We start from the raw sequence: 56,616 nt of genomic DNA, 5'->3' as shown, positions 1-56,616 counted from the left end.
GTTGACCAGGTCGCTGTTGATCGCCAGCAGCCGCAGCATCTCCGCGAAGGCGAAGGTGGAGAGCGCGAAGTACGCGCCCTTGAGCCGGTAGCGCAGCGCCAGGAACCCGATCAGCGCCGCGAAGAGGGCGGCGGCCACCATGCCGGCGAGCATGCCGATCCACGGGGAGACGCCGCGCTCGACCAGCAGCCACACGCTCACGTAGGCGCCGATGCCGAAGTAGGCGGCGTGGCCGAAGCTGAACATGCCACCGAAGCCGCTCATGATGTTCCAGCCGAGCGCCAGGATGGCGAAGATCAGCACCCGCACCGCGACGGACTGCTGCGCCGGCGGCAGGATCAGCGGGAGGACCGCGAGCACCCCGGCGAGGGCGGCCACCGCCACCAGGTGCTTCCCCCACGGGGGCTTGGGCAGCGTCCGCGGCTCCGCGGGGTCCTGCACCGCTGTGCTCATGCCTTGCTCCCGAACAGGCCCTGGGGACGGAGGAACAGCACCAGGACGAAGACGATGAACACCGACAGCAGCGGGCTCTGGCCCGGCAGGTACAGGGCGCCCAACTGCTCGGTCAGCCCGATCAGCAGCCCCCCGACGAGCGCGCCGACGACGTTCCCCATGCCGCCCAGCACCACGACGACGAACGCGACGATGTTGAACAGCTCGCCGGTGGTCGGCTCGATGGTCACCAGCGGGGCGACCAGGACGCCGGCCGCGCCCGCGCAGGCGGTGCCGATGGCGAAGGTGGCCATGTAGATCCGCCGGGTGTCGATGCCGACCATCTGCGCGCCGGTGTCGTTCGCCGCCACCGCCCGGATCGCCGTGCCCAGCCGGGTGCGCTGCAGCAGCAGGTAGAGCAGCCCCGCCAGGACCAGCGCGACGGCGAAGGCCAGCAGGCGGCCCACGGTCACCACCGCGCCGAAGACGTCGATCCCGGTGTCGTTGGGCAGGCGCGCCGACTGCGGGTTGGGGCCGTAGAAGAGCAGCAGCCCGTTGTCGATGAGCAGCGCGAGGCCCAGGGTGATCAGCAGCTGGTTCTCCAGCGGCTTGCCCATCGCGCCGGAGAGGATGAACCGTTGCACCGCCGCCCCGAGCAGGAACATGAGCGGGACGCTCACCAGCAGGGCGACGTACGGGTGCACCCCGAACCTGCCCACCATCTCCACGGTGATGTAGAGGGCGACCGCCAGGAACGCGCCGTGCGCGAAGTTGACGATGTCCAGCACACCGAAGATGAGGGTCAGCCCCATGGCGACCAGGCCGTAGACGCCGCCGATCATCAGGCCGGTGAGCACCGCCTGGGTGACGACGACCTCGTTGCCGGTCCGCCAGTACGCCAGCCCCAGGGCCACCACCGCGACGGCCACGACCGCCGCCACGCGGACCGCGGCCGCCCGCCGCCGGCCCCCCGGCGCCGGCGTGGTCAGCTGCGTGGCCTGGGGTGGCTCCTCGGTGGAGACGGTGCCCCGGTCCAGGGGCGGGGCACCGTGCTCCCTCGTCGGGTCGGTCACGGGTTCGGCGACGCCGGGTAGACGGGCTCGGTCTCGGCGTACTCGGACGGGAAGACCTGCTGGACGGTGCCGTCGACGACCTGCATGAGGATCGGCGCGGCGTTGGTGTTCTCGCCGGTCTCGTCGAAGGCGATGGGCCCGTCCTGGGCGATCAGCGAGTCCAGCTCGGTCTCGGCGATCGCGTCGCGCAGCTCCGTCGGGTCGGTGGAGCACGCCCGGCCCAGCGCGTCGGCGACGACCCGGACCGCGTCGTAGGTGAGCACCGCGGCGGTGCGGATGTCGTCGTCGAAGGTGTCGCTGTAGAGCTGGGCCAGCTCCTGCGTCTCCGGGTTCGTCATGTCCAGCCGGTAGTTCGCGTCGAAGTAGCCCTCGCCGGCCTCGCCGACCTCGCCGGGGAACTGCGGGGTGTCGAACGCGCCGTTGGCCACGCCCCAGACCGCGTCGAGGCCCGGCTGCACGGTGTCCACGGCCCTGGCCACCAGGACGCCGTCCCGGTAGTAGCCGGCGACCATCATGACGTCGGCCCCGGCCTCCCGGACGGCGGTGATCTGGGTGGTGAAGTCCGAGACGCTGGCCGGGTCGTAGCTGATGACCGGGCCGATCGTCATGCCCTGGCTCTCCGCCTCGGCGGTGAAGCCCTCGGCGATCGCGGTACCGAAGGGGCCCTGCTCGTGCAGGATCGCCACCTGCTGGGCCGGGGCGCCGGCCTGCTCGGAGACCTCGGCGAGGTACTCCGCGCCCCGCTGGGCGAGCACCGCGGCGCTGGGCTGCAGGCGGAAGGTGTACTGGTAGCCCTGCTGGAGGATCTCGTCGGCGCTGGAGACGTCGATGACGAAGGGCACCTGGTTGCGCTCGGCCACCGCCGCCACGTTCTGGCTGACCGCGCTGTTGTAGGTGCCGACGAGCGCGACGGCGCCCTCCTGGATCAGCCGCTGGGCCTCGCTCTGGCCGACCTCGGGCGCGCCCTGGCTGTCGGCGCTGGCCAGCTCGAGCTGGGCGCCGTCCAGGCACTCGATGCCGCCGGCCTCGTTGATGGCGTCGACGGCGAGCTGCGCGCCGTTGTCCATCTGCTGGCCGTCGGCGGCGAAGGCCCCGCTGAGCGGGTGGAGCGAGCCGATCGTGATGGTGTCGCCGGAGCCGCCGCCCCCGCCGGTGTCACCGGTGCCCTCCGTGCCGGGCGGCGCGGAGCCGCCGCAGGCTGCGAGCGTCAACGGCATAGCGACTGCGACCGCTGCGATCCAGGGCTTCCGCATCTCGTCTCCCGACCTCGACGACGTTCCTCTGCACGGGACGCCTTGGTGACTCGCCACTCTGGCAGTAGGCGCGTCGTGTGCGCAAGATCTCGACACGATTCCTGTGTTGCGGTTAAGTTTCGGTCGGACCAGGGCGATTGCGGCACGACAGCGAGTCGTTCTACCGTTCCGCTGACAGGAACAGTGGCGGAACGAGACGAGAGCATGGCGGCGAGTGGCCGCCCGAGCGGGAAGGGGCGGCCGTGGCGGACAACGGAGGCACCGAGGGGGCCGGCCGGGTCGCCGACGTGCTCCTCGCCTTCCTCGACGGCCCGCGGTCGCTGGGGGTCTCGGCGATCGCCCGCGAGCTGGACCTCTCCAAGGCCGTCGTGCACCGGATCCTGCAGACGCTCGTCCAGCGCGGTCTGCTGACCGCCGACGCGGGCACCCGGGAGTACCGGCTGGGGCCCGCCGCGGCGGCGCTCGGCGCCCGTGCGCTGCGCGGCCTGGACCTGCGCGGGGTGGCCCTCCCGGTGCTCCGCGACCTGCAGCAGGTGACCGGGGAGACGACCACCGTCTCGGCCCGCGTGCCCGGCGGCCGCGTCTACCTGGACCAGGTGGAGAGCCGGCAGGAGATCAAGATGACCGTGGAGATCGGCCGGCGGTTCCCCCTGCACGCCGGCAGCTCCAGCACCTGCATCCTCGCCTTCCTGCCCGACGACGAGATCGACGCGGTGCTCGGCGGGCCCCTCGACCTGCTCACCGATCGCACCATCGCGGACGCGGGGAACCTGCGCCGGCGGATCGAGGACGTCCGGCGCAAGGGCTACGCGTGCTCGGACGGGGAGCGGCAGGAGGGCGCCGGCTCGGTCGCCGCCCCGATCTTCGGTTTCGACGGCTCGGTGCAGGGCGCCATCTCCGTCTGCGGCCCGGCCGCCCGCGTCGACGCCGCCGCGCGGGACCGGTTCGTCCCCTTCCTGATCTCCGCCGCCGACCGCGTCTCCCGCGACATGGGCTGGCGCGGTGGGCTCCCCGCCACGAAAGGACAGGTCCTCGCATGACCTCCGCACTCGCCGGGCTCCGGGTCCTCGACGTCTCGACCCTCTTCGCCGGCCCCCTGGCGGCGACCATGCTCGGCGACTTCGGCGCCGAGGTGATCAAGATCGAGCACCCCAAGGGTGACCCGGTCCGCTACCACGGGGCCAGCAAGGACGGCGTCGGCCTCTGGGGCAAGGTCGTGGGCCGCAACAAGCGCGGCATCACCCTGTACCTGGGCTCGCCCGAGGGGCAGGAGGTCTTCCGCAAGCTCGTCGCCACGGCCGACGTCGTCATCGAGAACTTCCGGCCGGGCACGCTCGAGCGCTGGGGCCTGGGCTACGACGAGCTCAGCCGCGACAACCCGGGGCTGGTGCTGGTCCGGGTCACCGGGTTCGGCCAGTTCGGCCCCTACTCCGGGCGGCCGGGGTTCGGCACGCTCGCCGAGGCGATGAGCGGGTTCGCCGCCATCACCGGCGAGCCCGACGGCCCCCCGACCCTCCCGCCGTTCGGCCTCGCCGACGGCATCTCCGCGCTGGCCGCCGCGTTCGCGACCCTCACCGCGCTGCGGGCCCGTGACACCACCGGCCGCGGCCAGGTCGTCGACCTCGCGATCATCGAGCCGATCCTCACCCTGCTCGGCCCCCAGCCGACGGTCTACGACGCCATCGGCCAGGTGCAGCCGCGCACGGGCAACCGCTCGGCGAACAACGCGCCGCGCAACACCTACCGCACCCGCGACGGGCGCTGGGTGGCGATCTCGACCAGCGCGCAGAGCATCGCCGAGCGCGTCATGCACCTGGTGGGCCGCCCCGAGTTCATCGACGAGCCCTGGTTCGCCTCCGGCGCCGAGCGGGCCGAGCACGCCGACGAGCTCGACGACGCCGTCGGCTCCTGGATCGCCGCCCGGGACCGCGACGAGGTGGTGCGCGCCTTCGAGGAGGCGCAGGCCGCGGTCGCGCCGATCTACGACGTCCGGGACGTGCTGGCCGACCCGCAGTTCCAGGCGCTCGGCAGCCTGGTGCGGGTCCCCGACCCCGAGCTCGGGTCGGTGCTCATGCAGAACGTGATCTTCCGGCTCTCCGAGACCCCGGGCGCGATCGTCAGCGCCGGACCCAGCATCGGCCAGCACACCGAGGAGGTGCTCGCCGAGTTGGGCATCGGCGCGGACGAGGTGGCGGCGCTGCGGAGCAAGGGAGCGCTGTGAGCACGGCCCCCCGGTCCTGGCTCTACGTCCCCGGCCACCGGGACGACCGCGTGGCCAAGGCGCTGACCGCCGGCGCCGACGCCGTCGTGGTGGACCTCGAGGACGCCGTCCCCGCGGCGCAGAAGGACCGCGCCCGGGAACTCACCGCCGCCCTGCTCGCCCGGCCGCGCACCGGCGGCCCGGCGCTCTGGGTGCGGATCAACCCGCCCGGCACCGAGGCCGGGGAGCGCGACCTCGCGGAGCTGAGCGGGTGCCGGGCCGACGGGATCCGGGTGCCGCGGGCCGACGACCCCGACGCCGTCCGCGCCGTCGGCGACCGGCTCGGCCTGCCCATGCAGCTGCTGCTCGAGAGCGCGCGCGGGCTCTGGCGGGCGCACGAGCTGGCCGGGGCGCACGAGCTCGTGGCCGGCATCGGCCTCGGCGAGGCCGATCTCGCCGCCGACCTGCTCGTCGACCGCGACGAGGGGCTGCGCTGGGCCCGCGGCGCGGTCGTCGTCGCGGCACGGGCCGCCGGCCTCCCCTCGCCGGTGCAGAGCGTCTGGACCGACGTCGCCGACCTCGAGGGCCTGCGGGCCAGCAGCCGCACCGGCCGCGCCACCGGGTTCTTCGGCCGGTCGGTGGTGCACCCGCGCCAGCTCGGGCCGGTGCACGAGGTCTACACCCCGTCGCCGGAGGAGGTGACGGCCGCCGAGCGCGTCGTCGCCACCGCCGCGGAGGCCGCCGCCCGCGGCGAGTCGGCCGTCCTCGACGCCGACGGCCGGTTCGTCGACCCCGCCGTCGTGGCCCGTGCACGAGCCGTGCTGGACCGCGTCCCGTCCGCCCCGCCCTCCCCCGCCCCCTCGTCAGGAGAGACCAGATGACCACCACCGCCCCGGCGGCCACGGATGCGCTGCTCGGCGCCGTCCGTGGCGGCGTCCGCCTCGTCGAGCTGGGCCAGCCCTTCTTCACCGGGATGCCGTGCTCGCCGAACCACCCGGGCTTCCGGATGACCCTCATCCGCCGGCACGGCGACATGGTGCGGCCCGACGGCGGCTCGGCCTCCAACGAGATCATCGTGACCGGTGGCCACGTCGGCACCCACGTGGACGCGCTGTCCCACGTCAGCCACGACGGCCTGCTGCACGGCGGCGTGGACGCGGCCGAGGCGCAGACCGGCGGCCGCTTCACCGAGCACGGCGCCGAGCACACCCCGGCCATGCTCACCCGCGGCGTGCTGCTCGACGTCGCGGCGGTGCACGGTGTCGACGTGCTCCCGGCCGGTTACGGGGTCACCGCCGACGACCTGGAGCGGGCGTCCGAGCGCGCCGGGGCCCGACCGGGCGAGGGCGACGTCGCGCTCATCCGCACCGGCTGGGCCCGCCACTTCGGGGAGCCCGCCGTCTACCTGGGCCAGGCCGACGGCGTGCCGGGGGCGACCCCCGAGGCCGGCGAGTGGCTGGCGGCGGCGGGGGTCCGGGCGACGGGAGCGGACACCACCGCGTTCGAGCAGATCCGGCCCGGTGCCGGGCACAGCATCCTGCCGGTCCACCGCATCCTGCTGGTCGAGAACGGCATCTACATCATCGAGCACCTCGACCTGGAGGCCGCCGCGGAGCAGGGTCTCACCGAGTTCGTCTTCGTCATGGCCCCGCTGCGCATCGTCGGCGGCACGGGCTCGCCGGTGCGCCCCCTGGCGGCGGTGCAGGCGTGACCGGTCCGACGATCGTCCAGCGGCTGGCCGGGCTGGCGGCCGGCACCCGCGCGGACGGCCTCCCCGAGGGCATGCGCGACGACGTGGCCCGGCGGGTGCTGGACCTGCTGGGCAACAGCCTGGCGGCGACCGGTGAGGTCTCGGCGTCGGCCGTCACCGCCGTCGTCCGGGGCTGGGGCGGCCCCGAGGACGCGACCGCGATCGGCACGGGGCTGCGGGTCCCGGCCGCAGCCGCTGCGCTGGTGAACGGCACGCTGGCGCACTCCCTCGACTTCGACGACACGCACCTGCCCTCGGTGCTGCACCCGTCGGCCTCGGTGGTGGCCGCCGCGCTCGCGGTGGCCGAGGCGACCGGCGCGAGCGGCCCGGCGCTCCTCGACGCCGCCGGTGTCGGCATCGAGGTCGCCGTCCGGCTGGGCATGGGCGGCTACGACGCCGAGCTCGGCAACTCCGAGTTCTTCGAGCGCGGCCAGCACGCGACCTCGATCTGCGGGGCCATCGGCTCCGCCGTCGCGGCGGCCACGGTGGGCGGGCTGGACGCGGAGGGGATCGCGCACGCCGCGGGGATCGCCGCCTCGATGGGCTCGGGCCTGATCGAGGCCAACCGCACGGGCGGCACGGTCAAGCGGGTGCACTGCGGCTGGGCCGCGCACGCCGGGGTGGTCGCCGCCGACCTGGCCCGCCACGGGCTCACCGGCCCGCCGACGGTCATCGAGGGCCGGTTCGGCTTCCTGCACGCGTTCTGCGGGGAGCGTGCCGACGTCGACGCCGTCGTCGACCGGCTGGGCGAGCACTGGGAGCTGCCGGGCATCTTCTTCAAGCCCTACCCGTGCAACCACTTCACCCACGCCGGCGTGGACGCCGCGCTGGAGCTCCGGGCCCGTGGTGTGCGGCCCGAGGAGGTCACGGCGATCGAGCTGGGCGCCCCCACGGCCGTCCTGCGCACGATCGGCGAGCCCGCCGAGGAGAAGGCGCGGCCCCGCTCGGGCTACCACGCCGCCTTCAGCGGCCCGTACACCGTCGCCGCCGCGCTGACCGGCGGCGGCGGGCTGGGCCTGTTCCACGAGGACTTCACCGACGAGGCCGCCGCGGACCCCGACCGGCTGCGGCTGGCGGCGCTCGTGCGCTGCGTGCCCGACGCCCGGTGCGACGAGATCTTCCCGCACCAGTTCCCCGCGGTGCTGCGCGTGGAGTGCCGCGACGGGACCCGGCACGAGGTCCGGGTCGACGCCAACCGCGGCGGGCCCGCCAACCCGCTCTCGTCGGACGAGCTGGCGGAGAAGTTCCGGCTCAACGCCCGCCGGGTGCTCGATGACGACTCCGCCCGGAGCGTCGCCGACGCCGCCCTGGGCCTCCCGCACGCGGCCGACGTCCGGGCGCTCATGGCGGGGGTCCGGGGATGACCTCCGCCGGGCCGGCGCCGTCCGCGAGCCGCGTCGAGCGCCTCGTGGAGTGGGCGCTCGGCCCGGAGGTGCTGCGGCCGGAGGACACCGGGCACCTGGTCACCGTCGTGACCGACACGCTCGCGGCGGTCGTCGGCGCCTCGGTCGAGGCGGAGGTCCGGCAGGCGGCCCTGGTGGCCCCGCGCCTCGGCGGTTCCGGCCCGGCCACCGTGCTCGCCTCCGGTGCGGGCACCAGCCCGGCCGCGGCGGCGCTGGTCAACGGGCTGGCCGCCGTCCGGTTAGAGCTCGACGAAGGGCACGCGCACGCGGCGAACCACCCGAGCGCGCACACCCTGCCGGCGGTGCTCGCCGCGGCGGAGGAGGTCGACGCGTCGGGCCCGGAGCTGCTGGCCGCGGCGGCCGCCGCCTACGAGGTCGCCGTCCGCTTCGCCCGGGGGCTGCGGCTGCGCCGGGCCGTGCACCCGTTCGGGACCGCGATGACCTGCGGCGCGGCCGCCGGCGTGGCCCGGCTGCGCGGCTGCGACGTGGCGACCGCCGTCCAGGCCGTGCTCATCGCCACCGCGCTCTCCCCGGCGTCCACGCAGCACGCCGCCAACCGCGGGGCCACGGTCCGCAACGCGCTCACCGGGGTCTGCGCGTCCGACGGGGTGCTCGCCGTCGAGCTGGCCGCGACCGGCACCACCGGCGACCCGCGCGCGCCGGAGATCGTCTTCGGCGAGATCCTCGGCTCGTCCTTCGACGCCGGGCACCTGGTCCAGGAGCTCGGCACGCTGCGGTACCTGACCACCGGCTACCTCAAGCTGCACGCCTGCAGCCGGTGGAACCACGCGCCCATCGAGGCCACCGAGCAGCTGATCGCGGCGCACGGGGTCCGCGCCGACGAGGTGGCCGACGTCCTCGTCGCCACGTACGACCCGGCGACCCGGCTGGACGGCCGCGACGCCCCCACCGGCTTCGCGGGCAAGCACTCCATCCCCTACTCCGTCGCCGCGCGCCTCGTGCGCCGGGACAACGGGATCGACGCCTACACCGACGAGGCCGCCGCCGACCCGGCGCTGCGGGCCCTGATGGGCCGCGTCACCGTCGTCGAGGACGCGGCCATGACCGCCGCGGCGCCGGCCGTCCGCGGTGCGCGCGTCACGCTGACGCTGCGGGACGGCCGGACCCTGACCGCCACGGAGGACGATCCCCCGGGCGGCCCGACCCGCCCCTACCCGCCCGCCAGGACCGCGGCCAAGCACCGGGCGCTGCTGACGCGGGCGCTGAGCGACGACGCCGCCGACGCCGTCCTCGCCTGGTGCGCCGGGCTGCCGGACGCCACCTCGTTGCGCGGCCTCGCCGCCGCCGTCGGGGGCCGGCGGTGACCGCGGCCGGCGTGCTCGGGGCCGCCGTGGCGAGGACGTCGTGGGCGAGCTCCCCCACGGCCGTCCGCCACCGCGTGGTCGACCTCGTCGCCGACTGCGTCGCCGTCACGGCGCTGGGCTCCCGCCGGGCGGAGCTGGAGCGGCTCGTCACCGCCTCCTCCGGTGCGCCGGAGGGGGCGGCGACCGTCGTCGGCTCGGCCCGCGGGTGGCCCTCGGCGACGGCGGCCTTCCTCAACGGCTGCGCCGTGGCCGCCGACCAGCTGCAGGACGGGCACCGGGAGGCCCGCGGCCACCCCGCCTCGCACGTCGTCCCCGCCGTGCTCGCGCTGGCCGAGGAGCGGGGCTGCTCCGGGGAGGAGACGCTCTCCGCCGTCCTCGCCGGCTACGAGGCCGGTGTGCGCGTGGGCCGGGCGATGGGCGGCACCCCCGACGGCGTCCACGACATCGGCACCTGGGGGCAGGTCGCCGTCGCCGCCGCCGTCGCCCGGCTGCTCGCCCCGGGCGACGCCGCGGCCGCCCGCCGGGCCCTCGAGCTCTCCGCCGCCGCGGTGCTGCTCACGGACGCGCGCACCGTCTTCTCCGGCACCACCGGCTCGCACGCCTTCCTGGGGGCGTCGGTGCAGCTCGGGCTCTCCCTGGGCGGCGCCGCCGTCGCCGGGCTCGCGGCCGCCGAGGGCGCGCTGGACCACCACCTGGGCGCGGTCGCCGCCCGCGCCTGGGACCCGGCCGCGCTCGCCGCAGGGGTCGGCGACCCGTGGGACGAGCACGAGGTCCTCGGCGGTTACGTGAAGGCGCACCCGACCTGCGCCCACCTGCACGGCGTCAACGACGCCGTCGCCGATCTGGTCGCCCGCGGCGTCCGGGGCGCGGACGTGCGGTCGGTGGAGGTGCGGGCCTCCGCCGGGGCGGCCGCCTTCGACGGCGTCGCCGACGGCGAGCTCGCCGCGCGGTTCAGCGTGCCGACGTCGGTGGCCGTCGCCCTGCTCACCGGCCGGCTGGACGAGACCACCCTGACCGCGGCGACCGTGGCCGCCCCCGAGGTGCGCGAGCTCGCCAGCCGGGTCCGCGTCGTGCACGACCCGGCCCTGGACGACGGCTACCCGGCGGGCCGGCCGGCGCGGGTGCGCGTGGAGCTCGCCGACGGCACCGCCCACCATGCGGAGGCCGGCCGCCCGCGGGGCGACGCCGACCGCGCCTTCACGCGGTCGGAGCTGGCCGCCAAGGCCGGGCGGCTGCTCGCCGTCCGCTTCGGCACCGCGGCGCCAAAGCTGGTCGGCGCCGTGCACGCCCTCGCGTCCGGCGGGACGCCGCGGGACCTCGGGGCGGCCCTGCGGCGGGCCGCCGGCGACGGGGGTGCGCGGTGATCGTCACCCGCCGCGCCGGCGCCCTGGAGCTGGTCGAGCAGGTGGAGCACGGGCGGGTCGCCGGCGAGCTCGCCGGCGCCTGGGGCAACGCGGCGTTCGAGGTGCCCACCCCGCTGCACTCCGTCCGCACCGCCGCGGCGCGCCACGACGAGGGCTGGCGCGCCTGGGACGCCCGCGTGCTCTTCTCCGAGCTGGAGCGCCGCCCCCTGCACTTCACCGAGATCGACGCCGGGGAGCACGTGCGGCTGTACCGCCAGGGCGTGGAGGAGGTGTCGCTGGCCGACGTCTACTCCGGCGTGCTGGTCGGCATGCACTGGACGGGGCTGTACCGCGGGCGCTGGGCCACGCCCGGCGCGGCGGCGCGCGTCGGCCGCTCGGCGGAGGACCGGCGGCTGCAGGGCGAGGTCGTGGACGCCGAGGAGCGGCGCTGGATCGACGCCAAGCGCCGCGCCTGGACCGGGGACGAGCCGCGCAGCGTCTTCGAGACCCAGCTCTGGCACAACTACGAGCTGCTCCAGTTCTGGGACCTCCTCTCGCTGTACCTGGCGGTCACCCCGCCCGACGAGGCGGGCACCGAGGACGCCCCGCCGCAGCCGTGGGGCCCGCAGCTGCGGCGGCTGGAGCACGGCCCCGAGCCCGTCGTCCTCCCGCCGGTGCCCCTGCGTCCCGGGGGCGAGCGGGTCGCCGTCACCGCCACGGTCCCCGCGCCGGGGACGGTCGCGCTGGCCCCCTACCCGTTCCGGGCGCCGCTGGAGGTCGGGCTCGAGCGCGTGCTCGTCCCCGACCGCGGCTGGAGCCACGAGGAGCTGGTCGCCCGGCTGCGGCGGACCCGCCGCTCCACGGTCACCTGGCGGCTGGTCCCCGCGGACGGGGCACGGCCGTGACCGAGGACGGGCAGCTCGCCGCCGCGCGCCGCGCCGCGCTCGCCTTCGTGGCGGCGGAGGCCGGCTTCGCCCAGCTGACGACGATCGACCGGGACGGCTTCCCCGTCGGCCGCACCATGACGGCCTTCCTGAACCCCGACTGGTCGGTCGACCTCGTGCAGCGGCGCACCCACGCCCGGCTGGCCCAGCTGCGGCGGGACCCCCGGCTGCTGGTCACCTGGGTCGGCGACCCCGCACCCGGTGCGACCAACGAGCGCCCGCACGTCTTCGACATCGGCCGGCTGCCGCCACGCGCCGTCTTCGTCCGGGGGACGGCGGCCTTCCTGGACGACGCGGCGACGATCGCGCTCTACCTGCACCACGTCGGTCGGCAGCGGGCGGGCGGCTTCACGAAGGCCCCGCTGCGCTCCCCCGAGCAGGTCGTCGAGGACCTCGTGGGCGTGCACGTGACGCCGCACCGGATCCGCCTCGAGGGCTTCGGCGAGGGCGCCCAGGCCTTCGACTGGACCCACCCCGACCCCGCGGACGCCGTCCGCCCCACCCAGGGAGAGACATGAGCATCACGACCATCCTCGGCTACGACATCCAGCCCGGCGTCAGCGCCGAGGAGTACGAGGCCTGGCTGTTCGACGTCCACGCGCCCGACCTGCTGGCCAACCCGCACCTGGACCGCATCGTGTTCAACAAGGTGCTGCGCCCGGTGCGCCAGGCCTCGGGCGGCACCGCCGACGTGCCGGAGGGGCTCTCCTTCTACCGCATCGCCGAGATGCACTTCGCCGACGAGCAGGCCTACGCCGACTACCTGGCGTGGTTCGAGGAGCACCCGATCCCGGCCGAGCGCGGCCCGGCGGGGCGGACGGACTTCAAGTTCTACCTGGTCACGGAGAGCACGGAGGTCACCCGCTGACCGGGGCCGTGCGGCCGGCGCTGGAGCGGCTCGGGGCCGCCACCTCGGCGCCCGTGCCGGCGGACCTCCTCGCCTGGGCCGCCACGATGGGCACCGACGACGGGGCGCTGCCCCTGCTCGGCGCCGGCCGCCGCGCGGCGCCCTACCCCGGGCTGCTGTGGAACGGGGCCCGGCTGCACCGCGCCGGAGCGCCGGACGCCGACGGGCTGACGCTGGTCGCGCTCGCCGCGGCCCCCGACGACGCGCCGCTGGAGCTGATCGAGCAGGCAGTGGCTGCGGGGCTCGCGCTGGGCGCCGACCTGGCGGCGGGCGCGGCCGGCCCCGTGCCGACGGCCCGGGCGACGACGGGGGTGGTCGCCGCCGCGGCCTGCGCCGCCGTCGCCGCGGGGAGCGCCGACCTCGGCGGGGTCCTGGACGTCGCCGCCGGCCTCATGGCGGTGCAGCCCGCGGAGACCGGCACGGCCGACGAGCAGGCCCTCGCCCACGGGCACTGCCTCGCGGCCGGTTGGCTGGCCGCCCGGGCGTCCGAGGCCGGGCTGACCGGCATGCCCGACGCCCTGGCGCCCACGCTGGAGACGGTGACCGGCCGCCCCGCCCCCGCCGTCGCCCTCCCCACCCCGGTGCGCATGCCGGCCGGGGGCGGACGCGCCGCCGACCTCCTGGCGGCGCTGTCGTGACCGCCGTCCTGCTCAACTCCGCCGCGCCGTGGGGCGCCGGCGACGCGGTCGCCACCGCCGAGCAGGCCCTGGCCGCCGGCGCCGACGGCGTGGGCCTCGCCGACAGCCCGCGGCTGTTCCCCGACTGCCTCGTCGAGACCGAGCGCGTGCTGGCCGGCACCGCCGCCCGGCTCGCCGGCCCCTGCGTGGCCAGCCTGGGGCTGCGCCACCCGGCGACCCTGGCCGGCGCCGTCCGCACGCTGGAGGGGCTGCACCCGGGCCGGGTGCTCACCGTCGTCGGGCGCGGGGAGAGCTCCGTGCGCAACGAAGGGCTCGACCTCCCGCCGCTGCGGGAGTACACCGCCTCGCTGGGCGCCCTGCGCGAGGCGCTCGGCGACGCCGACCTGGGCGGGCGGCTGCTGGGCGCCGCCTCGGGACCCCGGACGATCGCGGCCACCGCCGCCGCGCTGGGCGGGGTGCTCGTCGACGCCGGCGCCGACCCCGACGTGGTCGCCCGCGCGGTGGCGCTCGCCCGCGCCGAGGACCCCGCGACCACCGTCTGGCTGTTCCTGCGCGCCACGGTCACCGGCTCGGACGCCGAGGCCACCGCTGCGGCCGAGCCGATCCTCGGCTCGTGCGCGCTGCGGCTGGTCTCCGCGCCGGAGTGGTACGGCCTGGACGACGACGAGGTGGCCGCCGCGCGACAGGTCGCCGAGGCCCACGACTACGCGCGGCACGGCAGCGCCGGTGCCCGCGGTGGCGTCGTCACCGAGGCGGACCGGTGGGTGCGGGACCGGTTCGTCCTCACCGGGGACGCGGCCGCGATCACCGCCCGGCTGCGCCCCCTCGCCGGACTGCGCATCGCCGGGGTGGTCCTCGCCGGCGCGGTGGCCGGGGTGCGGGACCACCTGGCCGAGCTGGTCCCCGCCGTCCGGGCCGGGCTCGGGGCGCAGGCGTGACCGCGACCGAGGAGCAGCCGTACCGGGCCCTCGGCGAGTTCGCGGCCGGCACCCGGCTCGACGACGTGCCCGGCGACGTCGTCGCCGCCACCCGCCTGCTGCTCGTCGACACCCTCGGCGCCCTGCTCGGCGGGCTGCGGTACCCGCCGGTGCGGGCGCTCGCCCACGAGCTCGGCACCGCCGGGGAGCGCGCCGGCGGACCGCCCGTCGGGACGCTGATCACCCTCGGTACCGCCGCGACCTGGCTCGACGCCGACTCCGGTGGCTCGTTCCACCCGCAGGGGCACCGGCTGCCGCCCGTGCCCACCGCGCACCCGGCGCCGCACGCGCTGCCGGTGCTGCTGCACGCCGCCGCGGCGGAGGACGTCGGCGACCGGCGGCTGCTGGAGGTGTTCCTGGTCGCCACCGAGGTGGGGCTGCGCGCCGGGACGGCGACGTCGCTGCGCCCGGGGATGCACCCGCACGGCGTGCACGGGCCCGCCGCGGCGGCGCTGGCCGAGGTGCTGCTGCACGACGGCTCCGCGCAGGAGCTGACGTCGGCGTTCCTCCTCGGGTCCGCCCTCCCGATGGCCGCGACGCTCGCCGTGCCGGTGCAGGGCGGGACCGTCCGGAACCTGTGGACCGGCCTGGGCGCCTGCTACGGGGCGCTCGCCGGCCGGCGGGTCCGGGAGGCCGGCGCGCGCGGCAGCGTCGGCACCTACCGCGCGCTCTTCGACTCGGCCGTGTGCACCGACCTCTCCGAGGCCGAGCTCGCCGGCGGGCTCGGCCTGCGCTGGCAGATCTCGCAGAGCTACCTGAAGCCCTACGCCTGCGCCCGGTGGATCCAGCCCGCGCTGGACGCGGTGCGCGCCGCCACGGACGGGGTGCCGCTGCGCACCGAGGAGATCGAGGCGGTGGAGGTCGCGACGTTCGCGTTCGCCGCGTCGCTCGACGGCACCGACGTCCGGTCGGACATGCACGCGCGCTTCTCGCTGCCGTACTGCGTCGCGACCCTGCTCACCGACGGCGGGCTGGACGCGGGGGCGTTCCTGCCCGGGCGGCTCGCGCGCCCGGCGGTGGCCGACCTGGCCCGCCGGGTGACGGTGCGCGAACGACCGGAGTTCACGGCGGCGCTGCCCGCGGAGCGCCCGGCGGAGGTGACCGTGCGGGCGAGGGACGGCCGGACGTGGACGGCGACCACCCGCAACGCGCGGGGAAACCCGGACGACCCGCTCACACGGGAAGAGGTGGCCGCCAAGTTCCGGGGCAACGTCGGGGACCTGCTGGCGCCGGCGCTGCGCGACGACGTCCTGGCGGGGCTGCTCGACGCGGACGACGGCCGGCACCTCGCCGCGGTGGCGCGCGCGGTCCTGGACGGCCTCGCGACCCGGTGACGGGCCGCACCGGCGGGGGGTCCCGCCGGTGCGGTCACTGCCCGGACTCGGCCTCGCGCGCCTCGCCGATCCGGTTGAGCCGCTCCAGCAGGACGGCGAGCGTCGCGACGTCCTCGGGCGGCCAGCCGGCCATGTCGCTCTCCCAGCGGGCCCGGCGGGCCGACCGGATGCGGGCCAGCCGCGCCGCCCCCTCGGCCGAGGGCGTCAGCACCTGCGCCCGGCCGTCGTCGGGGTCGGCGGTCCGGTCGACCAGCCCGAGCTCCACCAGGCTGGAGAGCTGCCGGCTGACGGTGCTCTTGTCCAGCCCGAGCCGTGCCACCAGGTCGCTGGCGCGCAGCGGTCCGGTGTCCTGCAGCAGGGCCAGCAGGCCGTACGCGGCGCCGTCGAGGTCGGGGTGCAGCTCCCGCGCCAGCCGGGTGGAGATGGCGCGCGACCGCCGGAGCAGCAGCCCGATCTCGCGCTCGAGCGCGACGAAGGCCTCGTGGGGGTCGACGTCCGGCCCGCTCACCGGCTACCGCCCGGGCGCCAGACGACGAGGGCCGAGGTCTGCCGCCGGTGCGGCACCAGGTCCGCGCGGTACGCCGCCGGGACCGCGGCCTCCGCCGCCATCCGGCGGTTCTCGGAGTGCTGCAGCTCCTCGAGCAGCTCGTGCACCCGGGCCTGCAGCGCCTCCACCTGGGACTCCAGCTCGATGATCCGCTTGATCCCGGCGAGGTTCACGCCGTCCTCCTGCGACAGCCGCTGGACCTCGCGCAGCAGCGCGACGTCACGGGGGCTGTACCGACGGCCGCCGCCGGGGGTCCGGCCGGGGCTGACCAGCCCGAGCCGGTCGTACTGCCGGAGCGTCTGGGCGTGCATGCCGGCCAGCTCGGCCGCCACGGAGATCACGAACACCGGGGCGTCGTCGGCGACGGCCTGGGCCGCGTCGCCCAGCGGCCCGCCCGACGGCCTGGTCATGCCTCACCTCCCGCCCGCACCGCGGCGGTGATCTGCGGGCGCGGGTCCTCGTCGATCTCCTCGGCCAGGTTCTCGACGGCCTTGCGCTGCGCCGGGGTCAGCCGCGCGGGGACGGCGATCTCCACGGTGACCAGCAGGTCGCCGGTGCGGCCCTTCGCCGGCACGCCGCGCCCGCGCACCCGGAGCGTGCGGCCGCTGGCGGTGCCGGGCGGCACCTTGAGCGACACGGTGCCGTCGAGGGTGGGGACGGTGAGCGTGGTGCCCAGCGCGGCCTCGGCGAAGGTGATCGGCACGGTCAGCGTGAGGTCCTCGCCCTTGCGGCCGAACAGCTCGTGGTCGGACACGTGGACGACGACGAAGAGGTCGCCGGCCGGGCCGCCCCGCCGCCCGGGCGCGCCCTTGCCGGCCAGCCGGATGCGCTGGCCGTCCTTGACCCCGGCTGGGATGCGCACCGTGATGGTGCGGGTCTGGCTGGTGATCCCGCTGCCGGCGCAGGTGGGGCACGGGTCCTCCACCACCTGACCGCTGCCGCGGCAGTTGCGGCACGGCTCGGAGAAGGCGAACGCGCCCTGGCTGCGGCTGGTCACCCCGGCGCCCTGGCAGACCGGGCAGGTGTGCGGCGAGGTGCCCGGGCGGGCGCCGCTGCCGGCGCAGGTCGGGCAGCTGCCCGGGCTCTGCATCCGCAGCGGCACCGTCACGCCGAGGACGGCCTCCTCGAAGGAGAGGGTCGCCTCGGTCTCGACGTCCTGGCCCCGGGCCGGACCGGACGCCGCCTGGCTGCGCGCCCGGGCCCCGCCACCCCCCGCGCCGCCGAAGAGGCCGCCGAGGATGTCGCCCAGGCCGCCGGCCCCGCGGGCGCCGGCACCGGCCCCGGCCGCCCCGAAGAGGTCGCCGAGGTCGAAGGGCTGGCCGCCGGGGCCCGCCCCCGGAAATCCGCCGGGGAAGCCGGCGCGGGCACCGGCTCCCCCGGCGCCGAACAGCCGCCGTGCGTCGTCGTACTCGCCGCGCCGCTTGGGGTCGGAGAGCACGTCGTAGGCCTCGGAGACCTCCTTGAACCGCGCCTCGGCCTCGGCGTTCCCCGGGTTCTTGTCCGGGTGCAGCTCGGTGGCCAGCTTGCGGTAGGCCTTCTTGATCGCGGCGGCGTCGGCGTCCTGGGGGACGCCGAGCGCGCCGTAGTAGTCCTTCTCGATGAAGTCACGGGTGCTCATCGACCCACCTCCGGTGAGGAACCGGAAGCCTCCGGCTGGTTCATCCGGCCCCCTCTCGTGATCGGTCGGTCGCCGTTCAGCCGGCGGTCTGGTCGGCGGACCCGGCGGGCTCCGCCGCCGGGGCCGGCGACTCCGGCTCGGTGACCGCGACCATCGCGGTGCGCAGCACCCGTTCGCCGCGGCGGTAGCCCTGCCGCAGCACGGTCGTGGCCGTGGGCACGCTCACCTCGGCGGAGGTGTCGTGCATGACGGCCTCGTGCAGCGACGGGTCGAACTCGTCGCCGGCCTTCCCGAACGCCTCGACCCCGAGCCCGTCGAGCAACCCGAGGACGCGGTCGGCCACCACCTTGAAGGCGCCGGTCAGGTCGCCGTGGTCGCGGGCCCGCTCGATGTCGTCGACGATCGGGAACAGCTGCGCGGCGAACCGCTCCGCCGCCTGGTCCACGACCAGCGCGCGGTCCCGGTCGACCCGCCGCCGGTAGTTGGCGTACTCGGCGGTGACCCGCTGCAGGTCCTCGGTGCGCTCGGCCAGCTGCTGGGCCAGGTCGCCGTCGGCGCCGGCCGGCGGTGCGGCGTCCTGCGCCCCGGTCTCCTGCTGCGGCGCCGTGCCCTGGTCCGGGCCCACGGCCTCGTCGGTGGCCGTCGTGTCGTGCTCGCTCATCTGCTCCCCTGGGAGGTCGGTACCGGGCCGGACGCCGGCCGGCTGCTCGCCGGCCGGCGTCCGCACTGCGCCGGTGACGGGGTCGATCCGCCGCCTGTCACGGATCATGACCCGCGGCTGCTCGTCCCCCGAACTCATCGGCGGTCGGTGTCCTCGTCGACGATCTCGGCGTCGACGACGTCGTCGTCACCCGAGGCCCGGGCACCCGTGGCACCGGCGCCGGCGTCGGTACCGCCCTCGGCGCCGGGCGCCCCGCCGGCCGCCTCGGCCTGCTGGGCGTAGAGCGCGCCGCCGACCTCCTGCGACACGCGGGCCACCTTCTCCTGCGCCGACTTGATGGCCTCGATGTCCGAGCCGCCGAGGGCCGAGCGCAGCTCCGACAGCGCCTCGCCGAGCTCGTCCTTCTTCTCGGCCGGGATCTTGTCGCCGTTCTCGGCCAGGAACTTCTCGGTCTGGTACTGCAGCGACTCGGCCAGGTTGCGGGTCTCGGCCTCCTCGCGGCGGCGCTTGTCCTCCTCGGCGTGCGCCTCGGCGTCCTTCATCATCCGCTCGATGTCCTCCTTGGGGAGGGCCGAGCCGCCGGTGATGGTCATCGACTGCTCCTTGCCCGTCCCGAGGTCCTTCGCGTGGACGTGGACGATGCCGTTGGCGTCGATGTCGAAGGCGACCTCGATCTGCGGGACGCCGCGCGGCGCCGGGGGCAGACCGGTGAGCTCGAACATGCCGAGCTTCTTGTTGTACATCGCCATCTCGCGCTCGCCCTGGAACACCTGGATCTGCACGGAGGGCTGGTTGTCGTCGGCCGTCGTGAAGATCTCGGAGCGCTTGGTGGGGATCGTGGTGTTGCGCTCGATGAGCTTGGTCATGATCCCGCCCTTGGTCTCGATGCCCAGGGAGAGCGGGGTGACGTCGAGGAGCAGGACGTCCTTGACCTCGCCGCGGAGGACGCCGGCCTGCAGCGCGGCGCCGATGGCGACGACCTCGTCGGGGTTGACGCCCTTGTTGGGCTCCTTGCCGCCGGTGAGCTCGCGCACCAGGTCGGAGACCGCGGGCATGCGGGTCGAGCCACCGACCAGGACGACGTGGTCGATCTGGTTCACCGAGATGCCGGCGTCGCGGATCGCCTGGTTGAACGGCGCGCGGGCGCGGTCGAGCAGGTCCTGCGTCATCCGCTGGAACTCGGCGCGGGTGATCGTGATGTCGAGGTGCAGCGGGCCCTCGGCGCCGGCGGTGATGTACGGCAGGTTGAGGTTGGTCGACTGCGCGCCGGACAGCTCGATCTTGGCCTTCTCGGCGGCCTCGCGGAGGCGCTGCATCGCCAGCTTGTCCTTGGACAGGTCGATGCCGTTCTGCGCGTTGAAGGTCTGCACCAGGTGCTTGACCACGCGCTCGTCCCAGTCGTCACCACCGAGGTGGTTGTCGCCGGCGGTGGCCTTCACCTCGATGACGCCGTCCCCGATCTCGAGCAGGGAGACGTCGAAGGTGCCGCCACCGAGGTCGAAGACGAGGATCGTCTGCTCGGTCTCGCCCTTGTCCAGGCCGTAGGCCAGCGCGGCCGCGGTCGGCTCGTTGACGATGCGCAGGACGTTGAGGCCCGCGATCTCGCCGGCCTCCTTGGTGGCCTGGCGCTGCGCGTCCTCGAAGTAGGCGGGGACGGTGATGACGGCGTCGGTCACCGGCTCGCCCAGGTAGGTCTCGGCGTCCCGCTTGAGCTTCTGCAGGATGCGGGCGCTGATCTCCTGCGGCGTGTACTTCTTGCCGTCGATCTCCTCGGTCCGCCAGTCCGTGCCCATGTGGCGCTTGACGCTGCGGATCGTGCGGTCGACGTTGGTGACGGCCTGGTTCTTGGCCGACTGGCCGACGAGGACCTCGCCGTTCTTGGCGAAGGCGACGACCGACGGGGTGGTGCGCGAGCCCTCGGAGTTCGCGATGACCGTCGGCTCACCGCCCTCGAGGACGGTGACGACGGAGTTGGTGGTGCCGAGGTCGATACCGACCGCTCGAGCCATGGAGATGGCCTCTCTTCCGTGTGCTGGGGTGGTACTGGTCCGTGCCGGGAGTCGGGGTCCGCCCTTGCGCGGGGTCCGCTCAACTTTCCTGCCCACCCTAACGGCAGGCGCGGCGGTCGTGTTCCCGAGCCCCGTCGACGCTCCCTCGCCCACGGCTCGACGCGTCGCCCGAGGCTCGTGGTCGCGCCCCCAGCGGTACGAGGCTGGGGGCGGTTCCACGAGCCTCGAAGCCCCTTCGCGGTCATCCACAGATCCGTCGACCACCCGCCGCACGACCCCCGCACGGCCGAGACTGCGCCGGTGCACCCCCTCCTCCGCGCCGCCGCCGAGCGCCAGCTGGGCCTGTTCACCGCACGGGACGCCCGCCGTGCCGGCTACGAGCACCCCGAGATCCGCCGCCTCCGCTCGTCGGGGGCCTGGGTCTGCCTCCGCCGCGGCGTCTACGCCCCTGCCGACGTCATCCGCTCGGCGACGACCGACGGCACCCGCCACCGGCTGGAGTGCCTCGCCGTCCTGCTGGAGCTCGACCGCCCGACCCTGGCGCTGAGCCACGGGACGGCCGCCCGGCTCTGGGGCCTACCGACCCCCAGGGCGACGACCGCGGGCCCGATCCGGCTGACCGACCCCCGGCTGTCCCGGCAGGGACGGGGCTACCGGGTCACCCAGGCCCCGCTGCGGCCGGACGACGTCACCTCGGAGGGACCGCTCCGCTTGACCACCACCACCCGCACCCTGCTCGACGGGGCCCGTCGGTGGCCGCTCGACGACGCGGTGGTCGCCATGGATGCCGCACTGCTCGGGAGGCGCGTCACCGTGCAGCAGCTCGCCGACGGGGCGGCGGCACTCCAGGGCTGGCCGGGCGCCCGCCGCGCCGCCCGGGCGGTGGACCTCGCCGACGGGCGCGCCGAGTCGCCCCTGGAGACGCGGGGCCGCCTGCGGATCATCGGGGCGGGGCTCCCGGCGCCGGTGCTGCAGGTGGAGATCCACAGCGCCGGGCGGCTGGTCGGCGTCGTCGACGCGTGGTTCGGGGCGGCCGCCGTCGCGGTCGAGTTCGACGGGAAGGTGAAGTACACGGACCCGTGGCGTGGGCGGACGCCCGCCGAGGTGTTGTGGGAGGAGAAGCGCCGCGAGGACGAGCTGCGAGCGCTGGGCATCCGCGTGGTCCGGGTCGCCGACGAGGACCTCGACCGCGGCTGGCCCCGGGTCGAGGCGCGGCTGCGCGAGCTGCTCACCGCCACCGGACCCACCGTGCGCCGCTTCACCGCCACACCCCGCGCGCGAGGTCGGACGCGCGCCGGCTGAGACCGCGGCCGATCGCCGCGACCCCAGGCGCAGAACGCTGTGATGCCGACCACGGGCCTGGGGTGACGGTCGGCCGCTGGGCACGGCGCCCCGTGGAGGTCGGCCGATCCGGGGCACAGCGCCCACGGTTACCCGCGAGTAGCCTCACAGCGCGCCAGCTATCGTGCGCTGGAGTGCGGGCTGCGTCTGTCCGCACTGCGCGCCGATCGCCGGCCCACCGGCCGGTGGGCCCGCGCGCACCGCACACAGCCCCGTCGCCAGCGCGGCCGGCGGGAGTCGACCGACGCCGCCAGGCGTACGGGAGGGGAAAACATGACGGGCCCGCTGCAGATCGTCCTGGGGACGATCAGCGTCCTGTTCCTGATCGTGTCGTCCGTCATGGCCTACCGGGCCGTCCGGGCGATGGTGCGCATCATCCGCACCGGCCAGCCCGACGGCACCCGCTTCGGCCCGGTCAAGACCCGGCTGAAGACGCTGGTCGTCGAGTCGCTGGGCCACACCCGGATGCTGAAGTGGTCGAGCATCGGCATCGCCCACTGGTTCGTCTTCGTCGGCTTCTACGGCCTCTTCCTGACGCTGGTCGAGGCGTTCGGCGAGGTGTGGAACCCGGCGTTCCACCTGCCGCTCATCGGAACCTGGCCGATCTGGAGCCTCTTCGTCGACTTCATCGGCACCGGCACGATCCTCGGGATCCTCTACCTGATCATCCGGCGTCAGCGGGACCACCCGCGCCGGCAGGGCCGCAAGAGCCGGTTCGCCGGGTCCAACGAGGGCCGCGGCTACTTCGTCGAGGCCGTCGTCCTGGTCGTCGGCATCAGCATCCTGAGCATCCGCGCCGCGAAGATCGCCTCCGGCCTGGACGACGCCCCGACCTGGTCCCACCCGGTGGCGAGCCTGGTGTCCAACCTCTTCCCGGACAACCCCGACGTCGTCTCGATCGTCGCGTTCATCAAGATCGTGGTCTCGCTGACCTGGCTGGTCGTCATCAGCCGGATCCTGAACATGGGTGTCGCGTGGCACCGGTTCAGCGCCTTCTTCAACATCTACTTCAAGCGCGAGCCCGACGGCGCTCCCGCGCTCGGCCCGCTGCCCGCCATGACCTCCGGTGGCAAGCCGATCGACTTCGAGGACCCGGGCGAGGACGACGTCTTCGGTCGCGGCAAGATCGAGGACTTCACCTGGAAGGGGATGCTGGACTTCACCACCTGCACCGAGTGCGGGCGGTGCCAGAGCCAGTGCCCGGCGTGGAACACGGGCAAGCCGCTCAGCCCGAAGATGGTGATCATGGACCTCCGCGACCACCTCTACGCGAAGGCCCCCTACCTCCTCGGTGAGAAGACGGCGTCCGAGACGGCGCCGGACTACGACGTCCTCAAGCCCTCCGACGAGCAGGTGTGGGCGTCGGGCTACGCCCGCATCGAGGGCACCAACGACGCCCAGGCGCACCGCCCGCTGGTCGGGACCCTCGAGGAGGGCGGGGTCATCGACCCCGACGTCCTGTGGAGCTGCACCAACTGCGGTGCCTGCGTGGAGCAGTGCCCGGTGGACATCGAGCACATCGACCACATCGAGGACATGCGCCGCTACCAGGTGCTGATCGAGTCCAGCTTCCCGTCCGAGGCCGGCGTCATGATGACCAACCTCGAGAAGCGCGGGAACCCGTGGGGCATGGGCGGCAACGTCCGCGAGGACTGGATCAAGGAGATGGACTTCGAGGTCCGCGTCGCCGACGGTCCGCTGCCCCACGAGGTCGAGTACCTGTTCTGGGTCGGCTGCGCCGGCGCCGTCGACGACCGCGCCAAGAAGGTCACCAAGGCCGTCGCCGAGCTCCTGCACACAGCCGGTGTGGAGTTCGCGGTCCTCGGCAACGGCGAGACCTGCTCGGGTGACCCGGCCCGCCGCATGGGCAACGAGTTCCTCTTCCAGCAGCTGGCCATGGAGAACGTCGAGACCCTCAACGGCGTCTTCGAGGGCCGGGTGCCGGGCACCCGCAAGATCGTCGCGACCTGCCCGCACTGCTTCAACTCGCTCGGCCGGGAGTACCCCCAGGTCGGCGGCGAGTACGAGGTCGTGCACCACACCCAGCTGCTGGGCAAGCTCGTGGAGGAGGGCCGGCTGACCCCGGTCACGCCCATCGACCGCAAGGTCACCTACCACGACCCGTGCTTCCTGGGCCGGCACAACAAGGTCTACACGCCCCCGCGCGAGATCCTCGACTCCGTCCAGGGCCTCTCCACGCAGGAGATGCACCGCTGCAAGGACCGCGGCTTCTGCTGCGGCGCCGGCGGTGCCCGCATGTGGATGGAGGAGAAGATCGGCAAGCGGATCAACATGGAGCGCACCGAGGAGGCCCTCGAGCTCGATCCCGACGTCATCTCCACCGCGTGCCCGTTCTGCATCACGATGCTCAGCGACGCGCTGACCAGCAAGAAGCAGAACGGCGAGGCCGGCGAGCACGTCGAGGTCCTCGACGTCAGCCAGATCCTGCTCCGCTCCATGACGCCGGTCGGCGTCAGCGCCCCGGGCGCGGAGTCCGGTGCCGACGTCGGCACCAAGGCCGACGACCCGGCCGGCACCGGCTCGGCGGCCACGGAGCACGGTCCGCAGACCTGACCCGCGGCAGCCCGACGACGGCGCGCGTCCCCCGCCCGGGGGCGCGCGCCGTCGCCGTTCCGGGGCACCGGGTGGTTGCGCGGCGCACCCACCCGGGGGCGATGTGCGCCGCGTCATGGAGGACGCTTTCGGGGTGACGCGCACCGCCCCTGCCCGCAGCAGCACCGGCCGCGATCGACGGCGGGGTCTCGGGATGCTGGCCGTCGCCATCGTCCTGACGGCGCTCAACCTCCGGACGGCGGTCACCAGCGTCGGCCCCGTCCTGCAGGAGATCGAGCGGGGCCTGGGCATCTCGAGCAGCGCGGCCGGCGTCATCACCACCATGCCGGTGCTCTGCTTCGCGCTCATCGGCTTCGCCGGACCGGCCCTGTCGGCGCGCTTCCGCGACTCCCACGTGCTCGCCGGCGCCCTGATCGCGATGACCGCCGGGCTCGTGCTGCGCAGCCTGGCCGAGGCCTTCCCGGTCTTCCTCGCCGGGACGGCGCTGGCGATGGCCGGCGGGGCCCTCGGCAACGTCATGCTGCCCGGCCTGGTGAAGCGCCACTTCCCGGGGCGGACCGGACCGCTCGTCGGCGCGTACAGCACGGCGATGGGCCTGGGCGCGACCCTGGCCGCCGTCGCCTCGCAGCCCATCGCCGACGCGGCGGGCACCGACGGTGGCGGGTGGCGCTGGGCGCTCGTCGTCTGGGCGCTGCCCGCGCTGATCGCGGCGACGGTCTGGCTGGCCCTCCCCGCCGCTCCGGACACCTCCCGGCAGAGCCACACCACCGTCCGCATGCGGTCGCTGGTGCACAGCCCGACGGCGGTGGCGATCACCGCGTTCTTCGGCGTCCAGGCGCTGCAGGCCTACGTCGTCATCGGCTGGTCGGCGCAGTACCTGCGCGACTCGGGCCTGAGCGCGGCGACCGCCGGGCTGCTGCTGGGCCTGAACTCCGTCGTCGGCCTCCCGTTGAGCGCCGTCATCCCGTCGCTCACCGTCCGGCCGTTCCTGCAGCGCCCGCTGCTGGCGGTCTTCCTCGCCAGCTACGTGACCGGCTGGGTCGGCCTCTGGACGGCGCCGACCGCCGCGCCGTGGCTCTGGATGATCCTGATCGCCGTCGGCATGGGCACCTTCTCGATGGTGCTCACGCTCATCGGCCTGCGCGCCCGAACGCCGGAGACCGTCGCGGCGCTCTCCACCGTCAGCCAGAGCTGGGGTTACGTCGTCGCCGGGGCGGGCCCGCTGCTGGTGGGCGTCCTGCGCGGGGCGACCGGCAGCTACGACGGCATGTTCGTCATCGTGCTCACCGGTGTGGCGGTGCTCGCCGTCGCCGGGTGGATCGCCACGCGGCAGGTCTTCGTCGACGACGAGGTGGAGCGGACGGTCCCCGGCTGGTCGCCGGCGGGCCGCTGCTCAGGCGTGCTGGAGAGCGCCGGGGTCGAGGTCCCGGCCGCCGCCCGGGTCGACGACGCCACACCGCCGCGCGGCTAGGGGCGCCGGGTCTCCGCGCGGGTGAAGTTGCGGAACGCGCGCGACGGGGTCGGCCCGCGCTGGTCCTGGTACCGGGATCCGTAGACGGCGGAGCCGTAGGGGTGCTCGGCCGCGCTGGTCAGGCGGAACAGGCAGAGCTGCCCGATCTTCATGCCCGGCCAGAGGGTGATCGGCAGGTTCGCCACGTTGGACAGCTCCAGCGTGATGTGCCCGGAGAAGCCCGGGTCGACGAAGCCCGCCGTCGAGTGCGTGAGCAATCCGAGACGGCCGAGACTCGACTTCCCCTCGAGCCGGGCGGCGAGGTCGTCGGGGATGCTCACCACCTCCAGCGTCGAGCCCAGCACGAACTCGCCCGGGTGCAGCACGAACGGCTCGTCGCCGTCGGGCTCGACCAGGGTGGTGAGGTCGTCCTGCTGCTTCGCCGGGTCGATGTGGGTGTACCGGGCGTTGTTGAAGACGCGGAAGAACCGGTCCAGCCGGACGTCGATGCTGGACGGCTGCACCAGCCCCGGGTCGTAGGGCTCGATGCCGAGGCGTCCCCCGGCGATCGCGGCCGTGATGTCGCGGTCGCTCAGCAGCATGGCGCGGAGTCTAGGGAACCGCCTTCCCGCTCTCCCGGAGTGAAGGGCAGCGCCCGGCGCTCGAGCAGCACGCGGCCACGGGCCTGCTGGGTTCCTTCCGGCGCACCGCCACCGACATCAACGACGCCCGGGGCGCGACGCAGGCGGCCGCCGGTCGGGTCACCGATGCGCAGAGCAGCCGGCTGCGGCTGGCCGACGACTTCGAGTCCGTGGTGCTCTCCATGTCGGAGCAGGTGGCGACCGCCGCGACCGAGCTCAGCGCGTCGGCGTCCGGGCTCACCGCGGCCGCGTCCGCGGCCAGCACCGAGGTCGGGACCGCGCAGGACACCATCGGGTCGCTCACCCGCTCGTCGGCCGAGATCAAGGAGATCATCGCGCTCATCGACTCGGTGGCCGCCCAGACCCGCCTGCTCGCGCTCAACGCCACCATCGAGGCGGCCCGCGCGGGCGAGGCGGGCAAGGGGTTCGCCGTCGTCGCCTCGGAGGTCAAGGACCTCGCCGACCAGACCGGCCGCGCCACAGAACGGGTCACCGCCCAGGTCGAGCAGATCCGGCAGGCGTCGGAGGACGTCGCGGCCGTCATGAGCAGCGTGAGCTCGACCGTCGACGACATGAACGGGCTCGTCGACGGCATCGCGGCCGCGGTGGACGGCTCGGCGTCGCTGAACACCGCCCACGAGGACGTCACCGGGCTCTCGCGGATGGCGGAGAAGCTGCGGTCGGAGGCGATCGGCTTCCTGGCCGAGATGCGGCGCTGAGGAGGCCGCTGTCGCGGCGGGACGGCGACCAGGTAGTCTCGTCGCCGTCCGCGGGTGTAGTTCAATGGTAGAACATCAGCTTCCCAAGCTGACAGTGCGAGTTCGATTCTCGTCACCCGCTCCACCCCGAGGCCCCGGTCCCCGCGACCGGGGCCTCGTCGCGTTCTGGCCCGCGGGCCATTACGGACCAGGACCGGGGCCTTTGGTCCCTGGGGGGCCACCGGATCGTGCCCGAGGATGGGCGAAGCGCTTCCCCCACCGGGCCGCCGCTCCTACCGTCAGGGCCGTGCCCCCGCCCTGTCGCCGGTCCCGTCGATGAGCGACGACGCCGCAGCGCTCACCGCTGCGGTGCTGGCGGCGGCCTCGGGCGGGCAGCTCGAGGCGACCCTGCACGAGATCGTCGCGGTCGCGGTCCGGCACGTCGACGCCCGCTACGGCGCGCTGGGCGTGCTCACCCCTGACGGGAGCGGCCTGGACCGGTTCGTCACCGTGGGCATGGGGCCCGAGGACCACCAGCGGATCGGTCACCCGCCCGCGGGCGCCGGCATCCTGGGCCTGCTGGTCCAGGACCCGACGCCGCTCCGGCTGGCCGACCTGCGCGCCCACCCCGCCTCCGTGGGCGTCCCCGCTGGGCACCCCCCGATGGGGTCCTTCCTCGGAGTGCCGGTCCGCGCCCGCGACTCCGCCTTCGGCCACCTGTACCTCACCGAGAAACTGACCGGGGGCGAGTTCACCGCCGCCGACCTGGAGATCACCCGGGCCATGGCGGCGGTGGCGGGGCTGGCCATCGAGAACGCCCGGCTGCTGGAGCACGCCGAGCAACGCCGGGCCTGGTCGCAGGCGGGCACCGACATCGCGACGGCGCTGCTGTCGGGGCGCCCGGCCGGGGAGGTGCTGCGCGCCGCGGCGGCGCGCGTCGCCGAGCTCGCCGACGCCGACACCGTCGGCATCCTCGCGCCGTTGACCGGGGACGAGGGGACGCTGACCGTCACCGCGGCGGTCGGGCCCGACGCCGCCGACTCCGAGGGCGTGCGGATCCCGCTGGCCGGCACCCGGCTGGGGGACGCGCACCGCTCCGGCACCCCCGCGCTGGTCGAGGACGTCGCCGTCCCGCAGGAGCCGGGCACCACCCACGCCGCGGTGATCGGTGAGTTCACGGCCCGCTACGGCCCGGCCCTGTTCCTCCCCCTGGGCGGCGCGTCCCCGCCGACCACGCTGGTCGCGCTGCGGGTGCGGGGGCGACCGCCCTTCGACCCCGCGGTGCTGGAGCCGGCCTCGGCGTTCGGCACCCACGCGACCGTCGCCATGCGGCTGGTCCGCAGCCAGCAGCGCGAGCAGCGGCTGCAGGTACAGGCCGACCGCGACCGCATCGCCCGGGACCTGCACGACCACGTGGTGCAGCGCATCTTCGCCACCGCCCTGGCCCTGGACCGGTTGGGCCGCTCCGTGGAGGAGACCGCCCCCGCCGTCGCCGGGCGGATCGCGACCCACGTGGACGAGCTCGACGGCACCATCGCCCGTATCCGCGCGTCGATCTTCGAGCTGCACGGAGCGGAGGACTCCTCGTCGGACGCCGTCCGGCGGCGGCTGGCCGAGGTGGTGCGCTCGGTGACCGACGGGCACGGGCTGCGCCCCGACCTCCGGGTGCGCAGCGAGGTCGAGGACCTGCCGCCGGGCATGGCCGGCGACGTGATCGCCGTCGTCCGGGAGCTGGTCACCAACGTGGTCCGCCACGCCCGGGCGACCCGGGTGGCCGTGTCGGTGACCCTGGGCGACGAGGTGGGGGTCGTGGTCACCGACGACGGCGGCGGCGTGCCGGCGGTCACCGTGCGCAGCGGGCTGGCCAACCTGGCCGACCGCGCCGAACGCCGCGGCGGGCGGCTGGCGGTCTCCACGGGCCCCTCGGGGACCGAGATCCGGTGGACGGTGCCGCTGCCGGCCTGACGGCCGCTGCCTCAGCGCCGGGGGTCGCGCAGCTCGGTGGCCAGGATGGCGGCCTGGGTACGGCGCTCGAGCCCGAGCTTGGCCAGCAGGTGGCTGGTGTAGTTCTTCACGGTCTTCTCGGCCAGCCCCATCCGCTCGCCGATCTGGCGGTTGGTCAGCCCCTCGCCGATGAGCGCCAGGACGGTGCGCTCCTGGTCGGTCAGCACCGCGAGCCGGTCGCTGCCGGACCGGGGCCGGGGCGGTGCACCGGGCTCGGTGAGGGCGCCGCCCGCCGCGACGGTCCGCACCGCCTGCACCAGCGCCGAGCCGCGCACCTGCTTGAGCAGGAAACCGGCCGCGCCGGCCCGCACCGCCTCGTCGCGGGCCGCCCGGTCGGCGTAGCTGGTGAGGACCAGGCACCGCACCCGCGGGAGGCGGGCGGTCAGGTCGCGGCAGAGCGTGGCGCCGTCGCCGTCGGGCAGCCGCATGTCCAGGACGGCGACGTCGGGACGGACGGCGGGCGCCCGCGCCAGCGCCTCGGCGCACGAGCCCGCCTCCCCGACGACGGAGATGGCCGGGTCGTCCTCGAGCACGTCGGCCACGCCGCGACGCACCACCTCGTGGTCGTCGACCAGGAACACCCGCACGGTCGGGGCCCCACCGGCTGCCTGCTCCACGCCGCGAACGCTAGACCGAGGTCGCCCTCCGGGGCAGCGTCCCGAGCACGGGGAAGGGCTTCCTCAGGCCGGCAGCAGCAGCGCCGCGTACAGGGTCAGGCCTGGCCCGAACGCCATGGCCACGACCGGGCCGTCGACGTCGGCCAGCTCCTGGAGCACCAGCAGGACGGTCGCCGAGGAGCAGTTGCCGTGCTCGGAGAGCACCCGGCGGGACGCCGCGACCTGCTCCTCGCGCAGCCCCAGCTCGTCGCGGACGACGTCGATGATGCGCGGGCCGCCGGGGTGCACGGCCCACCCGGCGACGTCCTCGGTGCGCAGGCCTGCCCCGGAGAGCAACTCGTCGACGACGTCGCCCACGTGCCGGGAGAGGACGTCGGGCACCCGCGGGGAGAGCCCCATGCGGAAGCCGAGGTCGGTGACGTCCCAGGTCATGTGGTCGGCCGTGGAGGCGTCGGTGCGCGCGACGACCGCGGCCAGCCGCCGCCCGCGGGACGTGCCGGGCTCGACGACCACCGCCGCGGCGGCGTCGGAGAACAACGCGTGCGCGACCACCTGCTCGAGGTCGTCCTGAGCGGGCTGCACGTGCAGGCTGGTCAGCTCGCAGCACAGCAGCACCGCCGGCCGGGACCGGGCGGTGACGAAGTCGCCGACGGCGGCCAGGCCGGGGATGGCCGCGTAGCAGCCCATGTGCCCGACCAGCAGCCGCTGCAGCCCCGTGGGCATGCCGAGGTCGCTGGCCAGCCGGATGTCCAGCCCGGGCGTCGCGTACCCGGTGCAGGTCGCGACGGCGAAGAGGCCGACGTCGCCCGGGGCGAGCCCGGCGGAGTCCAGCGCGCCGGCCACCGCCTGCTTGCCCAGCGGCAGGGCCTCCTCGATGTACCGGGCCATGCGCGCGCCGGTGCCCCAGCCGCTGAGGTCCTCGTCCATGGGGTTGGCGACCGCGTGCCGGCTGCGGACGCCGGCGCCGAGGAAGATCCGGCGGGCGGCGCGGACCCCCGCGTAGTGGTCGGCGAAGAACCCGTCCCAGGCGGCCTCCTGGTCGAGCGTGGTGGGCAGCGCGGACCCGGCCCCGGTGAGGACGGCGGTCGTCACGGGCGCGGCTCCACGGCCGACCTGCTCGGGATCATGCTTCCGACGGTACGTGCGCGGCCGCCGCGTCGCCCGCTCACCGCTTCCGGCCGTAGCCGGCGAAGACCACGGCCGTGGACCGGATCGGCTTCATGCGGACCGAGTCGCGGCGGCCCAGCCGCCAGGCGATCGCGTCCCGGAACGACGGGCGCAGGCCGACCAGGTGGAGGTCCAGACCCAGCCGGTCGGCCGCGGCGAGCAGCCGCTCGCGGTCGACGAAGAGCGCCGGGTCGTGGATGCCCGGTGGCGGGCCGCCGGGTAGCCGCTCTCCCACGGTGACCATGAGGAAGCGGCCGATCCGGGTGGCGGCCAGCGCGTCGACGACGAGGACCCCACCGGGCCGGAGCAGGCGCGCGCACTCCGCGAGCACCGCGACGTCGTCCTCGACGTGCTCGAGGATCTCGCCGGCGACGACGACGTCGGCGCAGCCGTCGGCCAGGGGGACGGCGAGCACCGAGCCGCGCACGGGGAGCACGCCGCGGGCGCCGGCGACCCGGAGCCCCTCCAGCCCGAGGTCGACGCCCACGTGCCGGTACCCCAGCCGGGCGGCGTGCGGGGCCATCAGCCCGCCGCCGCAGGCGAGGTCGACCAGGAGCGCGGGCCCCTCCGCCGGGGGGATGTGCTCGGCCCGGGAGGCGGCCAGCCAGTGCAGCGCGGCGAACCCGCCCGCGGGCTCCCACCACTGGTCGGCGAGGTCGTCGTACTGGGCGGGGTCGTTGCGCGGCAGGGTGGTGGGTCGCACGGGTGCCTAACCCTTCTTCAGCGGATCGTGCCCCCAGTTCATCAGGGAGTACCGCCACCGGGAGCTCTCCACGTCCTCGTGCTCCGGGCGCTGGGCCAGGTGGCGGGCCACGTAGCCGTGCACCTTCCGCATGTGGGCGAGGTCGTCGTCGTCGAGGTCGCCCTTCTTGGTGCGCAGCAGCTCCACGATCCGCCGGCCGGAGGCGTGGCCGGTGGACTCGCCGTCGCCGTCCTTCTGCCCCACGGACCGGGACTCCTCCGTCTCCAGCCACTTCTCCAGCTCGCCCGCGGTCATGTTCACCGCCTCGCCGAACGCGCGCCGGGTCGTGTCGGGGTCGTCGGTCGCCATCAGTTCTCCGCTCGGTGGTCGTCCTCCCCCGGGTACCGCCGCGCCGACCGGCGGAAACCGCGCGTCTGGTACTGCTGGTACCCCTGTCCCGTCCCCGGAGGTCCCCGTGTCCGTCACCGTCGTCGGCAGCCTCAACGAGGACGTCCTGGTGTCCGTCGACCGGCTGCCCGGCCGGGGGGAGACGGTGGTCGCCCGCGCCTCGGCGCTCGCCCCGGGCGGGAAGGGCGCCAACCAGGCCGCGGCCGCGGGGCTCCTGGGCGGCGGTGTGCACATGGTCGGCCGGGTGGGCGACGACCCGGCGGGCGACCGGCAGCTCGCCGCGCTGGCCTCCTCCCGGGTCAACGTGAGCCGCGTGCTGCGCACGATCGGCACGCTCACCGGCAGCGCCACCATCCCGGTCGAGGCGGGCACCGGCGAGAACCTGATCGTCGTGGTGCCGGGCGCGAACGCCGAGCTCTCCCCCGTCGACGTCGAGGTGCCGTCGGTGCGGTCGGCGCGCGTGCTGCTGCTCCAGCTCGAGGTGCCGATGCCGGCGGTCGAGGCGGCGGCGCGGGCCGCGACCGGCACCGTCGTCCTCACCCCGGCGCCGCCCGCCCCGCTGTCCGACGCCCTGCTGCGGCGGGTCGACGTGCTCGTCCCCAACGAGCACGAGCTGCTCCTGCTGGCCGGAGCCGGGCCGGCCGACCGCTCCCCCGCCGACCTGGTGCGGCTGGCCCGCCGGGTGACGCCGGGCGCCGTCGTGGTGACCCTCGGCGCGCGCGGTGCCCTGGTCGTGCCGCCGGGGGAGGGACCGGCCGTGCTGCAGCCGCCGCCGCCGGTGACCGCCGTCGACACGACCGGCGCCGGGGACTGCTTCTGCGGTGCGCTGGGCCAGGCGCTCGCCACCGGCGCCACGCTCCCCGACGCCGTCCGGCACGCCGTCGCGGCGGCGGCGGCGTCCACCACGGGCCCGGGCGCGCGGGGCGCGCTGCCCGACGAGGAGACGGTGCGCGAGCTCCTGACCCGGGTGCCCGCGGCCACCCCGGTGGGCTGACCCCCGGTTTCCCCGCCCGAGGACCGGGCACAGGGTTCCCGTCCCACCCGAGGAGGAACCCGCGATGAGCGAATCCCACCGCACGCCGCGCAGCGCCGAGCGCGCCGAGGGCGACCCGGCCGGCGAGGAGCCCGGCAGCGGCCGCACCCCGCACCCCGAGGAGCCGGCCGAGGGCCGCACCGACGCCGCCGGCGGGGGTGCCGACACCCCGGACACCTGACCGGCCCGGGCGGGTGACCCACCTCTCAGCCCTGATCGGCCGCGCGCCGGTTTCGCACCGCCACGACCCGGGCACGCGCCGGAGCATGGAGGACAACCTGCCGCACACCCGGGCCACCGACGAGTCGACCGACGGGTCGCGGGCCGACTCCTCCGGCGAGACCACGGCGCGCGCCGTCGCGCGGCTGCTGGCCAACCCGCGCCGCACCCGCCGGAACTGACGCCCGCTGGGCTCTGCGGGGCTCGGCGGTCACGCTGCGTCGTCACACGAACACCTCCGCTCCCCGGTGCCACGGGGAGCCCGGGCGCCCCTCATCACCCAGAGCGATCACGGTCGGCGTGCCGCGAACTGCTCCGTCACGATCTGGTGCAGCATCGGTGACGTGACCGCCGCCCTGCCCTTCACCGCCGCCGACGACGCCACGGCTCCGGTCCGCCGCAGCCGCGCCGAGCGGCAGGCGATCGTGCTGGACACCGCCGAGCGCCTCTTCGCCGGCCGGAGCTCCCGCAGCGTGGGCATGGACGAGCTGGTCCGCGAGACCGGGCTGGGCAAGATGACGGTCTACCGGCTCTTCAAGAGCAAGGACGACCTCGTCGGGGCCTACCTCAGCCGCAAGGCGGCGACCGTGCTGGGGTTCATCGACGCCGAGCTCGACCGGCTCGAAGGCGACCCGCGCGCGGCGCTGCTGTCGGTCGTCGACGCCGTGGAGCGCGACGTCACGCGGACCGGGTTCCGCGGCTGCCCGTTCACGAACGTCAGCAGCGAGTACGACGACCCGCAGCACCCCGCCCGCAGCGCCGCCGCCGACTACAAGTTCGAGCTGCACGCGCGCCTGGAGCGGCTGGCCGACGAGATCGTCCCGGGCAACGGCGAGGACCTCGCCGCCCAGGTCCACCTGATCATCGACGGGATGTACCTCTCGGGCGGGCTCCTGGGCCCCGACGGCCCCGCCGCCCACGGGCGACGGCTGGCCGAGCGGCTGATCGAGATCGCGGTCGCCCGCGGCTGACCGCAGGATGGGCCGGTGAGCAACGACCGCACCCGGCCCGACCTCGACGACCAGATCGTGGAGGCGCTCGGCAAGCTGTCCGAGGCCCTGGAGACCGTCGACCAGGCGCGTGGCTTCCTGTACGCCTTCCACCAGCTGACCGGCAAGGCCGACCGGCTCCTGCAGGAGTCCGTCGACCTGTTCCGGGACGCCGGCGCCGGCCCGCTGGCCGCGGACCTCGAGCGGGACCTGGTGGGGCGCAACGTCGTCGCCGACCGGTGGACGTTCCAGATCGTCGAGGACTTCGACGAGAACTACTGGGGCACCTTCCGCGCCTTCGACGCGCGCGCCCGGGACGAGCTCGCCGGGGGCGACCGGCACGTGTTCGAGGCGCGGATGAAGCAGCGCGAGCGGACCGTGGGCCACCCCGCGCACGAGGCCGGCCCGGCGCTGGCCGACTGACGGCCCGCCCGGGGGCGCGATCCCGACACGCCTGGTGAGGGCCCTGTTTCCGCGTGCGCGAGCGCGGGCAGATCACTCCTCATGACCATGCCGGACGAGAACAACCTGGGCTCCGACCGCGAGGCCCAGCCGCTCGGCGCGCAGAAGGCGCCCGGCGAGGACCGCGACTCCCTGGGCGCCACGGAGGGGCCGGCCGACGGCATCGCCGGCCCGGCCTACCCGCCCGCCGACACCGAACCGGACGCCCGGTGAGCGGCCCCGGACGGGAGCCTGCCGGCGCGCAGCGCGACCCGCTCAGCGTCGGGCTCGGCTCCCAGCCCCCGGGCGATCCCGGCGCCGAACCCGACCGCACCACCGAACGGCCGGCCGAGCCGGCCCCGGCCCGCGAACGGCACACCGGGAAGGCCATCGGCCGCTCCCTCGCGCTGGCGCTGCTCATCTTCGTCACCGTCCTGCTGGTGCTGTTCGTCGTCTTCAACGGCCAGTCGGTGCAGATCAGCCTCGTCTTCACCGACGTCGAGGGCCCCCTGGTCGTGGCGCTGCTGGTGGCGGCGGCGCTGGGCGGCCTGCTCGTGTGGCTGGCGGGCGCGGTCATGCGCGCGCGGCGTCGCAAGCGCTGACCCCTCCGGGGCACACCCCGGCCGCATGCGTGTCCGGCGACCCGGTGCTTGCCGTTACTACTCGCGGGTAATAGCGTTTGTTACTCGCGAGTAGGACGACGCCGTCCGCCGGCACGGAGCACGGGAGCCTGAGCGCCATGACGCACTACACCGCCAATCTGCGGGACCTCGAGTTCAACCTCTTCGAGTTCCTGGAGACGAAGGACAAGTTCGGCACCGGTCCGTTCGAGCAGATGGACGCCGGCACCGCGCGCGGGATCCTGGCCGAGATCCGGAAGCTCGCCGAGGGTCCGGTCGCCGCCTCCTTCGTCGACGCCGACCGCAACCCGCCGGTCTTCGACCCGGCCACGAACTCCGTGACCCTCCCGGAGTCGTTCAAGAAGTCGTACAAGGCCGTCGAGGACGGCGAGTGGTCCCGTCTCGACCTGCCCGAGCACCTCGGCGGCTTCGGCGCGCCCCACGCCCTCACCTGGGGCGCCTTCGAGATGATCCTGGGCGCCAACCCCGCCGTGTTCATGTACGGCTCGGGCGCCGCCTTCGCCGCCATCCTCGACGAGCTGGGCACGCCGGACCAGAAGCGCCTGGCCGAGCTCATGCTGGAGCACCGGTGGGGCGCCACGATGGTCCTCACCGAGCCCGACGCGGGCTCCGACGTCGGCGCCGGCACCACCAAGGCCGTGCAGCAGCCCGACGGCTCCTGGCACATCCACGGCGTGAAGCGGTTCATCACGTCGGCCGAGCACGACATGAGCGACAACATCATCCACCTGGTCCTGGCCCGGCCCGAGGGCGCGAAGGCCGGCACCAAGGGTCTGTCGCTCTTCGTCGTCCCCAAGTTCCACGTCGACCTCGCGACCGGTGAGCTCGGCGAGCGCAACGGGGCCTACGTCACCAACGTCGAGAAGAAGATGGGCCTCAAGGTCTCGACGACGTGTGAACTCACCTTCGGGGACGGCCCGGTGCCGGCGCAGGGCTGGCTGGTCGGCGAGGTGCACGACGGCATCGCCCAGATGTTCAAGGTCATCGAGCACGCCCGGATGTTCGTCGGCGCCAAGGCGATCGCGACCCTCTCGGCGGGCTACCAGGTCGCGCTCGACTACGCCAAGACCCGCGTCCAGGGCGCCGACCTGACGGCGACCAGCAAGGACGCCCCCCGGGTGACCATCACCCACCACCCGGACGTCCGCCGCTCGCTGATGCGGCAGAAGGCCTACGCCGAGGGCATGCGGGCGCTGTACCTCTACACCGCGGGCTTCCGCGACCGCGTCACCGAGGCGGAGGCCGCCGGGGACAGCGAGGCGGCCCGGCTGGCCGAGCGGGTCAACGACCTGCTGCTGCCGGTCGTCAAGGGCTTCGGCTCCGAGCGCGCCACGGAGCTGCTCACCTCCGAGTCGCTGCAGACGCTGGGCGGTTCGGGCTTCCTGCAGGACTACCCGATCGAGCAGTACATCCGGGACTCCAAGATCGACACCCTCTACGAGGGCACGACCGCGATCCAGGGCCAGGACTTCTTCTTCCGGAAGATCGTCAAGGACGGCGGCGTCGCGCTGACCTGGCTGGCCGAGCAGATCCAGGCCACGGTCGACGGCGAGGCCGGGAACGGCCGGCTCAAGGAGGAGCGGACGCTGCTCGGCACCGCCCTCCAGGACGTCCAGGGCATGCTCACCGCGATGTTCGGTCACCTGACCGCCGCCCAGGAGGACATGTCCTCGCTCTACAAGGTCGCGCAGAACACCAGCCGGCTGCTGCTGGCCACCGGCGACCTGATCACCGCCTGGCTGCTGATCCGCCAGTCCGAGGTGGCCCTGGCCGCCCTGGCCGGCGACGTCGGCGAGAAGGACAGGCACTTCTACGAGGGCAAGCTCGCCGCCACGCGCTTCTTCGCCACCCAGGTGCTGCCGAGGCTCACGGCGGAGCGGGCCATCGTCGAGGCCACCGACAACGCCCTCATGGACGTGCCGGAAGCGGCCTTCTGAGCACACTGTCGTCCTCCGGACGACACCGCGGCCAGGAGCCGTCCCCCTGGTGGGCTGAGCGCTGCCGTCGTCCCTCGGGGAACCCTCCGGGCCCCCGCTCGGGACGACCCGCACGAACACCGAGGCGCCTTCGCATCGGCGAGGCGGCCTCGGTCGTTTGGGGGAGACGACGACGGGCATGGGCTGTCGGGACAGCCGACGGACAGGAGGCCGGCATGACCGATCCGCAGGGCAGCGACCGCATCCAGCAGGACGTACCCACCTCGTCGGGCACGGGGGCCAACAGCGACCTCGCCTCCTCCTTCGACGACGTGCCGCTCACCGCCGAGGAAGGCGTCGAGCGGGACGCCGCCCAGGGGGACGACCTGCCCGCGCGCGCGGACGGCGACGTCGCCCGCGCCACCCGCGCCGGCGCCACCGGCGAGGTCCAGGCCCCGACCGACCGCTCCGGGGACGACGGCCGATGACCGAGTCCCAGCCGACCGGGTACCGCGAGTCCCCCGACACCACGGACGGGCCCGTCGCCGAGGCCCAGGAGGACGGCGCCCCCGAGGGCGAGGCGACGCTCACCACCGACGACGACGCGCAGCGGGACGACGGCGTCACCCGCCCGGGGAACGTCCCCGACTGACCGAGCCCGGGTGGCGGGTGTGCTGCCACACCACCAGGGGGCAGCGCGCTGTGTGCGTGGCGACCGTGGGGCAGGTCGCACCGGCGGCCTAGCGTTCGCGCCATGGCGGTCAACGGTCCCCTGGTCGGGCGGCGGGCACTCATCACCGGCGGGGCGTCCGGCATCGGCCGGGCCTGCGCCCTCCGGCTGGCCGCCGACGGCGCCGACGTCGTGGTCGTCGACCGCGACGCCGAGGGCGCGCAGGCCGTGGCCGCGCAGGTGGGCGGCACGGCGGTCACGGCGGACCTCTCCGACCTGGACGCCGTCGACCGCCTCGACCTCGGCGTCGACATCCTGGTCAACAACGCCGGCCTGCAGCACGTCGCGCCGGTGCACGAGTTCCCGGTCGACCGGTTCTCCCACATCCTGCGGCTGATGCTGGAGGCCCCCTTCCGGCTGGTCCGCGGCGCGCTGCCGCACATGTACGACCGCGGCTGGGGCCGGGTGGTCAACGTCAGCTCGGTCCACGGGCTGCGCGCCTCGCCGTACAAGTCGGCCTACGTCACGGCCAAGCACGGCCTGGAGGGGCTCTCCAAGGTGATCGCCCTGGAGGGCGCCGCGCGGGGCGTCACCTCGAACTGCGTCAACCCCGCCTACGTGCGAACCCCGCTGGTGGAGGGGCAGATCGCCGCGCAGGCGCTGGCGCACGGCCTGTCCGAGGGCGACGTCGTCGAGCAGGTGATGCTGGCCCCGGCGGCGGTGAAGCGGCTGATCGAGCCGGTGGAGGTGGCCGACGCCGTCGCCTGGCTGTGCTCCCCCTCCGCGGCCTCGGTCACCGGCACCTCTCTGGTCATGGACGGCGGGTGGAGCGCACGGTGACCGCGCGACCGGCCAGAATGCCGGTCGTGTCCACCCCCGCGGCGCCCTCCTCCGGCGGTGCCGGCCCGCGCCCGGTGCCGGGCCGGACCGCCGAGTTCTTCGAGCTCCTGCTCGGCGACGCTGCGGCGATCGAGTACGAACGGCCGCTGGTGCGGGCGCGGGCGGCGGGGGCCGACGCCGACGAGCTCGCCGAGCTGGACCGGGTCAAGGTGCTGGCGCTGGAGGTCCGCGAGGCGTTCGCCGCCCGGCGCCGCCGGGAGTCCGAGCTCACCGCCCTGTTCGACACCGCCAACGACCTCGCGGCGCTGCGCGGCGTGGACTCGGTGCTCACCGCCATCGTCCGGCGTGCCCGCCAGCTGCTGGGCAGCGACGTCTCCTACCTGACGCTGAACGACCCCGTGCGCGGCGACACCTCCATGCGGGTCACCGACGGCTCGGTCTCGGCCCGGTTCCAAGGCCTGCGGCTGCCGATGGGGGCGGGGCTGGGCGGGCTCGTCGCCCAGACCGCCGCGCCCTACGCCACGGCGAGCTACTTCACCGACCCCCGGTTCCGGCACACGACCGAGATCAACGACGGCGTGCGCGAGGAGGGGCTCGTCGCGATCCTCGGGGTGCCGCTGGTCCGGGGCGCGCAGGTCATCGGCGTCCTCTTCGCCGCCGACAGACGCGAGCGCACCTTCGACCGGTCGCAGGTCTCCCTCCTGGGCTCGCTGGCCGCCCACGCGGCGATCGCCCTGGACAACGCCCGGCTGCTGGAGGAGACGCGGTCGGCGCTGGACGAGCTCTCGGCGGCCAGCCGCCGGCTGCGCGCCCACACCGCGTCGGTGGAGCGGGCGGCCGGCGCGCACGACCGGTTCATCGACGTCGTCCTGCGCGGCGGCGGGGTCGAGGACGTCGCCGCCGCGGTGACCGAGGCCCTGGGCGGCAGCATCACCGTGCTCGACGAGGAGGGCCGGGCCGCCTCGCCCGGCGCCGAGGCGGCGACCGCGCTGCCGCCCGATCCCGCCGGGGCCCTCACCCTGGCCCGCGCGACCGGCCGCACGGTGCAGGACGGCAGCTGGTGGACCGCCGCCGTCACGGTGGACAGCGAGCTGCTGGGCGGGCTGGTGCTGCACCGCGAGGAGGAGCTGGCCGACTCCGACCAGCGGATCCTGGAGCGCGCCGCGCTGGTCACCGCCCTGCTGCTGCTCATCCGCCGGACGGCGGGCGAGGCGGAGAACCGGGTGCGGGGTGAGCTGCTCGAGGCGCTGCTGAGCCCCGGGCTGCGCGACCCCGACGGGCTGCGGGAGCGCGCACGCCGGCTGGGCGCGGACCTCGACCGCCCGCACGCCGTCGTCGTCGCCCGGGTCGAGGCCCGGTGCCGGCCACGGGCGCTGGCCACCGCGGCCCACCTGGCGGCGACCCGCGGTGGGCTGGCCGGCCTGCACGGCGGCTGCGTCGTCCTCTGCCTGCCCGGGCTCGAGCCCGGCACCGCGGCGGCCACGGTCCGCCGGGAGCTCGCCGCCGCCGGCGCCGGCGCGGCCACCGTCGGGGGCGCCGGGCCGGCCTCCGGCCCGGGTGCGGTCGCGGCGGCACACGCGGAGGCCGCCCGCTGCGCGGCGACCCTGGTGGCGCTCGGCCGCACCGGCGACTCGGCGAGCGCCGAGGAGCTCGGGTTCTTCGGCCTGCTCGTCGGGGAGGGCCGCGACGTGCCCGCCTTCGTGACGGCGACGCTGGCCCCCGTGCTCGAGTACGACGCGAAGCGGGGCACCGACCTGGAGGGGACGCTGGAGGCCTTCTTCGCGGCGGGCAGCTCGCCGGCCCGGGCGGCGGAGGCCCTGCAGGTGCACGTCAACACCGTCACCCAGCGCCTGGACCGCATCGGCCGCCTGCTCGGCCGGGAGTGGTCCTCCCCCGCCCGCGCCCTGGAGGTCCAGCTCGCGCTGCGCCTGCACCGGCTCACCCGCGTCGACCCGGACTGACTTCCCGGCCGGTGCCCCGACAGGGGCTCGTACCCTGGCCCGGTGCAGCAGACCGCCGTCCACCCGCCGGTTTTGGCGGTCGAGGAGTGGCGGGCGCGGACCGCGGCGCACGAGCTGCGGGTGGACCGCTGGGCGGTGCCGCACCGCGAGCGCCGCCGTCGTGGCGAGACCCACCCGGTGCTGGACTTCCTGTTCACCTACTACTCCGAGACGCCGGGCCGGCTCCGTCGCTGGCACCCCGGCCCGGACGTCGCCCTGGCCGGGCCCGCACCGCACGAGGGCCGGCGCTGGTACGGGACCGACGGCGCGACGGTGCGGCTCGACGTCACCGCCTTCCTGGCCGACCGCGGGGACACCGTGCGCTTCGTCCGCCGGCTGCTCGTGGCGACCGCCTCCCGCCCGGCGTTCACCGGGTGCTTCGGCCTGCACGAGTGGGCGATGGTCTACCGCGACACGGGCACCCGGCACCCGGTCCCGCTGCGGCTCGGCCAGGAGGGCACCGACGCCGTCGTCGAGGCGCACCCGGTCCGGTGCAGCCACTTCGACGCGTTCCGGTTCTTCACCCCGGCCGCCGTCGGGCGGAACCGGCTGCAGCCCACCCGCGAGAGCCAGCCGCTGCTGGAGCAGCCGGGGTGCCTGCACGCGGGCATGGACCTCTACAAATGGGCCTACAAGCTCAGCCCCGCCACCCCGGGGGAGCTGGTCGCCGACTGCTTCGAGCTGGCCGTGGCGATCCGGGAGATGGACATGCGCGCCTCCCCGTACGACCTGCGCGCGCACGGCTACGCCCCCGTCCCCATCGAGACGCCCGAGGGCAAGGCCCAGTACGTGGCCGCGCAGCGGGGGTTCGCCGAGCGGGGCGCCGTGCTGCGGCAGCGCCTGATCGACGTCTGCGACCGCCTCCTCACCGGCACCGCGACTCCGCCGTCCCGTGGCCGGGATCAGGGGACCTGATCGTGGAGCGTCCTCCCTCACCGCGCACCGTGAGGGAGGACGCTCGATGATCAGGGTCGCTGATCGTCGCGGGCGGTCCGGGCGCGGCGCGGGTCAGGCCCCGTCACAGCACCGAGCTCACCGCCCGGACGAGACCTCGACCAGGCCGGGTCCGGACGCCGGTCGCCGGTCCAGCACGCGCGCGGGTGCCGGCAGCCCGAGGAAGAAGCCCTGCGCCAGCTGGACCCCGCTCTCCCGCAGCGCGTCCCGCTCGGTCGCCGTCTCCACCCCCGAGGCCACGACACGGCACCCGCGCTCCTCGGCGAAGGGCACGAGGGCCGCGAGCAGCGCACGCCGCGCGGCGTCGTGCTCGATGCCGACCGTCGTCTCCCGCCCGAGCTTGAGGAAGCCCGGCCGGTGCTCCTCCACCCAGCGGAAGCTCTCGTATCCCACCAGCGGGTTCTCCAGCGCGACCTGCACCCCGATCGGCAGCTCGGCCGCGGAGAGGCTCCGCCCCTCGACCAGCGTGCCGGACTCCAGGACCACCGGGCAGGTCGAGCGGCTGACGATGCTGGAGAGCTCCCGCGGCGAGTGCCACAGCGCCGGGGAGACGTTCACCGAGACCCACGCACCCTCGGGCAGCGACGCCGCGGCGGCCAGCGAGGCCCGCAGCAACGCGCCGTCGAGGTCCACGCCGATGCCGCGGTCGGTCGCCGCATCCAGCCGCTCCTGGGGAGCCCGTCCGTCGGCGAACCGGCACAGCGCCTCGTACCCCACCGGTTCGCCGGTCGTCAGATCGACGATCGGCTGGAAGACGGTGAAGAAGATGAAGTCGCGGAACGCGGCCACCACGGCGCTGTCGTCCGGCTCGACCGGCGGGGCGGACCGCGGCGCGGGGACCGGAGCGACCTCCCGCTCGCCGCCGACGTCCGTGGGCACGGCGACGCCCCCCGGCGTGCCGGGGATGCCGTAGTGGAGGACGGAAGCCCAGTCGGGAGCCGGCGGGACGGCGACGGGCCGGGGCTGGGCGGCTCCCGACGACCGGGACGGCCGACCCGCGCGGACGTCCCCCTGCCGACGCGGCTCCACCGGGCGGTAGAGCCAGTCCCGCAGGTGCACCCACAGGTCCACCATGCTGTTGCCGAGACCCACGAACGCGACCATGGCGTAGGTGGCCAGCGCGGTGTTGAGCGCGGCGAAGACGAGATGGCCCCAGTGCTGCGACTGGATGTCCACGACGACGGTGTAGGCGGAGAACCCGATCAGCGCCAGGGGCGCGAGGATGAACACGGCCCCCGCCGTCGTGCGGTCACGAACCTTCGGCGTCCGCTTGAAGGCGCTCTTCTCCCCGGTGATCAGCTGCAGGATGGAGGCGAAGGAGCCCGACAGGTTGACCGGCAGCAGGATCAGGTTGAAGCCGTAGATGCGCAGGACGTCGGTCCGCCGGTACCCGGTGGCGCGCAGATCTCCGGCCATCATGAGGAAGTACGGCACCGACACGAGCAGCAGGAGCGGGTGGAGCAGCTCGGCGTTGAACGGGTAGAAGAGCATGACGACGAGGCACACGGAGCTCCAGAAGATGGAGGCCATGTAGTTCACCCGGAGGAACAGCTCGCCGAAGCGGTTGCGCTCCCCGCGCGCCCGGCGAGCCCGGACCTGCTCGCGCAGCTTGGAGAGGATCAGCAGACCGCCGTTGGCCCACCGCTGCCGCTGGATGCACAGCGAGCCGAAGTCGGGCGGGGTCGCCGAGTAGGCCAGCCGCTCCGGGTAGTTCAGCAGCGACCAGCCGTGCACCCCGAGGTCGATGGTCGACTCGGTGTCCTCGATGACCGTGCGGTCCTGGATGTAGCGCCGGATCTCGAAGTCACCGTCGTAGTCCACCTCGACGATGTCGTCGAGGGCCCGCTTGCGCAGCACCGCGTTCGCCCCGACCCAGAAGGTCGCGTCGTACTGGGTCATGCCCTGGTGGACGATGTGCTGCAGGTCCGTCGACGCACCGGAGATCCGCTCCAGCCGGGTCGCCGACCCCGGGAACGAGCTGTACGGCGTCTGCGCGACGGCCACCCCGCTGTGCGCGCTCTGGCTGAGCAGGTGCACGATCCGCGCGGCGTACTCCGGGAGCAGCATGCTGTCGGCGTCCAGGGTGAGGACGTACTCGGGTTCCTCGACCGTCAGGTCGGCCACCCGTGCCGCAGACCTGACGAGCGCCAGCCCCACCGGCGTCTGGACCTCCCGGTAGCTGCCCCCCATGAGACCGATGTAGCTGTTGAGGTTCATGGCCTTGTTCGGCTCGTGGGAGAGCGACCGGTAGCGCTTGCGCTCGAAGCTGCTGACGCGTGCGCCGAAGGTCGCGGTGAGCCGGCGGTAGAGCTGCAGCAGCCGGTCGCCGGGGAGGACCGCGCCCTCCTGGGCCGCGCTGACCAGCGCATCGCCGACCGTGGCGAGGTCCGCGGCCAACGCGCCGACCACGTGCTCGACGAAGAAGACGTCGGTGTGGTCGATGATCTCGTGCCGGGCGCCCAGGTCGTGCAGCCACTCGACGGCGAAGCGGTAGTGCTCGGCCAGCTCCCGGACGTCGTCGGCCGTCGCGGCCCGGCCGGCGCCGTCCCCCACCGCCCGCTCGAAGGCGTCGCGGGCCTCCCGGAAACGGCCGGCGGGCACCTCGAGCTGGGCCGTGATGCTGCCGGGGAGCGCCCGCGCGTCGTCCAGCAGTGCCCGGGCCCGGTTCGTGGTCGGGTTCTGCGGGTCGTCGATGAGCAGCACCACGTGCAGCGCCGGGTACTCCTGGAGCGCTGCTGACAGCAGCGTCGTCCGGATGACCCGCTCGTCCTCCTGGTACGAGGGGACGAGCACCGTCACCGGAGCCGCGGGCTGGTCGAAGAAGGCGTCGAGGACGGCGCGCGACGCCCGGGTGTGCGCCCGGCTCCGGTAGAAGAACCCGATCCGGGTGATGAGGTAGGCCATGGCCGACGTGGCCAGGCCGGTGATCAGCAGCAGGTAGACGATCGCCTCGATGACCAGCCGCGCGCTGTCAGCCTTCCCCTCGATGAACTGCTGCTCGATGGTGAAGGCCACGTACACGGCCCACGCCGAGACGGTCAGGACGATGGCCAGCCGGCCGATCGCCATGCGCCGCTCGGACACCTTCGCGGGCACCAGCGGGAGGGGTTCCCGCCGTCGGTCGCTCCCCCACTGCCGCCGGACGTCCGGCCGGCGCGGATCGGGAAGGGTTCGTCGCATCAGTTCCGCCTTCGTGCTCGTCGACTCCGACGGGTGCCAGGCGTCCGACCGGCGTCCCCCACGTCGGATCGCATCCTGCGGCCCCGGCAGGCCCGGCCGCTGCCCCCGGTCACCCCTCGTGATGAGGCCCGTGCCCGGCGTGGGGCGGACGGGTGCCATCACGGGGCAGGCTGTGCCGAGGTCGAGCCACCCAACCGCAGTCCCGACCGGGGACCGCGTCGACGAGAGCGAGGGCTTCCATGGGCGCATCGAGCGCCGCACCCCGGGACGAGGAGCAGCCGGTGGCGCGCCGGCTGTCCTGGACGCGCGTGGGCCTGCTGCTGCTGGTCGTCGCCGCGGTCGCCGGCGGGGCGTTCGTCTCGGTGACCGAGGCCGCCGACCGGACGGAGCCGGCGAGCCTGTCCTGGAGCGTCCCCTACGTCGACGTGACCCTGACCCCGACCTTCCAGTTCCAGGACCCGTCGGTCAACCCCGCGCGAACCGTTGCCCTGGCCTTCGTCGTGGCCGACCCGGAGGACGGCTGCGCACCCAGCTGGGGCGGCTACTACTCCCTCGAGCAGGCCGGTACCGACCTGGAGCTGGACCGTCGGATCGACCAGCTGCGGTCTGCCGGCGGCGACGTCATGGTGAGCTTCGGCGGGCTGGTCAACGACGAGCTCGCCATCACCTGCACGGACACCGGCGACCTCACCGACGCGTACCGCGACGTCGTCGAGCGCTACGACCTCTCCGCCGTCGACCTCGACGTGGAGGGCACCGCCGTCGCCGACCTCGCCGCGGCCGGCCGGCGCGCGGCCGCCCTGGCCGACCTGCAGCGCGAGCGGGCGGCCGCCGGCTCCCCCCTCGCCGTGTGGCTCACCGTGCCGGTGGCCCCGACCGGGATGACCGCCGAGGGCGTGGAGCTCGTGCGCGCCACCCTGGCCGGCGGCGTGGAGCTGACCGGCGTCAACGTGATGACGATGGACTACGGCGGCGCCAAGCCCGCGGAGCAGTCCATGATCGAGGCGACCGAGCAGGCGCTCCGCGCCACGGCCGATCAGGTCCGCGCCCTGTACGAGGAGATCGGCACCTCCCTGGCGGAGCGGCAGGTCTGGAGCCGGATCGGCGCGACCCCGATGATCGGCCAGAACGACGTCGAGGGCGAGGTCTTCTCCCTCGACGACGCCGCGGCGCTCGCCTCGTTCGCGCGTGCCACCGGCCTGGGGCGGCTCTCGCTGTGGTCGCTGAACCGCGACACCGGCTGCGGCGCGAGCTTCGCCGACGTCGCGGTCCACTCGAACACCTGCAGCGGCGTCCCCCAGGAGGCCCTCGCCTTCGTGACCGCGTTCGCCGGCCTCGGTGGCGACGGCCCCGCCGTGCAGATCGACGACACCGTGGAGGATGCCGGTCGTCAGCCGGTCGTCGACGACCCGGCGACGAGCCCCTACCCGATCTGGCGGGCCGAGGCCCAGTACCCGGCCGGCTACAAGGTCGTGTGGCACGGCAACGTGTACGAGGCCCGCTGGTACGCCATGGGGGTCGACCCCTCCGTGCCGGCCACGGCCGGTGTCCCGTCGCCCTGGGCGCTGCTCGGCGTGGTGGAGACGACGGAGTCGGCCCCCCAGCCGGTGCCGACCGTCACCGACGTGACGGAGGTGTGGAACCCCGACGCCCTCTACCAGCGGGGCGCCCGGGTCCTCCTGGACGGGCTGCCCTACGAGGCGCGCTGGGCCAACCGCGGGGCCACCCCGGGGACCCTGTTCCCGATCGGGCCCGACGAGGCCTGGGGGCCGCTGTTCACGATCCCCGGCCAGCCCGCCGGGAGCTGAGCCCCGGGGGCGGACGCCGTACCGTCCCAGGGGTGACCTCTCCGCACACCGACCGCTGGATCCGCCTCGACGGCACCACGAACATGCGGGACCTCGGCGGGCTGCCCACCACCGACGGCGGGCGGACGGCGACCGGCCGGATCCTGCGGAGCGACAACCTGCAGACCCTCACCGACACCGACGTCCGGCGCCTGGTCGGCGAGCTCGGGCTGCGCCAGGTGATCGACCTGCGCACCACCGCGGAGATCCTGCTCGAGGGGCGCGGCCCGCTGCGCGCCGTCCCCGAGGTCACCCACCGGCACTTCACCCTGCTGCCCGAGCGGGGGCACCACACCGACGTCTTCGCTGTCGAGGAGGACGACCCCCGGCCCGAGCTCGTGGCGGGGTGGACCGAGTCGCTGCTGCCGCGGCAGGTCGCCGCCCACGACGAGGGCGAGCCCCCGGCCGTGCGCTCCTACCTGGGCTACCTCGGCCAGCGCTCGGAGAACGTGGTCGGCGCCCTGCGGGCGCTCACCCGGGCTCCCGAGGGCGCGTCGGTGGTGCACTGCGCGGCCGGCAAGGACCGAACCGGCGTGGTGTGCGCCCTGGCGCTCGCGGTCGCCGGGGTGCCGCACGAGGAGATCGTCGCCGACTACGCCCTCACCGCGGAGATCATCGACGCGCTGGTGGCGAAGCTGGCCACCTCGCCGACCTACGCCGAGGACATGGTCACCCGCGACGTCGCCAGCCACACCCCGCGCGCCGAGACGATGGACCGGCTGCTGGCGCTGCTCGACGAGCGCTTCGACGGCCCGGTCGGCTGGCTGCACGCGCACGGCTTCGGCGCCGACGAGCAGGCGGCGCTGCGGGCGCGGCTGCGCGGCTGAGCGGTCAGCGGCCGGCGCGGGCCGAGGGGCCGCGCCGCTGCTTCTCGCGGTACATCGCCGCATCCGCCTCGCGGAGCAGCGCGTCGGCGTCGCACGCCCGCTCCTCGCCGAGGACGGCGACCCCGACGCTGGTGCCGACCCGCACGGGGGTGCCCTCGAGCCGGAAGGGCTCGTCGAAGCAGGCGGTGATGCGGTCGGCGAGGAGCTGCGCGTGGCCGGCATCGGCGAGGTCCGGGAGCACGATGGCGAACTCGTCCCCGCTGAGCCGGCCCACCGTGTCCCCGGGGCGGACGGCGGCGCGCAGCCGCGCCGACACCTGGCGCAGGAGCTCGTCGCCGGCCGCGTGCCCGAGCGAGTCGTTGACCTCCTTGAACCGGTCGAGGTCGCAGAACAGCACCCCGAGCCGGCCGTCGGGACCGGTCGCGGCGAGCGTCGTCTCGAGCCGCTCCAGGAAGAGGACGCGGTTGGGCAGGCCGGTCAGCGCGTCGTGGGTGGCCTGGTGTCGCACTGTCTCGAGGAGCCGGGCCTTCTGCAGCGCCGTGGCGGCCTGGTCACCGACACCGCGCAGCCGGGCCAGCACGTCACCGCCGAGCTCGTCGGGCGCCTGCCCGGTCTGCCAGCCGACCGTCACCACGCCCAGGAACGCCGAGCCGGCGAGCAGGGGGACGGCGACGACGCGCGCGCTCCCGACGCCCCGCAGCAGCGCGCGGATGGTGGGGCTGCTGGTCGTGTCGTCGAGGACGAGCGGGTCCCGCTCGGTCAGCAGCCCCATCAGCTCAGGCGTCTCCTCGGGACGCAGCGCGGTCAGCCGCATCACCGCCGCCTGCTCCTCGGACAGGCCGGCGGTCGCGGACGCCCGCAGGACCCCGGCACCGGGATCCCACAGCAGGAGGCTGGCACGGGCGCAGCCGACGACGCGCAGGAGCGCCGCGGTGACCAGCTCGGCCACCTCCACGGCATCCGCCGCGGCGGCCAGCTCGTGGGCCAGCTCCAGCAGCGCACCTGCCCGGCCCGCCTCCGTGCGCGCCTCCTGCAGGGCGATGATCAGGTCCAGGGCCGCCGCCGCGTGCCCCGCGTAGGCGGCCAGCATCGCGTGCTCGTCGGTCATCTCGCCGTCGCCCGACGGGTAGATCGCGGCCAGCCGGCCGTGCCGGCGGCGCGGGGAGGCGACGTCGACCACCACGGCGGTGGCGTCCAGGTCGTCCCCGGCGAGGATGCGGGCGGCCAGGTCGGGCAGCTGGTGCTCGGGGATCCCGGCGCCGTGGACCAGCGGCGGCCCGCCGCCCGGCGCGGTGACGACGAGCAGGTGCGCCGGGGCGAGCACGGCTTCGCCGGCGCGGGCCACGATGCGGTGGAGGACGGTGTCGAGGTCCTCGCTGGCGACGAGGTCGCCCGCGGCCGACTGGAGCGTGCGCAGCTGTCCCCGGAGCGCCGCCAGCTCCGGGTCGGCCGCCGCCGCGCCGGGCCGTCGGCGGCGCCACCGCGACCGCCGCTCCCAGGTGAGGCGGTAGATGCAGGTCCCGGTGCCGTCGACGCAGCACTCGGTCTGCGCGAGCACGCCGGGACGCAGGCCGAAGATGGCCGGGATGGTGACCGCCAGGCCGCGCGCGTAGGCGCAGTCCAGCGCCGAGTGGGCGTAGCCGTCGGCCAGGTGCAGGGCGACGGTGGCCGACGTCGCGGTGGTCTCGCGGATCTCCATGCGGGAGACGGTGGTGAACTTCGCCGCGGCCCGGGGCAGCTGGCGGAACACCTGGCGCGGCGTGCCGAGCGCACGCAGGGCCAGCAGCAGGGAGTGGCCCAGGCCGCTGCGCATCGCGGCCGCGCCCACGTGGAACATCGTGTCCGGGTCGCCCAGCACCTCGGTGGCCGCGGTGAACAGCCGGATGCGGGTGTCGTAGCTCCACCAGCGGGCCTGGTCGTCGACCTGGTCGGCGACGTCGGCGAGCCCGGCGCGGTCCAGCACCGCAGCGACGGCGTCGTCCCCGCCGTGGCGGCGGACGTAGTGCAGCACCCCGGCCATGGTGATGCCGGGGGTCTCCCGCGCCTCGGCCGACCGGCCGGCGCTCGCGGCGCCGGTGGCGGGTGCTCGTGTGCCCACGGCTCGGTGATCGGCGGACCAGCACCCCCGCTTGAGCGGAACCGACCGCTCCGGGTGAGCCGCGGTCGCGGGTCGGAGGCGCGCCCGGGACGGGCCGGGACGCACGCGACCCCGGTCCCTGAGGGGGAACCGGGGTCGGTTTCACGGGCCGCGCGCCGCGCGGCCGGGGCTCAGCGGCCGAGGAGGTGGCTGCCGTTGGCCATCGTCAGGAGCTCGTCACGCATGGCCGGGCTGCTGCTGCGGGCCAGGGCCTTGTTCAGCTCCCGGCGGGTACGCGCCAGCTGCCGACGCCGCCGCCAGCTGGTCGTCACGCTGCTCATCGTTGTTGCCTCTTTCGTCGGAATGTGATGCCTGCAGCCGTAGTAACGCAGGCACCTGCCAATCTAATCCGACGAAACGTCGGCGGACCTGAGACTCCACCGAAGGTTCCTCATCCGTTGGGGTGAGAGTCGTCACGCGGCGAGGGCCGCGCGAGCCGCCGCTCGGGCCGCCAACGGTTCGTCGGTCGCCAGCGCCGCCTCGGCAGCCCGCTGGCAGGCCACGAGGTCGACGGTGGACAGGCGGGCGCCCACCCCGGCGACGGCGGAGGTGGCGCAGGACAGGGAGCTGATCCCGAGCCCGACGAGGACGCACCCCAGGAGCGGATCGGCGGCGGCCTCCCCGCAGACGCCGACCGGCTTCCCGGCGCGCCGACCCGCAGCGGCCGTGAGCGCCACCAGCTCGAGCAGCGCGGGCTGCCACGGGTCGGTGAGCTCGGCGAGATCGGCGGAGAGCCGGTCGGCGGCGAGGGCGTACTGGGACAGGTCGTTGGTGCCGATGGACAGGAAGTCCACGTGGGCGAGCAGGCGCTCGGCGTGCAGGACGGCCGAGGGCACCTCGATCATCACGCCGGGCACCAGCCCACGGGCGCGCACGGCGGAGGCGAAGCCGGCCGCCTCCGGCACGGTGGCCACCATCGGAGCCATGACCCAGGGCGTCGACGCGGTCCGCGCCGCCGCCTCGGCGATCGCGTCGAGCTGGCGCTCGAGCAGCCCGGGGTCGCGGCGGGCGACCCGCAGGCCGCGGACGCCGAGCGCCGGGTTGGCCTCGTCGGGCGGGGTGGCGAAGGCCAGCGGCTTGTCCGAGCCGGCGTCCAGGGTCCGGACGACGACCTTCCGGCCCGGGAAGGCCGCCAGGACCTCGGCGTACCCGGTCGCCTGCTCCTCGACCGAGGGCTCCTCCGCACGGCCCAGGAAGGCGAGCTCCGTCCGGAACAGCCCGACCCCCTCGGCGAGCGCGCGGGCGGCGGCCCGGGCGCCGGCGCCGTCCTGCACGTTGGCCAGCACCTGGACGACGTGCCCGTCCCTCGTGCGCCCCGGCCCCCGGTAGCCGGCCAGCGCCTCGGCGGCCAGCCGGGCGGCGGCCACCCGCGCCCTCGCCTCCTCCGGCTCGGGGTCGACGGTCAGCGTCCCCTGCTCGCCGTCGAGGAGCACCGTGGCCCCGGCGGGGACCGCGTCGAGCCCACCCACGCCGACGACGCAGGGCAGGCCGAGCTGGCGGGCGATGATCGCGGTGTGGCTGGTCGTGCCGCCCAGCCGGGTGGCCAGCCCGAGGATCCGTGCCGGGTCCAGGCCCGCGGTGTCGGCCGGCGCGAGGTCGTCGGCGAGCAGGATGGAAGGCACGTCCGGCGCGGGGACGCCGGGCTCGCCCTGGCCGGTGAGCTCGGCGACGATCCGGTCGCGGACGTCGCGCACGTCCGGCACGCGCTCGGCCATCAGGCCGCCCAGCGCCGCGAACATGTCCATGAACTGCTGCGCGGCCTGCACCGCGGCGACGGCGGCCGGGGTGCCCGCGTCGATCCGCTGCTCCGCCGCGGTGCGCAGCGCGCGGTCCCGCGCGATGCCCGCCGTGGTGCTGAGGACCTCGGCGCTCACCCCGGTCGCCGCCGCGGCGCGCGAGGTGAGCCGCGCGGCCACGGCCTCGGCGGCCGCGCCGTAGCGGGCCTTCTCCGACTCCCGCTCGGAGCCGGGCACCTCGGCGCCGTCGTCGGCCGGGAGGCGGATCGTCCCCGCGGGGCGGACGACGGGCCCGACGGCAGCCCCCGGGACCACCGGGGTGCCGGTGAGGACCGCGGGACCCGCGGTCGCGGGCGGGGAGACGGTGCTGGACATGAGGACCTCGCTGAGCGCCGGTGCGGGAGGGCGGGTGCCGTGATCAGGGTCACGAATTCCTGTTGACTTGTCAACGGATCGGACGTAAAACAACACAAGCACAACGGCGAAGCCACACATTCGGACACCGTCGACCGTCCCGGAGGGCCCGTGCTCTATCCCGAGGAGCGCCAGCAGGCGATCGCGGCGCTGGTGACCGATCGCGGCCGGCTGGCCGTCGCCGCCCTGGCCGAGGAGTTCGGCGTGACCACGGAGACCGTCCGGCGCGACCTCGCCGTCCTCGAGCGGGCCGGCACGCTCCGCCGGGTGCACGGCGGGGCCGTGCCGGCCGGCGCCCTCACCCTGGTCGAGCCGGGCCTCGGCGAGCGGCACCGCACGCACAGCGACGAGAAGCGCGCGATCGCCGCGGCGGCCCTGGCTCTCCTGCCCGGCGCGGAGGGCAGCATCGTCCTGGACGGCGGGACGACGACGGCCGCCCTCGCCGAGCTCCTGCCCGCCGACCGCCGGCTGCTCGCCGTCACCTCCTCGGTCCCCATCGCCTCCCGGCTCTCCGGGACCGGCGGCGTCACGCTGCACGTGCTCGGAGGTCGCGTCCGCGGCGTCACCCAGTGCGCGGTGGGCGAGACGACCGTCCGGGCCCTGGCCGAGCTGCGCGTCGACGTGGCGTTCCTCGGCGCCAACGGCATCACCCCCGACCACGGCTTCACCACGCCGGACGACGCCGAGGCGTCGGTGAAGCGGGCCATGGTGCGGGCCGGGCAGCGCGTCGTGGTGCTCGCCGACAGCAGCAAGCTGGGACGTGAGCACCTGGTGCGCTACGCCGCCATCGAGGACGTCGACGTCCTGGTCACCGACGGGAAGGCCGATCCCGGGGTGGTCGCCGAGCTGGAGAAGGCCGGCGTCGAGGTGGTGCTCGCGTGACCGGCCCGCGGCGGCCCGGCCGGGTCGTCACCCTGACCGCCAACCCCAGCCTGGACCGGACCCTGGAGCTGCCCGGCCCGCTCGGCCAGGGCGGCATCGTGCGGCTGGCCGGGACCACCACCGAGCCGGGGGGCAAGGGGGTCAACGTGGCCCGCGCCCTCGCCGCGGCGGGCGGCGACGTGGTGTCGATCCTCCCGGCGGCGGCGTCGGACCCGATCGTCACGGCGCTGCGCGCCCTCGGCCTCGAGCTGGCCACCGTCCCCGTCCCGACCCCCGTGCGGACCAACTACACGCTGGTCGACCCGGCCGGCACGACGACGAAGCTGAACGAGCCGGGCGCCCCGCTCACCGAGGTCTCGCGGAGCGCGCTCAGCGGCGTCCTGCACGGGCACGCCGCGGCCGCGGAGTGGGTCGTCCTCTCCGGCTCCCTGCCGCCGTCGACGCCGGCCGACTGGTACGCCGACCTCGTCCGCTCGCTTCGGGACACCGGGGCGCGCATCGCCGTGGACACCAGTGAGGCACCCCTCGTCGCGCTGCTGTCCGCGGGGCCCGACGCCGCTCCCGACCTCCTGAAGCCGAACGCCGAGGAGCTGGCCCAGCTGGCCGGTCTCACCGAGGAGGAGGTGCTGCGCGACCCGGCCGCGATGCTCGCCGCGGTGCGCTCGCTGCACGATCGCGGTGTCGCCGAGGTGCTGCTCACGCTCGGCGCGGACGGCGCGCTCCTCTCCACGGCCGACGGCGAGCTCTGGTCCGCCCGTCCGCCGCGGGTGACCGTCCGCAGCACGGTCGGCGCCGGCGACTGCAGCCTCGCCGGCCACCTCCTCGCCTCCCTGGCCGGCGCGCCGCCGGCCGAGCGGCTGCGCAACGCCGTCGCCTACGGAGCGGCCAGCGCGTCGCTCCCCGGATCCGCCGTCCCCACCCCGGCCCAGGTGGACGGTCCGGCAGTACGGGTCACCGCCGGGCTCCCCGGCAGCACGAGTCCCACCGTCCCGAACCCCGTCCCGGCCGTCGGCCGGGACGCCCTCTGACTCCCCCGGGAGAGGCCCATGCCCGCACTGATCACTCCCGACCTGGTGGCGCTCGACGCCGATCTCGGGCCGGACAAGGCCGCGGTCGTCCGCCGGCTGGCCGAACTGGTCGCCGCCACCGGCCGGGCCACCGACGCCGACGCCCTGCAGGCCGACGTCCTGGCCCGCGAGGCGCAGGCGGCGACCGGCCTGCCCGGGGGCATCGCGATCCCGCACTGCCGCTCCGAGGCGGTGACCGAGCCGTCGCTCGCCTTCGCCCGCCTCTCCCCGAAGGTGGACTTCGGCGCCCCCGACGGCCCGGCCGACCTCGCCTTCCTCATCGCCGCCCCCGCGCACGGCGATGCCGACCACCTCACCCTGCTGACCGCCCTGGCGCGTGCCCTGGTGCGGCCGGACTTCGTCGCCTCGCTGCGGTCGGCGACCTCGGACGCGGAGATCGTCGCGCTCGTGGAGGAGGTCGTCTCCCCGGCGCCCGCGGCGGCACCGGCCGGGGCGACCGCGGGCTCGGCGGCGACCGCGCCGGCCGCCGCTCCCGCCGGAGGACCGCCGTCGGAGCCCGCTGCCCGCAGGAGCGTCGTCGTTGTCAGCGCCTGCCCCACGGGCATCGCGCACACCTACATGGCCGCCGACAAGCTGGCCGCCGCCGGCGAGGCCGCCGAGGTCGACGTGCACGTCGAGACGCAGGGCTCCTCGGGCTCCACCCCGCTCGACCCGGCCGTCATCCGCGCCGCCGACGCCGTGATCTTCGCCGTCGACGTCGGGGTCCGCGACCAGGACCGGTTCGCCGGCAAGCCGCTCGTGCAGAGCGGCACCAAACGGGCCATCAACGAGCCCGACGTGATGATCCGCGAGGCGCTGGCCGCCGCGCACGACCCGAACGCACGCCGCGTGCCCGGCAGCGCGTCGGGCGCCGCGGCCCCGTCCGGCGCCGGGGGGCGGCCGGGAACGGCCACCGAGATCCGCCGCTGGCTGCTCACCGGCGTGAGCTACATGATCCCGTTCGTCGCCGCGGGCGGCCTGCTCATCGCGCTGGGGTTCGCGCTCGGGGGCTACCAGATCGTCACCGGCAACCCCGACGCCGATGGCCAGAGCTACGCCCTGAGCTGGGTGCTGAACAACTCGCTGCTCGACCTCCCGGTCGGCCAGAGCACCGAGGAGCTCCGGTTCGGCCTCCTCGGCTACCTCGGCGCGGTCTGCACGGTCCTCGGGCAGGCTGCGTTCGCCTTCCTCGTCCCGGCCCTCGCCGGCTACATCGCGTACGCCATCGCCGACCGGCCGGGCATCGCGCCCGGCTTCGTCGTCGGTGCCGTGTCGCTGACCGTGGGCGCCGGCTTCCTCGGTGGCCTGGTGGGCGGCATCCTCGCCGGCCTGGTGGCCCTGTGGATCAGCCGCTGGAAGCTGCCCTCCGGCGTGCGGGGGCTCCAGCCCGTCGTGATCATCCCGCTCCTCGCGACGCTGATCTCCAGCGGCATCATGGTCATGCTGCTGGGCCGCCCGCTGGCGGCGGCGCTCGAGGGGCTGGGGAACTGGCTCAACGGCCTCAGCGGGTCCTCGGCCATCCTGCTCGGGATCATCCTCGGCCTGATGATGTCCTTCGACCTGGGCGGGCCGGTCAACAAGGCGGCGTACCTCTTCGCCACCGCCGGCCTGGCCTCGCAGACCAGCGGCTCGTTCACGATCATGGCGACCGTGATGGCCGCCGGGATGGTGCCCCCGCTGGCCATGGCGCTCAGCACCGCGATCCGCTCGAGGCTCTACACGGCCGCGGAGCGGGAGAACGGCAAGGCGGCCTGGCTGCTCGGCCTCTCGTTCATCTCCGAGGGGGCCATCCCCTTCGCCGCGGCCGACCCGGTCAGGGTCATCCCGTCGATGATGCTCGGCGGCGCGACCACCGGTGCCATCGTCGCCGTCCTGGGGATCGAGGCGCGGGCTCCGCACGGCGGGGTGTTCGTCTTCTTCGCGATCAGCAACGTCCTGCTGTGGCTGCTGGCCATCGCCATCGGCGCCGTCGTGGGTGGCATCGCGGTCACGCTCGCCAAGAGCTTCGGGCGCAGCGATGCCGACGACGCCCCGGAGGACGCCGTCGACCTGGCGCACGCGCACAACCCGACCCCCGGGGGGGGGGGGGGGGGGGGGGGGGGGGGGGGGGGGGGGGGGGGGGCGGGGGGCGGCGCCGCGGGGCGCGCGGGCGGCGGCCGGGCGTGGGCGCGGCAGCGGCCCCCTCCCCCCCCCCCCCCCCCCCCCCCCCCCCCCCCCCCCCCCCCCCCCCCCCCCCCCCCCCCCCCCCCCCCCCCCCCCCCCCCCCCCCCCCCACGGCCTGACCGCCAGGAGAAGGACCCCCTCGCCCCCCAGCGCTCGCACGCTCGCGATGGGACCCTGCGAGGGCGCCGCCTCCCCCAGCACGACAGCGAGAAGAGGACACATGCCCAGTCAGACCGTGACCGTCGGCTCCCGGGTGGGGCTGCACGCCCGCCCGGCCGCGCTGATCGCCGAGGCCGTCGGGAAGGCCGGGGTGCCCGTCACCCTCGCCACCCCCGGCGGCAACCCGGTCGACGCCGGTTCGCCGTTGATGATCATGACCCTCGGCGCGAAGCAGGGCTCGGAGGTGATCGTCGCCAGCGAGGACCAGGCCGCGCTGGACCGCATCGCGGACCTCGTCGCCCAGGACCTCGACGCGGAGTGACCCGAGACGGCGACGGCGCCCTCCCCGCGCGGGAGGGCGCCGTCGCCGTCGTCCATGATCAGGTGCCCTGATCGTGGCGTGGGCCCCCCCACCCCCGGCGGGGGGGGGGGCCACCCGGGGCTGACGGCAACCGCTCAAACCCCGGGTCCCGACCGGGGGGGGGGCGGCCCCTCAACCCCCCCC

53 protein-coding genes, 1 tRNA gene and 1 pseudogene (1 of these 55 only partly in view) are annotated in these 56,616 nt (G+C 75.3%); 38 read left to right on the top strand and 17 right to left on the bottom strand.

The annotated features are described in order from the left end of the window. The 3 genes in view from ACI79P_RS10780 to ACI79P_RS10770 are tightly spaced (each overlapping or abutting the next) and all read right to left on the bottom strand, a layout consistent with a single transcriptional unit that may run on beyond the window. Window positions 1–453, bottom strand: partial view of a branched-chain amino acid ABC transporter permease gene (locus ACI79P_RS10780; protein ID WP_456581043.1) — the 5' end (the start) only. Its footprint begins 585 nt before the window's first position; only the first 453 of its 1,038 coding nucleotides appear in the window; its start codon is at window positions 451–453; its stop codon lies beyond the left edge, outside the window. Then, window positions 450–1,505 (bottom strand): branched-chain amino acid ABC transporter permease, encoded by a 1,056-nt coding sequence (locus ACI79P_RS10775; RefSeq protein WP_456581042.1) that lies wholly within the window; start codon window positions 1,503–1,505, stop codon window positions 450–452. The genes ACI79P_RS10780 and ACI79P_RS10775 overlap by 4 nt, the downstream gene beginning before the upstream one ends. After that, the gene (locus tag ACI79P_RS10770) at window positions 1,502–2,716 is read right to left on the bottom strand and encodes an ABC transporter substrate-binding protein (RefSeq protein ID WP_456581041.1); all 1,215 of its coding nucleotides are present in this window, start codon (window positions 2,714–2,716) and stop codon (window positions 1,502–1,504) included. Before ACI79P_RS10770 ends, ACI79P_RS10775 begins: the two co-directional genes overlap by 4 nt. Window positions 2,717–3,000: 284 nt before the next feature. Between ACI79P_RS10770 and ACI79P_RS10765 the strand changes: the two genes are divergently transcribed. Genes ACI79P_RS10765 through ACI79P_RS10705 form a run of 13 tightly spaced genes read left to right on the top strand, consistent with a single transcriptional unit; the run spans window position 3,001 to window position 15,579 of the window. Continuing rightward, entirely contained in the window at window positions 3,001–3,798 is a 798-nt protein-coding gene (locus ACI79P_RS10765) for an IclR family transcriptional regulator (RefSeq protein ID WP_456581040.1), read from the top strand. After that, a complete protein-coding gene (locus tag ACI79P_RS10760) occupies window positions 3,795–4,979 on the top strand; it encodes a CaiB/BaiF CoA transferase family protein (protein WP_456581039.1) in 1,185 nt (394 codons plus the stop codon). Before ACI79P_RS10765 ends, ACI79P_RS10760 begins: the two co-directional genes overlap by 4 nt. Next, on the top strand, window positions 4,976–5,839 hold the full coding sequence (locus ACI79P_RS10755; protein WP_456581038.1) for an HpcH/HpaI aldolase/citrate lyase family protein: 864 nt from the start codon (window positions 4,976–4,978) through the stop codon (window positions 5,837–5,839). The genes ACI79P_RS10760 and ACI79P_RS10755 overlap by 4 nt, the downstream gene beginning before the upstream one ends. After that, on the top strand, window positions 5,836–6,669 hold the full coding sequence (locus tag ACI79P_RS10750) for a cyclase family protein (RefSeq protein ID WP_456581037.1): 834 nt from the start codon (window positions 5,836–5,838) through the stop codon (window positions 6,667–6,669). Before ACI79P_RS10755 ends, ACI79P_RS10750 begins: the two co-directional genes overlap by 4 nt. Then, the gene (locus ACI79P_RS10745; RefSeq protein ID WP_456581036.1) at window positions 6,666–8,072 is read left to right on the top strand and encodes an MmgE/PrpD family protein; all 1,407 of its coding nucleotides are present in this window, start codon (window positions 6,666–6,668) and stop codon (window positions 8,070–8,072) included. Before ACI79P_RS10750 ends, ACI79P_RS10745 begins: the two co-directional genes overlap by 4 nt. Continuing rightward, window positions 8,069–9,436, top strand: coding sequence for an MmgE/PrpD family protein (locus tag ACI79P_RS10740; RefSeq protein WP_456581035.1), 1,368 nt, complete (start codon window positions 8,069–8,071; stop codon window positions 9,434–9,436). The genes ACI79P_RS10745 and ACI79P_RS10740 overlap by 4 nt, the downstream gene beginning before the upstream one ends. Next, complete coding sequence (locus ACI79P_RS10735) at window positions 9,433–10,800, top strand: MmgE/PrpD family protein (RefSeq protein WP_456581034.1); 1,368 nt, start codon at window positions 9,433–9,435, stop codon at window positions 10,798–10,800. Before ACI79P_RS10740 ends, ACI79P_RS10735 begins: the two co-directional genes overlap by 4 nt. Next, window positions 10,797–11,684, top strand: a complete 888-nt coding sequence (locus ACI79P_RS10730; protein WP_456581033.1) for a DUF3891 family protein — start codon at window positions 10,797–10,799, stop codon at window positions 11,682–11,684. The genes ACI79P_RS10735 and ACI79P_RS10730 overlap by 4 nt, the downstream gene beginning before the upstream one ends. Beyond that, on the top strand, window positions 11,681–12,241 hold the full coding sequence (locus tag ACI79P_RS10725; RefSeq protein ID WP_456581032.1) for a hypothetical protein: 561 nt from the start codon (window positions 11,681–11,683) through the stop codon (window positions 12,239–12,241). The genes ACI79P_RS10730 and ACI79P_RS10725 overlap by 4 nt, the downstream gene beginning before the upstream one ends. Next, window positions 12,238–12,591: an EthD domain-containing protein gene (locus tag ACI79P_RS10720; RefSeq protein ID WP_456581031.1), complete on the top strand. Its 354-nt coding sequence runs from the start codon at window positions 12,238–12,240 to the stop codon at window positions 12,589–12,591. Before ACI79P_RS10725 ends, ACI79P_RS10720 begins: the two co-directional genes overlap by 4 nt. An 8-nt stretch (window positions 12,592–12,599) precedes the next feature. Beyond that, a complete protein-coding gene (locus tag ACI79P_RS10715) occupies window positions 12,600–13,268 on the top strand; it encodes a hypothetical protein (RefSeq protein WP_456581030.1) in 669 nt (222 codons plus the stop codon). Beyond that, window positions 13,265–14,206 (top strand): LLM class flavin-dependent oxidoreductase, encoded by a 942-nt coding sequence (locus ACI79P_RS10710; protein WP_456581029.1) that lies wholly within the window; start codon window positions 13,265–13,267, stop codon window positions 14,204–14,206. The genes ACI79P_RS10715 and ACI79P_RS10710 overlap by 4 nt, the downstream gene beginning before the upstream one ends. Continuing rightward, window positions 14,203–15,579, top strand: coding sequence for an MmgE/PrpD family protein (locus ACI79P_RS10705; RefSeq protein WP_456581028.1), 1,377 nt, complete (start codon window positions 14,203–14,205; stop codon window positions 15,577–15,579). The genes ACI79P_RS10710 and ACI79P_RS10705 overlap by 4 nt, the downstream gene beginning before the upstream one ends. Window positions 15,580–15,613: 34 nt before the next feature. On the opposite strand, the gene ACI79P_RS10700 is transcribed toward ACI79P_RS10705, so the two are convergent. The 5 genes from ACI79P_RS10700 to dnaK all read right to left on the bottom strand — a co-directional run bounded on the left by ACI79P_RS10700 (window position 15,614) and on the right by dnaK (window position 20,414). Next, entirely contained in the window at window positions 15,614–16,087 is a 474-nt protein-coding gene (locus tag ACI79P_RS10700; protein ID WP_456581027.1) for a MarR family winged helix-turn-helix transcriptional regulator, read from the bottom strand. After that, on the bottom strand, window positions 16,084–16,536 hold the full coding sequence (locus ACI79P_RS10695) for a heat shock protein transcriptional repressor HspR (protein WP_456581026.1): 453 nt from the start codon (window positions 16,534–16,536) through the stop codon (window positions 16,084–16,086). The genes ACI79P_RS10700 and ACI79P_RS10695 overlap by 4 nt, the downstream gene beginning before the upstream one ends. Next, the gene (dnaJ, locus tag ACI79P_RS10690) at window positions 16,533–17,744 is read right to left on the bottom strand and encodes a molecular chaperone DnaJ (protein WP_456581025.1); all 1,212 of its coding nucleotides are present in this window, start codon (window positions 17,742–17,744) and stop codon (window positions 16,533–16,535) included. The genes ACI79P_RS10695 and dnaJ overlap by 4 nt, the downstream gene beginning before the upstream one ends. A gap of 76 nt (window positions 17,745–17,820) precedes the next feature. Beyond that, the gene (grpE, locus tag ACI79P_RS10685; RefSeq protein WP_456581024.1) at window positions 17,821–18,513 is read right to left on the bottom strand and encodes a nucleotide exchange factor GrpE; all 693 of its coding nucleotides are present in this window, start codon (window positions 18,511–18,513) and stop codon (window positions 17,821–17,823) included. A 26-nt stretch (window positions 18,514–18,539) separates the two neighbouring features. Then, the gene (gene dnaK, locus ACI79P_RS10680; RefSeq protein WP_456581023.1) at window positions 18,540–20,414 is read right to left on the bottom strand and encodes a molecular chaperone DnaK; all 1,875 of its coding nucleotides are present in this window, start codon (window positions 20,412–20,414) and stop codon (window positions 18,540–18,542) included. Between the two features lie 300 nt (window positions 20,415–20,714). Between dnaK and ACI79P_RS10675 the strand changes: the two genes are divergently transcribed. From ACI79P_RS10675 to ACI79P_RS10665, 3 genes are all read left to right on the top strand, one after another. Beyond that, window positions 20,715–21,716 (top strand): type IV toxin-antitoxin system AbiEi family antitoxin domain-containing protein, encoded by a 1,002-nt coding sequence (locus ACI79P_RS10675; protein WP_456581022.1) that lies wholly within the window; start codon window positions 20,715–20,717, stop codon window positions 21,714–21,716. 312 nt (window positions 21,717–22,028) lie between these two features. Further along, window positions 22,029–24,329, top strand: coding sequence for a heterodisulfide reductase-related iron-sulfur binding cluster (locus tag ACI79P_RS10670; RefSeq protein WP_456581021.1), 2,301 nt, complete (start codon window positions 22,029–22,031; stop codon window positions 24,327–24,329). 133 nt (window positions 24,330–24,462) lie between these two features. Then, window positions 24,463–25,800 carry an MFS transporter gene (locus tag ACI79P_RS10665; protein WP_456581020.1) on the top strand — a complete coding sequence of 446 codons (1,338 nt, stop codon included), beginning with the start codon at window positions 24,463–24,465 and terminating at the stop codon, window positions 25,798–25,800. Here ACI79P_RS10665 and dcd read toward each other — a convergent pair. After that, a complete protein-coding gene (gene dcd / locus ACI79P_RS10660; protein WP_456581019.1) occupies window positions 25,797–26,381 on the bottom strand; it encodes a dCTP deaminase in 585 nt (194 codons plus the stop codon). The two genes, ACI79P_RS10665 and dcd, sit on opposite strands and share 4 nt — an antisense overlap. A gap of 221 nt (window positions 26,382–26,602) precedes the next feature. Between dcd and ACI79P_RS10655 the strand changes: the two genes are divergently transcribed. From ACI79P_RS10655 to ACI79P_RS10645, 3 genes are all read left to right on the top strand, one after another. Further along, window positions 26,603–27,139: a methyl-accepting chemotaxis protein gene (locus ACI79P_RS10655; RefSeq protein WP_456581018.1), complete on the top strand. Its 537-nt coding sequence runs from the start codon at window positions 26,603–26,605 to the stop codon at window positions 27,137–27,139. Between the two features lie 50 nt (window positions 27,140–27,189). Next, window positions 27,190–27,263: transfer RNA gene (locus tag ACI79P_RS10650), tRNA-Gly, on the top strand. 191 nt (window positions 27,264–27,454) lie between these two features. Beyond that, a complete protein-coding gene (locus ACI79P_RS10645; RefSeq protein WP_456581017.1) occupies window positions 27,455–29,083 on the top strand; it encodes a GAF domain-containing protein in 1,629 nt (542 codons plus the stop codon). An 11-nt stretch (window positions 29,084–29,094) separates the two neighbouring features. Here ACI79P_RS10645 and ACI79P_RS10640 read toward each other — a convergent pair whose 3' ends face one another. From ACI79P_RS10640 to ACI79P_RS10625, 4 genes are all read right to left on the bottom strand, one after another. Beyond that, entirely contained in the window at window positions 29,095–29,739 is a 645-nt protein-coding gene (locus ACI79P_RS10640; protein ID WP_456581016.1) for a response regulator, read from the bottom strand. Between the two features lie 63 nt (window positions 29,740–29,802). Further along, window positions 29,803–30,831: a type III polyketide synthase gene (locus ACI79P_RS10635; protein ID WP_456581015.1), complete on the bottom strand. Its 1,029-nt coding sequence runs from the start codon at window positions 30,829–30,831 to the stop codon at window positions 29,803–29,805. A 73-nt stretch (window positions 30,832–30,904) separates the two neighbouring features. Beyond that, entirely contained in the window at window positions 30,905–31,609 is a 705-nt protein-coding gene (locus ACI79P_RS10630; RefSeq protein ID WP_456581014.1) for a methyltransferase domain-containing protein, read from the bottom strand. A gap of 6 nt (window positions 31,610–31,615) precedes the next feature. Further along, a complete protein-coding gene (locus tag ACI79P_RS10625; protein WP_456581013.1) occupies window positions 31,616–31,957 on the bottom strand; it encodes a DUF3140 domain-containing protein in 342 nt (113 codons plus the stop codon). Window positions 31,958–32,063: 106 nt separating this feature from the next. On the opposite strand from ACI79P_RS10625, the gene ACI79P_RS10620 reads away from it, so the two are divergent. The 13 genes from ACI79P_RS10620 to ACI79P_RS10560 all read left to right on the top strand — a co-directional run bounded on the left by ACI79P_RS10620 (window position 32,064) and on the right by ACI79P_RS10560 (window position 41,660). Then, window positions 32,064–32,990, top strand: coding sequence for a ribokinase (locus tag ACI79P_RS10620; RefSeq protein ID WP_456581012.1), 927 nt, complete (start codon window positions 32,064–32,066; stop codon window positions 32,988–32,990). A gap of 64 nt (window positions 32,991–33,054) precedes the next feature. After that, window positions 33,055–33,210, top strand: coding sequence for a hypothetical protein (locus ACI79P_RS10615; RefSeq protein ID WP_456581011.1), 156 nt, complete (start codon window positions 33,055–33,057; stop codon window positions 33,208–33,210). A gap of 85 nt (window positions 33,211–33,295) precedes the next feature. Next, window positions 33,296–33,430, top strand: coding sequence for a hypothetical protein (locus ACI79P_RS10610; protein WP_456581010.1), 135 nt, complete (start codon window positions 33,296–33,298; stop codon window positions 33,428–33,430). A gap of 162 nt (window positions 33,431–33,592) precedes the next feature. Continuing rightward, window positions 33,593–34,219 (top strand): TetR/AcrR family transcriptional regulator, encoded by a 627-nt coding sequence (locus tag ACI79P_RS10605; protein ID WP_456581009.1) that lies wholly within the window; start codon window positions 33,593–33,595, stop codon window positions 34,217–34,219. 15 nt (window positions 34,220–34,234) lie between these two features. Beyond that, window positions 34,235–34,660, top strand: coding sequence for a hypothetical protein (locus tag ACI79P_RS10600; RefSeq protein WP_456581008.1), 426 nt, complete (start codon window positions 34,235–34,237; stop codon window positions 34,658–34,660). Window positions 34,661–34,741: 81 nt separating this feature from the next. Beyond that, window positions 34,742–34,912 (top strand): hypothetical protein, encoded by a 171-nt coding sequence (locus ACI79P_RS10595; RefSeq protein WP_456581007.1) that lies wholly within the window; start codon window positions 34,742–34,744, stop codon window positions 34,910–34,912. Then, entirely contained in the window at window positions 34,909–35,280 is a 372-nt protein-coding gene (locus tag ACI79P_RS10590) for a lipopolysaccharide assembly protein LapA domain-containing protein (RefSeq protein ID WP_456581006.1), read from the top strand. Before ACI79P_RS10595 ends, ACI79P_RS10590 begins: the two co-directional genes overlap by 4 nt. A gap of 137 nt (window positions 35,281–35,417) precedes the next feature. Then, window positions 35,418–37,256: an acyl-CoA dehydrogenase gene (locus tag ACI79P_RS10585; RefSeq protein WP_456581005.1), complete on the top strand. Its 1,839-nt coding sequence runs from the start codon at window positions 35,418–35,420 to the stop codon at window positions 37,254–37,256. 215 nt (window positions 37,257–37,471) lie between these two features. Next, window positions 37,472–37,723 carry a hypothetical protein gene (locus tag ACI79P_RS10580; RefSeq protein WP_456581004.1) on the top strand — a complete coding sequence of 84 codons (252 nt, stop codon included), beginning with the start codon at window positions 37,472–37,474 and terminating at the stop codon, window positions 37,721–37,723. After that, window positions 37,720–37,887 (top strand): hypothetical protein, encoded by a 168-nt coding sequence (locus tag ACI79P_RS10575; RefSeq protein WP_456581003.1) that lies wholly within the window; start codon window positions 37,720–37,722, stop codon window positions 37,885–37,887. The genes ACI79P_RS10580 and ACI79P_RS10575 overlap by 4 nt, the downstream gene beginning before the upstream one ends. A 102-nt stretch (window positions 37,888–37,989) precedes the next feature. Beyond that, window positions 37,990–38,745 (top strand): 3-hydroxybutyrate dehydrogenase, encoded by a 756-nt coding sequence (locus ACI79P_RS10570; protein ID WP_456581002.1) that lies wholly within the window; start codon window positions 37,990–37,992, stop codon window positions 38,743–38,745. A 17-nt stretch (window positions 38,746–38,762) separates the two neighbouring features. Further along, window positions 38,763–40,706, top strand: a complete 1,944-nt coding sequence (locus ACI79P_RS10565) for a helix-turn-helix domain-containing protein (protein WP_456581133.1) — start codon at window positions 38,763–38,765, stop codon at window positions 40,704–40,706. A 42-nt stretch (window positions 40,707–40,748) separates the two neighbouring features. Continuing rightward, window positions 40,749–41,660 carry a 3-methyladenine DNA glycosylase gene (locus ACI79P_RS10560; RefSeq protein ID WP_456581001.1) on the top strand — a complete coding sequence of 304 codons (912 nt, stop codon included), beginning with the start codon at window positions 40,749–40,751 and terminating at the stop codon, window positions 41,658–41,660. A gap of 117 nt (window positions 41,661–41,777) precedes the next feature. On the opposite strand, the gene ACI79P_RS10555 is transcribed toward ACI79P_RS10560, so the two are convergent. Then, window positions 41,778–44,879 (bottom strand): glycosyltransferase family 2 protein, encoded by a 3,102-nt coding sequence (locus ACI79P_RS10555; protein WP_456581000.1) that lies wholly within the window; start codon window positions 44,877–44,879, stop codon window positions 41,778–41,780. 239 nt (window positions 44,880–45,118) lie between these two features. Between ACI79P_RS10555 and ACI79P_RS10550 the strand changes: the two genes are divergently transcribed. Both ACI79P_RS10550 and ACI79P_RS10545 read left to right on the top strand, forming a co-directional pair. Continuing rightward, complete coding sequence (locus ACI79P_RS10550; RefSeq protein WP_456580999.1) at window positions 45,119–46,687, top strand: chitinase; 1,569 nt, start codon at window positions 45,119–45,121, stop codon at window positions 46,685–46,687. Window positions 46,688–46,719: 32 nt separating this feature from the next. Continuing rightward, a complete protein-coding gene (locus ACI79P_RS10545; RefSeq protein WP_456580998.1) occupies window positions 46,720–47,553 on the top strand; it encodes a tyrosine-protein phosphatase in 834 nt (277 codons plus the stop codon). Between the two features lie 4 nt (window positions 47,554–47,557). Here the strand turns inward: ACI79P_RS10545 and ACI79P_RS10540 are convergent, their stop codons facing one another. The 3 genes from ACI79P_RS10540 to ACI79P_RS10530 form a co-directional block, all read right to left on the bottom strand. Continuing rightward, window positions 47,558–49,651, bottom strand: a complete 2,094-nt coding sequence (locus ACI79P_RS10540; RefSeq protein ID WP_456580997.1) for a diguanylate cyclase domain-containing protein — start codon at window positions 49,649–49,651, stop codon at window positions 47,558–47,560. Window positions 49,652–49,821: 170 nt separating this feature from the next. Beyond that, entirely contained in the window at window positions 49,822–49,971 is a 150-nt protein-coding gene (locus tag ACI79P_RS10535; RefSeq protein WP_456580996.1) for a hypothetical protein, read from the bottom strand. 132 nt (window positions 49,972–50,103) lie between these two features. Beyond that, on the bottom strand, window positions 50,104–51,801 hold the full coding sequence (locus ACI79P_RS10530) for a putative PEP-binding protein (RefSeq protein WP_456580995.1): 1,698 nt from the start codon (window positions 51,799–51,801) through the stop codon (window positions 50,104–50,106). A gap of 150 nt (window positions 51,802–51,951) precedes the next feature. Here ACI79P_RS10530 and ACI79P_RS10525 point away from each other — a divergent pair, with 150 nt between their 5' ends. The 4 genes and pseudogenes from ACI79P_RS10525 (at window position 51,952) to ACI79P_RS10510 (ending at window position 56,433) form a co-directional block, all read left to right on the top strand. Beyond that, window positions 51,952–52,722, top strand: a complete 771-nt coding sequence (locus ACI79P_RS10525) for a DeoR/GlpR family DNA-binding transcription regulator (RefSeq protein WP_456580994.1) — start codon at window positions 51,952–51,954, stop codon at window positions 52,720–52,722. Further along, complete coding sequence (locus ACI79P_RS10520; protein ID WP_456580993.1) at window positions 52,719–53,750, top strand: 1-phosphofructokinase family hexose kinase; 1,032 nt, start codon at window positions 52,719–52,721, stop codon at window positions 53,748–53,750. Before ACI79P_RS10525 ends, ACI79P_RS10520 begins: the two co-directional genes overlap by 4 nt. An 18-nt stretch (window positions 53,751–53,768) precedes the next feature. Next, window positions 53,769–55,775 (top strand): annotated as a pseudogene (locus ACI79P_RS10515) (PTS fructose transporter subunit IIABC); the annotation flags it as partial. Between the two features lie 31 nt (window positions 55,776–55,806). After that, window positions 55,807–56,433: an HPr family phosphocarrier protein gene (locus tag ACI79P_RS10510; protein ID WP_456581132.1), complete on the top strand. Its 627-nt coding sequence runs from the start codon at window positions 55,807–55,809 to the stop codon at window positions 56,431–56,433. Window positions 56,434–56,616 lie beyond the last annotated feature (183 nt).

Source organism: Blastococcus sp. SYSU DS0510 (assembly GCF_054050835.1).
Note: the sequence above shows the minus strand (reverse complement) of the source record. Positions and strands in the feature narration are given on the sequence as shown.

Excerpts from the sequence above, each read along its gene's own strand:
- ACI79P_RS10760 (WP_456581039.1), top strand. The coding sequence starts at position 3,795 with ATGACCTCCGCACTCGCCGGGCTCCGGGTCCTCGACGTCTCGACCCTC.
- ACI79P_RS10750 (WP_456581037.1), top strand. The coding sequence starts at position 5,836 with ATGACCACCACCGCCCCGGCGGCCACGGATGCGCTGCTCGGCGCCGTC.
- ACI79P_RS10740 (WP_456581035.1), top strand. The coding sequence starts at position 8,069 with ATGACCTCCGCCGGGCCGGCGCCGTCCGCGAGCCGCGTCGAGCGCCTC.
- ACI79P_RS10720 (WP_456581031.1), top strand. The coding sequence starts at position 12,238 with ATGAGCATCACGACCATCCTCGGCTACGACATCCAGCCCGGCGTCAGC.
- ACI79P_RS10695 (WP_456581026.1), bottom strand. The coding sequence starts at position 16,536 with ATGACCAGGCCGTCGGGCGGGCCGCTGGGCGACGCGGCCCAGGCCGTC.
- dnaJ (WP_456581025.1), bottom strand. The coding sequence starts at position 17,744 with ATGAGCACCCGTGACTTCATCGAGAAGGACTACTACGGCGCGCTCGGC.
- grpE (WP_456581024.1), bottom strand. The coding sequence starts at position 18,513 with ATGATCCGTGACAGGCGGCGGATCGACCCCGTCACCGGCGCAGTGCGG.
- dnaK (WP_456581023.1), bottom strand. The coding sequence starts at position 20,414 with ATGGCTCGAGCGGTCGGTATCGACCTCGGCACCACCAACTCCGTCGTC.
- ACI79P_RS10670 (WP_456581021.1), top strand. The coding sequence starts at position 22,029 with ATGACGGGCCCGCTGCAGATCGTCCTGGGGACGATCAGCGTCCTGTTC.
- dcd (WP_456581019.1), bottom strand. The coding sequence starts at position 26,381 with ATGCTGCTGAGCGACCGCGACATCACGGCCGCGATCGCCGGGGGACGC.
- ACI79P_RS10655 (WP_456581018.1), top strand. The coding sequence starts at position 26,603 with ATGTCGGAGCAGGTGGCGACCGCCGCGACCGAGCTCAGCGCGTCGGCG.
- ACI79P_RS10645 (WP_456581017.1), top strand. The coding sequence starts at position 27,455 with ATGAGCGACGACGCCGCAGCGCTCACCGCTGCGGTGCTGGCGGCGGCC.
- ACI79P_RS10625 (WP_456581013.1), bottom strand. The coding sequence starts at position 31,957 with ATGGCGACCGACGACCCCGACACGACCCGGCGCGCGTTCGGCGAGGCG.
- ACI79P_RS10615 (WP_456581011.1), top strand. The coding sequence starts at position 33,055 with ATGAGCGAATCCCACCGCACGCCGCGCAGCGCCGAGCGCGCCGAGGGC.
- ACI79P_RS10610 (WP_456581010.1), top strand. The coding sequence starts at position 33,296 with ATGGAGGACAACCTGCCGCACACCCGGGCCACCGACGAGTCGACCGAC.
- ACI79P_RS10595 (WP_456581007.1), top strand. The coding sequence starts at position 34,742 with ATGACCATGCCGGACGAGAACAACCTGGGCTCCGACCGCGAGGCCCAG.
- ACI79P_RS10585 (WP_456581005.1), top strand. The coding sequence starts at position 35,418 with ATGACGCACTACACCGCCAATCTGCGGGACCTCGAGTTCAACCTCTTC.
- ACI79P_RS10580 (WP_456581004.1), top strand. The coding sequence starts at position 37,472 with ATGACCGATCCGCAGGGCAGCGACCGCATCCAGCAGGACGTACCCACC.
- ACI79P_RS10575 (WP_456581003.1), top strand. The coding sequence starts at position 37,720 with ATGACCGAGTCCCAGCCGACCGGGTACCGCGAGTCCCCCGACACCACG.
- ACI79P_RS10570 (WP_456581002.1), top strand. The coding sequence starts at position 37,990 with ATGGCGGTCAACGGTCCCCTGGTCGGGCGGCGGGCACTCATCACCGGC.
- ACI79P_RS10565 (WP_456581133.1), top strand. The coding sequence starts at position 38,763 with ATGCCGGTCGTGTCCACCCCCGCGGCGCCCTCCTCCGGCGGTGCCGGC.
- ACI79P_RS10555 (WP_456581000.1), bottom strand. The coding sequence starts at position 44,879 with ATGCGACGAACCCTTCCCGATCCGCGCCGGCCGGACGTCCGGCGGCAG.
- ACI79P_RS10550 (WP_456580999.1), top strand. The coding sequence starts at position 45,119 with ATGGGCGCATCGAGCGCCGCACCCCGGGACGAGGAGCAGCCGGTGGCG.
- ACI79P_RS10535 (WP_456580996.1), bottom strand. The coding sequence starts at position 49,971 with ATGAGCAGCGTGACGACCAGCTGGCGGCGGCGTCGGCAGCTGGCGCGT.
- ACI79P_RS10530 (WP_456580995.1), bottom strand. The coding sequence starts at position 51,801 with ATGTCCAGCACCGTCTCCCCGCCCGCGACCGCGGGTCCCGCGGTCCTC.
- ACI79P_RS10510 (WP_456581132.1), top strand. The coding sequence starts at position 55,807 with ATGCCGACGACGCCCCGGAGGACGCCGTCGACCTGGCGCACGCGCACA.